The organism is Clostridium sp. (assembly GCF_051650885.1).
Lineage (GTDB): Bacteria > Bacillota > Clostridia > Clostridiales > Clostridiaceae > Clostridium.
The window spans coordinates 1-48,947 of record NZ_JBOFRG010000335.1 but is presented as its reverse complement, the minus strand read 5'-3'; the positions used below and the strand labels follow the sequence as shown (position 1 = coordinate 48,947).

Sequence of the window (48,947 nt, the reverse complement as noted above, 5' to 3'; positions counted from 1 at the left end):
CCCAAAACTTTTCTACATTTATTTCATCTGAATGAACATTTCCTTCAACAAATGCGAAATCAATTTCATTTCTTAAAATAAATCCTTCTATATTTTCTGTATTATCTATAATTAAAGAAATTTGTATATCTTTAAATTTATTATTAAACTTTTTAATTATAGTTGGAAGTACATATATTCCAATAGTTGTACTTGCTCCTATTTTAATGTCCCCACTACGACTTTCCTTTATACTTCTTATTTTATCTACCCCTTCTTCATAAAGGTTTAGAATCCTTCTTACATAATTTAAATAAACCTCACCTTCATTTGTAAGCTTTATTTTTTTCCCAATTCTATCAAACAACTTTACTTCAAGTTCTCCTTCTAGCTCTTGAATTGCTTGACTTACAGATGGTTGGCTTATATATAACTTTTTCCCTACTTTAGTCATATTTAATTCCATTGCTGTTTCATAAAATATCCTAAGTTTCCTAAAATTCATAACATACAACTCCTTAAAAAAGGTAAGTATTTTTACCTACTTACCTTAATTATAACCTATTTATTTATTTTCTACATCTTCAAAGTCAACATCAATTGCTTTTGATGTATCAAAATCATCATTTTCTTCATCTTCTTCATTAGATTTAGATTCATATGTTGAAGTATATATCTTTTCTTCAACATCTTCTTTTTTATGAGATGTTTTCTTTTTAATCTTAAATATTCCCCAAATAATAAGGATTGCCACTATTATATAAGGAAGTGCACCTAAAATAAATTTTGTTACTAAAAAAAGCACAAATAATGTTATCAATGTATATAATAAACCTTTAAAATTCACGTTCATACTCTCATTCCTTTATTATGTAATCTCTTTCTTCTATTATACAATAAAACATATTTTAATAGAAGATTTTTTCTTGTTACTCTTAACTATCTTTTAAGTTATTTTATACCTCTTTACTCTTTTTGTCAACTACATATATTTAAAAGTGCTTTCAGTAAATTTTTTACCAAAAGCACTTTATTAATTCAACTTTTATAACTCTATAATTCTATTACATTTTGAAGAAACTCTTTCATCATGAGTCACTATAATAATAGTCTTTCCATTTTTATTTAAATCTTCAAGAAGCTCCATTACTAATTCCTGATTTTTTCTATCTAAAGAACCAGTAGGCTCATCTGCTAAAATTATCTTACACTCCTTTAGCATAAGTCTAGCTAAAGCTACTCTTTGTTGCTCTCCACCGCTTAATTCAAATATTTTTTTATTTTCATAACCTCCTAGTCCAACTTTTTCTAAGGCTACTTTTATTTTTTCTTTTTTAGTATTTTTATTATTCCCTCTATAATTTAACACTAGCTCTAAATTCTTATATACATTCTCTGTTTCAACTAATGCAAAGTTTTGAAATAAATATCCTATGGTTTCTCTAAGCATTTTCTGTGCTGTTTTAGAATTTATCTTTATGTTTTTTACTCCATCTATATTCAATTCTCCGCTATCATATTCTTCTAATAGTCCTATTATATTTAAAATAGTAGACTTTCCGCTACCACTTCCACCTATAATCCCAACCATTTCTCCACTTTCAATTTTTGCTGAAAAATCTTTTAAAACTTCACGTTCCCCATATTTTTTAGAAATTTTATCTAGCTTAATTATCTCCATTTTAAAAACCACCTTTAATAAACTTCAATATCTTATCTTTTTCTCGTAATTTTATTACAACTAAATTTATAATTATATCTAATATTAATCCTATTACTCCTATTCCAACTACTAAATTAATATATCCCTTATTTATTATGCTTGCTATTAACATTACAATCAGCCATGTACCCAATATTTGGATTCCATATTCTTTATACCTCTGCATACAGGTATATCCATTCATTTTCTTTATTGCAATTTCTCTCTTAGATTGTTCTATATAATTTAAAGTGTTTTGGATTATGATAAATAACACAATAAGTATACTGCTAACTATTCCAAACGTTGCCCACTTTAAAGCCTCTTTATATCCTTCCACTTTCGATACAACTTGGTCATCTGCTTTATTTATCTTTAATCCATGTATATCTAATTTATATTTTTTAATTATATCCTCAATTTCCTTATCATCATTTGATTTAATTTTTATAGGATTTCCCACTGTATTAAAAAGATACGTGAAAAACATTTTAAATGGCCCTTCTTGTGTTGCAACCCATAAAACTGGATCTTTTACCATATTCCCATTTTTTGTTCCTACCGTAAAATCATATGAAAAGAACTCTTGTCCACTTTTCATCCAAATTAATTCTAGTTTTGTTTTTCCATTTCTAGCATGTTCCTCATAAATTTCTCTTATCTCTTTTTCATCATTCTTATATTTATCTGGTACTAATAGCACTAAATTTTTATTTTCATCCTCTACTACTATCTGATTACCTTGTATATCATATGCTATATTTTCTTTTAAATAATTAGGATTTATTTCTGCATATCTTGTATAAGCCTTCATATACTCATTCATCTTTATATTACTTTCACTATATCCATCAAATGCTGCTAATATCGCTCCCTTTTCATTAAAATCTTCATATGCTTCAATTTCTGATTTTACAAATTCTCTATTTTCAACTATTCCATCATGCAAATTATTAAGTGATAAAACCTTATACTCTCCAACCTTTTCCCATTTCTTATAATTATTATTAAAAACATCTTCTACAGTTTTATATTCCTTAAATTGGAATATAATCAATGTTATTATTCCTACGCTTAAACATACTTTAACTACATTATTTAATAAAATAACTTCTTTTATATTCTTTTGATTTTTTATTAATGATATTATTTTGATACTTTTGATATAAATAAAAGGTAACATTAAACCTACTAATATGATTCCTATTATCATCAGGTATTTTACTCCTAAAGTTTTAAAAAACTCTAAGTATAGTATGTTAACCCTTTTAAACATTATCATACTCATGAAAACACTTGTTAAAATTATAGCTATTACACACAAAATGAATAGTTTTACAATCCTATTTCTACATATTTCAACCTCTGAATATCCAAGCATTTTTTCAATAGCAATCTTTTTATATTCACAAATTAAATAATATAATATAACTATAAATAAAATTATAATTAAAGGAATTATCTGAAAGTCACTCTTTTTAATTATCTTTCTTTCAGTTTCTGCATCACTTACAATAATCTCTGCATCAACACTATCTATAAATAAGGCTGCAAAATATTCTAAGGATTCTTCTCCCTCTAACTGAACTACACACTCTCCATTTAAAATATAATCATCCTCTAGCATAGCTCTTAATGTTTTAATTTCCATCTCTAAATTATCTACACTTGCAATTACCCCTACTTGATTTGGGTCATCACTTTTTTCTGTTGAAACATATTTATAAGAATCCATGTCCTCTGCATTTAAATATCTACCCTCTAATAATTTAAATTTTTTCATATAGTCATCATTATTAATATGTATATATTTTATTATTTTTTCCTTTTCTCCAACTTCCTCTATTCTTGTGAAATACAATGATATTCCGCCCTTTGTTGACTCAAATAACGTTTTATACTGCACCCCTCTTGGTAAGCTAGTTAATTTACTCGGTACAATAACATTTTTTACATCTTCTAACTCATATTCACTATTTTTCAAGCTATAACTTTTATCTTGAATAAAATCTTCATACACCATATAAAAACTGCTAATAAAAATAGATACCACTATTAATGTAATTATTTTTTTCATAACCCCTCCTGCATTTAAATTATTCTCTCCACCTTTTATTTAAATAGATAATGAAATATATTATCTATTTACCATATTGTACCAAAAAAAAACAATATGTAAAATGTTTTTATTTAAAAAGTTTCTTCTAGCGATAAAATTTATCTCTGATAAATTTTGAGCCCACCCAAAGAATCGCTTGCGATTCCCTCACCAATTCTTCATTTTTAACTTTTAATTCTTAACTAAAAAGACCCATACATACGTATGAGCCTTTAATATTTCTATGCTATTTTCTTTTTTCTTCTTGCTATAACTGGTAAGATAAATCCAAGTCCTACTAGTATAAATGGTGTCACTACATTTAAAGTAAGTTGGAACCACCATCCTGTTGAGTATGTAGCTACTCCTTGTGGTACCATTCCAAATATACAAGCAAATGCTGTAAATACAAAACACCATGCTCCTATTATGAAACCTAATTTGTTGTTTTTAACAAATTTATATTTTGAATCGTATTTTCCAACTGCTTTTTTGATTGCCATGTATGCTAAGAATACCCAAAGATATCTAAGTGGCATTACTACTGCATTTAATCTTAATAACCAGTTAAATAATTCATTTACATTTCCAATTCCAAGTGCTGGTACTATTATTAATATCCCAACTAGAACTGCTGTCATCATATAACCTTTTATTGGTGCTCCATGCTTGTTCACTTTAGTTAATGAATGTGGTACAAAATCATCATCTGTATCTGCAAGTAAAACCTTAAGTGGTGCATCTATTGAGAATATAAGTGCTGATACTTGTGCTAAAACATTTGCTATAGCATAAATTATCATCAGTACATTTCCTAATCCATAGAATTCTCCAAGCTTTTGGAATGCTAAATATTGACCATTCATCATAAGGTCATTTGGAATATTGTTTGCATCAAACATCATTCCCATTGCAACTGATCCTAAAATTGCTGTAACCCCAACCATAATCGCAAGTACAATCATTCCAAGAGGGAATTCCCTACTAGGATTTTTAGTGTTATTTACATATGGGGATATTTTTTCAGCTCCACCAACTGCAAATACTAACATTGATATAGTTGTTAAATACATAAAGTTAAATTTAGGCATTACAGTATGTACAGTTACATCTGTTGTTGCTGGATGAATCCCTCTTATGAAAGGTGCTCCAATCATTAATAAAATATATAAAATACCCATTATGAATGTAGCTGTTCCTGCTATTGTTCCTATCTTCTTTAATGAATTCATTCCTTTTGATGCAATCCATAAGAAGAATAAGAATATTGCTAATGAAATCGCTTGTGCTACTAAAGGATTTAAACTACTATAAAAAGTACCATCTCCTTTAAACACCCATCCTAATGCTACTAAAACATATTGTGGCTTTTGTGCTAAGTATGGAATGTGTACAACCCAGTATGTCCACCCTGCAAAATATGCAAGTCTTTTATTCGTTGTATTTCCAATCCAACTACTAACTCCACCTTTACTATCTTTAAATACAGAACCTAACTCTCCAACCATTAATGCATATGGTATAAAGTAAAGCGCTATAATAAGAATCCATGATACTATAACCTCTAATCCTTGGTTTGCAAAGTTGTTAACAACATTTCCAAATCCAAAAACCATTACGAAGGCCATAAACGCAAGGTTATACCACCTAAGTTTCTTTTCTTCATTATCCATCATAATACTTCTCTCACTTTCTTTCGTTTTCAAATTTTTACAACATTATAATTGTATCAATTTTCACAAAAATCGACAATATTTTGTTAATTTAAATGAACATTTTTTTCAAATTTGAATTTTTTAACCCTTTTTTCTTTTTTTAATTAAAAAAAAGTACACTTTATTGTTATTATTATAATTTTTCAAAAAACTTTTTTAACATTCTTTGACTAATCTAAAAAAACTTAAAGCATTTTTATTCATGCTTTAAGCTTTTATTTTTTATTTTATAAAGAATTTCAATATAAATATTACACCTATTATGACTGTTGTCCATGTAACTTGCTTTATTTTACCTGTTCCAAGTTTTAATACTATATACGATATAATTCCAAATATAATTCCATCTGAAATACTGTATGAGAAAGGCATCATTATTATAGTTAAAAATGCTGGAATTGCTTCTGTAAAATCTTCTAAATCTATTTCTTTAATCGGCTCTATCATAAAAAGTCCAACTAAAATTAATGTTGATGCAGTAACTGCTGATGTTATAACTCCAAAAATAGGGAAGAAAAATAATGATACTATAAACATAACTGCTGTTGTTACAGCTGTTAGGCCAGTTCTTCCACCTTCTGCAACTCCTGATGCACTTTCTACAAATGTACTAACAGTACTTGTACCAACACATGCTCCAAAAGTAGTTCCAACTGCATCACATAAAAGTGCTTTTTTAATATTAGGAACATTTCCATTTTCATCAAGCATTTTTGCCTTTGTTGCAACTCCAACTAAAGTTCCTATTGTATCAAATAAATCCATAAATAATAATGTAAATAAAACTACTACCATATTCCACGAAAGTACATCATGCCATTGGAAATTAAATAGGCTATGTGCAATTGATGGTGGTGCACTTATTATATGAGTTGGAAGTTTTGTTATTCCAAAAGGTATACCAATTATTGCTGTTAAAACCATTCCAATAAATAAGGCTCCCTTTACTTTTCTTGCTAAAAGAATTCCTGTTATTAAAAGCCCAACTATAGCTAAAAGTGCTGGTCCTTTTACTATATTTCCTAATGATAATATAGTTCCTCCATCTTTAGGATGAACAACTATCCCTGCCCCTTCAAGACCTATTAACGCTATAAAAAGTCCAATACCAACTGAAATCCCCTTCTTTATACAATTAGGTATTGAATTTACTATAGCTTCTCTTACATTAAATAAAGTTAAAAGTATAAATATAATTCCTTCTAAGAAAACTGCTGTAAGGGCAAATTCATAAGAATATCCCATCTGCAATACTATAGTATATGCAAAAAATGCATTTAACCCCATTCCTGGTGCTTGTGCAAAAGGAAGCTTTGCATATATCCCCATTAGTAATGTTGCAACTATTGCTGATATTGCAGTTGATGTAAATACAGCTCCACTATTCATTCCTGCTGCTGAAAGTATTGCTGGGTTTACTACAAGTATGTAAGCCATTGTCATAAATGTCGTTATTCCTGCTAAAACTTCCGTTTTAGTATTAGAACCACTTTCACTTATTCCAAAGTAATTGTCTAAAAAATTTTTTCCCTTTAAAATCTTCTTCATTTAATCCCTCTTTCATTTTAAATTACTCAGTTAAACTTATACTTTACTATAAAATCAACTAAGGATTCAGTTAATACTATATCCCCACATAAATCAAGTCTCATTTATAATAAACTATTTTCAGACATTTTTCTACATCTTTACGAATGTTTTTTCATTTTTTATCTATAATTTTCACTTTAATTTAAAAATCCCGTATATTAAACACATCTTCTGCAATCTAATATACGGAATTTCCACTCTTTATTTTATTGTAAGCTTTACCTTTTCTACTCTTCTATCATTTATTTCTATGCCTTCTAATATGAAACTTTCCTTTTCTATTAAAATATCCATATGATCTTCTGGAATTTCTCCTATCTTTGTTATTAAATATCCATTTAAAGTATCATAATCTCCCTCCTCTAAATTAAATTTAAAGTTCTCATTAAAATCATTTATAGTTAAACGTCCACTTAAAATATAATGTTTTGAATCAATCTTTCTTATCATAGGCTCTTCTAAGTCATATTCATCTTCAATGTTTCCCATAATTTCTTCAATCAAATCCTCCATTGTTGCAATTCCTGATACCCCTCCATATTCATCTATAAGTATCGCCATATGATTCCTTGTTTTTTTAAGTTCTTTAAATAATTCATTTGTCTTTTTAGTTTCTGGAAAAAACTTAGGTTCATGTAATATTTTTTCTATATTTAAATTTTCAAATCCTTTCTTTCTTGCCTCTACTAACAAGTCCTTTAAATAAAGAATCCCTACAATATTATCTATTTCATCTTTATACACTGGTATTCTAGAATACTTCAGACTTAAAATCCCATCCATATAATTCCCAATATCTTCATCTAAATTTATCATACAAGTATCTTTTCTAGATGTCATAATTTCCTTAGCCATCTTATCATTAAATTCAAATACATTATCAATCATATCTCTTTCTTCTTCTTTAATAGTTCCATACTCTTCTCCCTCTGAAAGCATGGCTCTTATTTCTTCCTCAGAAACCTTTTCTTCAATTCCATTTTGATTATTTCCTGTTATCATTAAAACAAGAGTTGTGGAAAGAGATAAAATCTTTATAAAAGGTTTTGCTATTATAGACACAAAGTATATTACATTTACAGTTGCCATAGCTGTTTTTTCTGATTTTTTAAGTGCTATTCTTTTTGGTACAAGCTCTCCAAATACAAGAGTTATGTATGATAATACAACAGTTACCCCTATTAATGATATTTGATGTACATAAGGTATATTGTATCTCGACAAAGAGCTTCCTATAGCAGCTGAAACTCCTGTTGCAGCTGATGCACTTGAGAAAAAGCTTGCAAGAGTAATTCCAACTTGAATAGTTGCAAAGAAATTACTTGGCTCAAGCATTAGCTTTTCTAAAAGTTTTGCCTTTTTACTCCCATCTTCACTAAGCATTCTTATTTTAGTTTTATTTACTGATACAATAGCCATTTCAGCTGCTGAAAAAAATGCATTTACTCCAGTTAAAATTAAAATCAAAATCAAATCTGGCACTATATTAATAAAATTCATAGACTCTTCTCCTTAAAATATATTTAATATAAACTTAGTATGTACAACATCAATCTTATTTAAACTTCACAAAACCCTAATACATATAAATAACTATTAATGATATAATTATCTTAAAATTAAACTTTTAGGAGGTATTTCTATGACAAATGGAAATTGGAGTTTAAATGAGCTTTATACTGGATTTGATTCAAAAAAATTTAAAGCTGATTTAAGTTTATTTAATGAAAAAATTAATGGATATAAAGATTTAGTAGATTCTTTAATATCTAGTACTGATACAAAGGCTAGCCTTGAAAACTATATAGTTTTAACTAATGAATTTAAGGCTTTAGCTTATAAACTACTTATGTACTCTAACTTAGTTATAAGTGTTAATACTAAAGATACTGTAGGGCTTAAAACTATAGAAATTTTAGAACAAAAGCTAGCTTCAATTGCTGATTCAGAAGCTAAACTTCATAAATGGATTGGAAGTATAGAAGATTTAGACCAAATTATAGCTTCTTCTCCTTTATTAGAACAACATAAATTCCACTTAAATGAAATAAAAGAGCAAAGCACTCACCTTTTAAGTGATAAAGAAGAATTGTTAATTGCTCAAATGAAAGGTTCTGGTTCATCAGCTTGGACAAAGCTAAAGGATTTAGAAACTTCTTCTCTTCTTATAGATTATAATGGAGAAGCTTTACCTTTAAGCGTTATTAGAAATATGGCTTTTGACTCTTCTGAAGAAGTAAGAAAAAATGCTTACTTAGCTGAACTTGAAGGCTATAAAAAAATAGAAAACTCTGTTGCAGCTTGTTTAAATGGAGTTAAAGGTGAGGTTATAACAGTATCTAAATTAAGAGGATATAAAAGTCCATTAGAAGAAACTGTTATAAATTCAAGATTAGATATGGAGTCTTTAAATGCAATGCTTAAAGCTATGAAAGAAAGCTTCCCTATCTTTAGAAAATATTATAAAAGAAAAGCTGAAATTTTAGGAAATAAAAATGGATTACCTTTCTATAACCTTTTCTCTCCAATAGTAGATTCAGACCAAAAATTCACTTTTGAAGAAGCTAGAAGCTTTATTATAGAAAACTTCTCATCCTTCTCTGAAAAGCTTGGAAACTTTGCTAAAAATGCTATTGATAAAAACTGGGTAGATGTATATCCTAAAGAAGGAAAAGTTGGTGGAGCATTCTGTGAAAACCTTCATATGATCCGTGAAAGCCGTATCATGCTTAACTTTGGTGAAACTTTAAGTGATGTTATAACACTTGCTCACGAACTTGGTCATGGATATCATGGTGATTGTCTTTTAAATGAAACAATTATAAATGCTGAATACCCTATGCCTATAGCTGAAACTGCGTCAACTTTCTGTGAAACAATAGTAAAAAAAGCAGCAGTTAAAAATGCATCACCAAAAGATGCTTTAGCTATATTAGAAACTGAAATATCAGATTGTGGTCAAATTATAATAGATATAATGAGTAGATTCTTATTTGAAAAAGAAGTATTTGAAAAACGTGCTGAAGCTTCACTAAGTGCAGACGAATTAAAAGAAATAATGATAAAAGCACAAAAAGAAACTTATGGTGATGGATTAGATAATGAATATCTTCATCCATATATGTGGGCTTGTAAGCCACATTACTATTATGCAGAAGCAAACTTCTACAACTTCCCATATGCCTTTGGTCTTTTATTCTCGAAAGGTTTATATGCTGAATACTTAAAGCGTGGTGATGAGTTCGTAAAAGCTTATGACGAACTTCTAAGTGTAACAGGAAAAATGAAGCTTTCCGATGTAACTAAGCTTATGAATATCGATATAACATCTATTGATTTCTGGAGAAACTCTCTAAGAATCATTGAAGAAGATATTGAAAAGTTTATAGAGTTAAGCTATTCTTTATAATTTATATTTAAAAAAAGCCTCTATTTTTATTAGAGGCTTTTTTTAAATATAATTCTTTTTATACTCTTATATCCTTTTCAACTCTTTTTATAAGCAAAAAAATAGTACACGTTATAAGACTTCTCTTAAAATAACGTGTACCATCTCTTTATCATAAAATCAATTAATACTAATTAATTTTTATACTATTTGTTCATTGCCTCTTCGATAGCAACTGCAACTGCAACAGTCATACCAACCATTGGGTTGTTTCCTGCTCCAATTAATCCCATCATTTCAACGTGAGCTGGAACTGATGATGATCCTGCGAATTGTGCATCTGAGTGCATTCTTCCCATTGTGTCAGTCATACCATATGAAGCTGGTCCTGCTGCCATGTTATCTGGGTGAAGAGTTCTTCCTGTTCCACCACCTGATGCAACTGAGAAGTATTTCTTACCTTCGTTATAACATTCTTTTTTGTAAGTTCCAGCAACTGGGTGTTGGAATCTTGTTGGGTTTGTTGAGTTACCAGTGATTGATACGTCAACTCCTTCAGAGTGCATGATAGCAACCCCTTCTCTAACGTCATTAGCACCGTAACATCTAACTTTTGCTCTATCTCCATTTGAGTAAGCTTTTTCTTTAACTACTTTTAATTCTGAAGTGTAGAAATCAAAGTCAGTTTGAACATATGTGAATCCGTTGATTCTTGATATGATTTGAGCAGCATCTTTTCCTAATCCGTTTAAGATTACTCTTAATGGCTCTTTTCTTACTTTGTTTGCTTTTTCAGCTATTTTAATAGCTCCTTCAGCAGCAGCGAAACTTTCGTGTCCAGCTAAGAAAGCAAAACATTTAGTTTCTTCTCTTAAAAGCATTGCTCCTAAGTTTCCGTGTCCTAATCCAACTTTTCTGTCATCTGCAACAGATCCTGGAATACAAAATGCTTGTAATCCTTCTCCGATAGCTTCAGCAGCATCAGCAGCTTTAGTACATCCTTTTTTAATTGCTATAGCAGCACCTAAAGTATAAGCCCATCCAGCATTTTCAAATGCGATTGGTTGAGTTTCTTTAACTATTGTGTAAGCATCTATACCTGCTTCATCACATATTGCTTTAGCATCTTCTATTTTCTCCATCCCGTACTTATTAAGAACAGGAACGATTTGGTCTATTCTTCTTTCATAACTTTCAAATAATGCCATGATTAAATTCCTCCTTACAATCTCAATTTAAATTATTCGTGTCTTGGGTCTACTAATCTTGTAGCATCAGCAACTCTTCCGTATTGTCCTGCTGCTTTTTCCATAGCTTCGTTAGCGCTCATTCCTTTAGCAACAAACTCCATCATTTTTCCTAAGTGTACAAACTTATATCCAATGATTTCATTATCTTCGTCTAAAGCAATTTTAGTTACGTAACCTTCAGCCATTTCAAGGTATCTTGGACCTTTAGCAAGAGTTCCGTACATAGTACCAACTTGTGATCTTAATCCTTTTCCTAAATCTTCAAGACCAGCTCCGATTGGTAATCCTCCCTCAGAGAATGCAGTTTGAGATCTTCCGTATACGATTTGTAAGAATAATTCTCTCATTGCAGTGTTTATAGCATCACAAACTAAGTCTGTGTTTAATGCTTCTAATATAGTTTTTCCTGGTAATATTTCTGAAGCCATAGCTGCAGAGTGAGTCATACCTGAACATCCTATTGTTTCTACTAATGCCTCTTCTATTATACCATCTTTAACGTTTAAAGTAAGCTTACAAGCCCCTTGTTGAGGTGCACACCAGCCCACTCCGTGAGTTAATCCTGATATATCTTTTACTTCTTTTGCTAAAACCCACTTTCCTTCTACAGGAATTGGTGCTGGACCATGGTTAGGACCTTTAGCGATTACACACATTTCTTGAACTTCTGTTGAATACATCATATTCTTTTTCTCCTCCCTATTATTAGATTAATAGATTTATTTTTAAACCTATATTTCTATCTAGGTCAAAAATTGCCCCACCGGGTAATTTTATCCTACACTTATTTTAACAAATGAATAGAAATCAAACAACCTTATTTTTAAAATTTTCAGTATATTTTGTTTTTTATCCCTTTTTTTGTTTTATTGTTTGAATTTTTCATCTTTATCTGATATAATTATTTCATTGCTTTAAGTAAATTTTGCCACCATGGCGGAACTGGCAGACGCACATGACTCAAAATCATGCGGGAAACCATGTGGGTTCGATTCCCACTGGTGGCACCAAAAGCCTCGTATTTTTAATACGAGGCTTTTTATTTTGCTCAAAAAAATCCATCTATTAAAAATAAAATTTGATAGTAAATAAAAAATATAAATAAAATAACCGAAGTAGAATTTTTAAAAATTCTACTTCGGTTATTAATCTAAATGTTAAAAACTTATATAATTTTCTTAAAGTTCAAAAGTTTTCATCTTAATTCGCTTCTTCACTTTTTAATTCTCTATATTCCATTATTTCTTCCATATCTCTAATTTTAAATACTTCAAGTCCTGTTTTCATGTCAGTTGTCAAAGCTGTTAAACTCTCTGCTGCTGCTGCAACTTCTTGACTTGCTGAGTTAAGTTCTTGTGATGATGCTGTTACTTCTTGAGATGTTGCTGAAATTTCTTCTGATATAGCAGAAACATTATCTACTCTTTCTAATATTTCAGTTTTTTCTCTTGTTATTTTTCTGAAGGCTTCTGTCATTGCATCTATTTTAGGTACAACTTCCCCAAGTGCTATAGATATACCTTCAAATACTTCTATTGATTTTTCTATAGTTTTTGTTTGTTTCGTAAGCCCTTCATTCATAACATTTGTTTTTTCAACTACTGAGTCTGTATTTTTAAGTATTATTTTTACTGTATTACAAATATTCGTTGTTGAATCCTTACTCATTTCAGCAAGCTTTCTTATTTCTTCAGCAACTACCGCAAACCCTCTTCCTGCTTCTCCTGCTCTAGCTGCTTCAATTGCTGCATTTAATGCTAAAAGATTTGTTTGTTCTGAAATATTATTTATTAAATCTGTCATTTTATTTATACTTTTCATTTCATTTGATGTCGCTGTTATAGATTGATTAAACCCTTCAAAATCTGCTTTAAATGACTCTATATTCTTTGTTAATACTGCTAATTCTTTATTACTATTTTTAGATTTTTCATTTATGTTATCTGATAAAGTAGCTATTTCCGATATCTCGCTACTTACCTTTTCTATATTTTCTCCAAAGGATAACATAGACATAGATATTTCTGAAAGGTCTGTTGCTTGACTTGTTGTTCCTTCTGTTACATCTGCTATAGCTAGTACTATTCCTTCAGTCAACTTAGATAATTCATTTGCAATTTCTGAAAGTCCTACTGCATTCATGTCTATTGCTTCTGCATTAAATTTTACATTATTTAAATTTTCACCTACTGAGTACTGTGTTTCTTTTGCACTCTCGTATATTTCTGTTATTTCAAATATGTTATTTTCTTTATCTTCCTTTATTTCCGATGCAAAATCTCCCTCTGAGAACTTCTCCATTTCTTTCGTGAAAATTTCTATCGATCTTGCCATATTGTTAATTGTTCCTATCATCTTATATATTATTAAAATTAAGAGTACAATAAATACACCTAAAATATGTATAAGATTCTTGCCCTTTGGCTCAAGGGCTATATCTTTATCTAGATATAGCATACCAATTATGCCTACTATCCCTATGATAAGCATAGTTATAAAGGCTTTCATAGTATTATTCCTTACACTAACTTTACCACTTCCCATTTCATTCCCCTCCATACCATATATATATTAATTCCATATTAACATTATTAAAATTAGTATAACTCATTTTGTCATATCAAGCAATATTTTGAAAAAAATAAACATTCTTACTATTATTAATAAGAATGCTTATTTAAATCTATTACTTTGTATAGGCATTTATGAGAACTTTTAAAAATTTTACTGTTTGTACTGGTGCTTTTCCTATAGATGTTTCTCCTGAAAGCAAAAATCCAGTTACCTTTTTATGAATAAGATTATATATGGAATCTATCTCTGAAAATTCTGCTCTCTTTCCATTTCTCATACTATTTAATATATGTGTTCCTACTATAATTTCTTTCTTTCCGTCTAAATCTCTTAATAATTTATCTTGATAAACTGGTGCATTTACAACACCACTTTCTGGAACCAAGTCACCTCTTCCTATAACTATGCCATCTACTACCTCTGCTATTTCTTTTCCTTTTTCTATTCCAAACGGTGTTTCTATCTTACCCCATAAAATTGGTTTATACTCTTTATCCTTACTCTCTATATATTTTTTTATAATATTTATATCCTCTATATCTTCTACAAAAGACTGACATATTATATCAATCTTATTTTCTATACACCAATTTAAACATTCCTTGTCCTTACTTCTCAATATCCCCTTTTCTCTTTCTATCCCTAAAATATTACACCCTTTTCCACCTCTAATTATTCCACCTCTAGTAACGACAGCTTTTATACCTTCACCTTCATATTCAATAATTTTAAACTGCATTGTATTATCTTTCATTGAAATACTTTCTATATCTCTTTTTTCTATAGTTTCTGAATTTAAATTTAAAGGTATTATTTTTCCTTTTCCTTTATACACTGGCACCGTATATTTATCTTCTCCACAAATAAAAATTTCTTCTCCATTGTACACCTTATAAATATATGGTAATTTTTCAGAAATCCTTATCTTTCCCCCTGATAAATCTCCCATTATATGTACGTCTTCATCTACATCCTTTATTATTTTCTTTAATTCTTCAAATTCTTTAAAGCTTCCATGAGAAAAATTAAACCTAAAAGTATTTGCACCTTTTTCTATAAGCTCCTTTATAACACTTTTCTCCATACAGCTTGGTCCTATCGTCGCTATTATTCTCATACGCCCCTCCTATAAAATAAAACCTATTTCAGGCTGCCTTTTTTTCTCTTTAGACAGCCTCATTACACACATTCCATTTATCTAAACTTTTTCTCCACTTCGAAAATTTGTTTTATTATCTCTTTCATTGCAGCCTCTAGTTTTAACTCTTCGCCATTTTCCCCTCCAAGAATCAATATAGATGGCGCTTCTATCTCTTTTAAAATATAAAACTCATCTCCACCTCCTCTTAAATATAGATTTCTATCCTTATAAATTCCTCTAAGGTTATCATAAATATAGCTTGCAATAGATTTGCTAAAAAAAGTTTTATCATAGTATATTACAGTGTTATCCTCATCATTTTCTTCACTTAAATAAATACCTATAAATAAGTCTAATCTTGATGAATTTGCTTCAAGCACTCTCCTATGGACGTCATATCCTTCATTCTTTCTTTTTTCCATAAACATATCCACAATAAAAAAACTATCTTTCAAGAAATCTACAATGTTCTCTGAAAACCTTTTTATATTACAATCTAGTCCTATTTTCAAAGTAATCCCTCCAGGATTTTGCTTAATATACTATATTCTAGAATATAAAAAAATGTTCTACTTTATCCTTCATAAGAATATTAATTAATAGATACGGAGGTGTTTTATTTGAAAAAAATTTTTCTTTCTTTATTTTTCATAACTATTATTCTTCTAAGTGGTTGTAGTTCATCCTCCTCTAGATATTTGAATTTTACTGAAAATAAAGATAAAAACTATTATTTTGAAGAAATTAATAACAAACTTAAAAATAAAGAAGACTTTACTGTAGAAGTTTTTGATGCAAACTTCCATAAGACTTATGATACAAAGGGAGAATATAATGAAATTATCACTAATTTCTTTTCAGCCTTAACAACTGAATCATTTGTTGAACCAATTGATAAAAAAGCTAATAAAAAGATTTTTGAAGTTATTTTAACTTTTGAATCGAGTACTTATTACCTAACTATCATAAATGAAAATTATTTATATATTTCACCTTATGATGGTTATGTCTCTAGCGACTTTATAAACATGTCTTCTGTTCCACTAAAATATAATCTTTATGAATTTTGTAATTTTATCGCTGAAAAAAGAGAGCCTATGTAAAAGCTCTCTTTTTTCCTATTTATTTCTTATTTCATCTAATAATCTAAAAACTCTTTTATTTAACAATGGATGTACCTTGTTTCCACAAATCTCACTTAATGGCTCTAATACAAATTCCCTTTCCTCCATTCTTGGATGAGGTAATGTGCATAGTTCATCATCAGTTACTAAATCATCAAAGAATATAATATCTATATCAATGATTCTAGGTCCCCATTTTACTTCTCTTTTTCTTTTCATTTTAAGCTCTATATCTAAAAGATTTTTCATAAGCTCTTTATAGCTTAAAATAGTTTTCACTTCTAAAGCACCATTTAAGAATTCTTCTTGTTCTACTACACCCCAAGGTTCAGTCTTAAGAAATTTAGCTTTCTTACTTACTTCCACTCCTTCAAGCTTATCTATAAGTTCTATTGCCTTATTTAAATTTTCTTCTTTATCACCAATATTACTTCCTATAGATAGGTAAGCTGTACTCCATTTTCTATTCACTTCCACAGCTGCATAATTTAAATGTCTTCCTATAGGTGCCCAAGGCTTTTTCACCTTTACACGTACAGTTTCTACTATTCTATATTCATATAAAATATATTCTGCTACCGTTTGAGCTAAGGTTTCTATTAAATCAAAGCATTCATCTACACATATTTTTTCTATTCCATGGCATAACTCACCATAATGCACTGATGCTTCTAAATCATTCTCCTTTGCTGCTTTTGCCATATCTAATCCAAGTTCTATATCAAATATAAACTTTTGCCCTAGAACCTTTTCTTCTTTAAATACTCCATGATTACTAAAAATCTCTACATCTTTTAAATATACTTTGTCCATTTTTTCTCCTATTTTCTTAAAATTGTATCTGTCATAACACATACTCGCTTATTTTCTTTTATATCATGCACTCTAACAAACTCACAACCCTTTATTATTCCAAGTACAGTTGTTGCAAGAGTTCCTTCTAATCTTTCATCCTTTGGTAAATCAAGTGTTAACCCTATCATTGATTTTCTTGATGTACCAAGCAATACTGGGAACCCAAGTTCCTTTATTTTATCTACATTGTTCATTGTCTCTAAATTTTGGTCTAAAGTTTTAGCAAAACCAATACCTGGGTCTAGGATTATATTTTCTCTTTTCACCCCTGCATCTAATGCTAGATTTATGCTCTCTATTAAATCTTCTTTAATATCCCTCATTAAATCATTATAAGGTATGTCTTCTCTATTATGCATAAGAACACATACAACATTACTGTCTGCACATACCTTAGCCATATTCTTATCTTTTTTAAAGCCCCAAATATCATTGATTATACTAGCACCAGCTTTGATAGCTTCTATTGCAACTTCACTTTTATAAGTATCTATAGATACCTCTACATCAAAATTTTCTTTTATCATTTTAATTATAGGCACTACTCTATCAATTTCATCTTTTACTGATACCTCTGTATATCCAGGTCTTGTAGATTCTCCACCTACATCAATAATATCAGCACCTTCTTTTATCATTTCTTCTACTCTAGCTTTAGCTTTTTCTAAACTATTAAATTTACCACCATCTGAAAAAGAATCTGGGGTTACATTTAGTATTCCCATTATATATGTTCTCTCATTTAGACAAAACTCTTTATTTCCTATTTTCATCTTTAATTCTCCTTTAATTTAATATTTTAGTTTCATATTCTTTTTTTCCTTTTTCCAATAACATTCTTTCTCGGCTTTACATTTAAAGCACTCTCTTGAAATTTTATCACTTTCATATATTATTTTCAAAAGTAAGTCCTCATCATTCTCTTTTCTATGTGAGTCTATACATTTATATATTAGTCTCTTTTCTTCTTCTGTGTATGTAGTTTTTTCTAGAATTTCCTTGCTTAAAATTATACTTCCTATATGATGATCTATTCCCTCTTTATATTCTAAAACTCGTCCTATATCATGAAGTAAACCCACTCCATAAATAACTTCTTTTGAAATATCTAAATTATTTTCAAGAACTTTTATATATGCTATTCTTGAAAAGTTTAAAAAGTGCTCTAAATCATGCTTGCAAAAAATTCTATCTTTTTCTAGTATCTCTAGCTCATTTAAATATTTTTTATATCTCTCATTTTCAAATATTTCATTTACTTTTTTCATATATTACCTATTTAATAATCCTAACGTTTCGAATCTTAAATCTTTATCTTCCCTTAATATTCCTCTATATGTTGTTGTTATAGTTTTTGTTCCTGGTTTTTTAACTCCACGCATTGTCATACATGTGTGCTCTCCTTCAACCATAACTATAACTCCCTTTGCATCTAGATACTTCATTATGTCATCTGCAATCTCTGCCGTCATTTTTTCTTGTAATTGTGGTTTTTTCGCATGTATTTCTACACATCTAGCAAGCTTTGAAAGCCCTGCAACACGTCCATTTGGAATATATGCTATATGAGCCTTTCCAAAGAAAGGAACTATATGGTGCTCACACATTGAATAAAATGTTATATCTTTTTCTATTACTAAATCATCATTTTCAACTTCAAATGTCTTTTCAAAATATTCCTTTCCATCTTTGTTTATCCCAGCAAATATTTCTTCATACATTCTATATACTCTTTCAGGAGTTTCTATTAATCCCTCACGCTCTGGGTCTTCTCCAATTCCCTTTAATATAAGCTTTACGCCTTCAATTATTTGTTCTTTATTCATTTCCTTCCTCCATTCCCCTTACTTTATCTAGATATTTTTGTAAAGTTTCTAAAAAAATATCTTCTTTCTCAAATTTATAATCCCCTATTGATTTTATTTTCATTATCCCTATTATACTATTACTCATAAAAATTTCATCTATAAATTCTAAATCTTTTATCTTAAAATTTTTTAAGGTAACATTGCATTCCTTTATTAAAAACTCTCTTATAGTACCATTTAAAAGCCCTTCCTCTACTGATGGGGAATATATTTTTTTATCTTTCACAAAAAATATATTTCCTGTTGAGGTTTCACAAATATTCCCCTTTTCATTTATGAAAAGACAGTCATTATAGCCTTCTCTTAATGCCTCTTCTCTCTCTAAAATATTTTCTAAATAATTAAGAGATTTTATCTTATTTAAACTAGATGTTGAATTTCTAAGTACCTTACTTATACATAAATTAAAGCCTTTTTCATAATCTTCTTTTTTATATGGAATTTCTCTAGTTTTTAAAATTATATTTTTCTCAGTTACTATTATTTTTAAAACCCTATCTTCTATATTCATCTTTTTTATAATTTCTTTTATATTTTCTTTTACTTTTTTTAACCCAATAAGTTTTAATCCTTCATTTAATCTATTTATGTGAAAATCTAAAAACTCCGGCTTTTTTCTTACTAATATAGTTTCAAATAGGCCTTTTCCAAAAAATAATCCTGAATCTAAATTTATCTTTTCATTATCTATTATTATTTCCCTCAAAGCTTAACACCTCCATTAAAGCTTTTGCTTTTTGAAGAGTTTCCTCATATTCATCTTCTTCTAAAGATTCATAAGTTACTCCTCCTCCAACTCCAAAGTAAGCAGTATCCTCTTTCTTAAGTATTGTTCTGATTACAATATTAAAGTCACTATTCCCTCTTAAATCAAAATATCCTATACAGCCTGTATATAAATTTCTTTTTAATCCTTCAAGTTCTTCTATAACCTCCATAGCTCTTATCTTAGGTGCTCCTGTTATAGACCCTCCTGGGAAACATTCTTTAATTGCTTTAACACTACTTACCTCATCTTTTACCATTCCTTCAATAGTTGATACAAGATGAAATACAGTTTCATATTCTTCTATCTTAAAAAGTTCTGTTACATTTACAGTTCCCTTTTTACAAACCTTACTTAAATCATTTCTCTCTAAATCAACAATCATTAATAATTCACTTTTATCTTTTTCACTATTTATAAGTTCATTTTTATAAAACTCATCTTCTCTTTCATCTTTCCCTCTTGGTCTAGTTCCTTTTATAGGCCTTGTATGAATTCTTTTATCCTTTATTTGAATAAATCTTTCAGGTGATGAACTTATAATTTGAAAATCATCATAATTTGCAAATACAGAAAATGGTGCTCCATTTATCCTTCTTAATTTCTTATACATAGAAAAGCTATCTTTGTTTGTCCTGCATTTATACCTTTGAGTCATATTTGCTATATAAATATCCCCTTCTTCTATATAATCTCTCATCTTTTTCACTGCATCTATATAGCTTTTTCTATTAAAATTACTTTCAAATACTATATCTTCTTTTATGATTTTTTCTTTTTCTTTTTTAACTTGTTCTTCTAATTTTCTCTCTATCTTTTTTATACTTTCTATACACTTTTCTTCATTATCACATAAGGCCGTTATATATGTATTTTTATTTATCAAATCAAATATAACTATATTTTCATAAAGGTGAAATCTCATATCTGGAATCTCTATATCACTTGTACTTCTTTCTTCTATCTTTTCAAGCATTCTTCCTGTATCATATGAAATATACCCTATATATCCTCCTATTAAAGGAATTGATGATGGATAATTCACTTTAAAAGCCTCTATTCTTTTCTCTAATTCCTCAAAAGCTTCTCCCTCTATATACTCATCATTAATAAATACTTTTTTATCTCTACACTCAAAGCTATCAATTTTATTTAACCCAATAAATGAGTATTTTGATAACTTCTCATCTTCTTTTGAGCTATCTAAAAAAATTGAATCCTTTATTTTTAGTCTTTCAAATACTTCAACTGGAAGTAATTTTGTTTTTATTTCTACCATTTTTAACTTCATAATCTTACCCCTTGCAAATCCTTACAAACTCTTTTAAAACTGTATATCCCTCTTCTGTTAAAACTGCCTCAGGATGATATTGAACACCATATATTTTATAATCTCTATGCTCTATGCCCATAATAACTCCATCCTCTGAAACTGCTGTTACAACTATTTCACTTGGCAAGCTTTCTTTTTCTACAATTAAAGAATGATATCTAGTTACATTAAACTCTTTTTTCGCACTTTTAAATATCCCCTCTTTATTCGTAGTTATCTTGCTTATCTTTCCATGGATAGGTTTTTCACCCTTTACTATTTTTCCATTAAAGGCATATCCAATGCATTGATGACCTAAGCATACTCCTAGTATTGGAATTTCACCTTTAAAACTATGTATTATATCTATTATTTCCTTTGAATCCTTTGGAGCTTTTGGCCCTGGCGAAATAATTATTCCTTCTGGATTTAATTTACGTATATTTTCTACCTTTATCTCATCTCTTCTAAAGACTTCTACCTTTTCATCAAGTTCTTCAAAATATCTAACTAAGTTATATACAAATGAATCATAATTATCAATCATCACTAACATAATGCTTCCTCCTTCATTTCCCTTTTAACCATATCTAATTTGTAAATACTTTAAAACTCTTCTATTTTTAATTTAAATTAAAGAGTGTTTTATGATAAAATACTTTTAATACATTAAATTATAACACGCTATTATAAGAAAGGAGTTTTAAAAATGTTAAAATCAGAATTTCATGCTCATACTACTGCTTCTGATGGGATACTTTCTCCAAAAGAAGTTACTATGCGAGCTTTAAAAAACAAAGTCTCTTTTTTAGCTATTACTGACCATGATACTATTTCTGGTATAGACGAGGCAATTTTAACTGCTGAAGGAACTTCTTTAAAAATCATACCTGGAATAGAACTGTCTACAAACTTCAATGGTGAAAGTATTCACGTTCTAGGTTTTTTTAAAGATTCTTCATATAAAGATAAAGAATTTATCCAGATTCTTGATTCTATAAAAAATCGTCGTGTTTCTCGTGCAAAAGAAATTGTTCAAAAATTAGATGAACACTTCAATATAAAAATTTCCCTTGATAAAATTTTATCTAAAGATAGAGATGTTGTGGCTAGACCTCATATTGCACACGAAATTATAAATGCAGGATATGATTATTCTTTTGACCACATTTTTGATAATTTTATCGGAAAGGATAAGCCTGCTTATGTACCAACAAACAAGCTTTCTACTAAAGAAGGAATCGAAATTCTTCATAGGTTTAACGCTATTGCAATTTTAGCTCATCCTGTTTTAATAAAAAATTCAAACCTTAATGAATTTTTACCTTTTAACTTAGATGGAATTGAAGCTATTTATTATCAAAATACAAAAGAAGATGAAGAAAATTTAAAGAATTTTGCTAAAGAGCATAATCTTTTAATAACAGCTGGCTCTGATTGTCATGGAAATTTCGTTTGTGATACACGTCATGGTGATATCGGTGAAATGCTTATGCCATCTGAAGCTTTAAAAAACTTATTAACTTTATTAAATATTAGCTATTAACACACATGAAAAGGGATTGATATTGCTCAATCCCTTTTTTCTTATTCTATAGTTTTAGTTTCTTTATCGTCTAGGAATCCTTTATTAGAAGTAGTTGGATTACTTAATATTCCTGCCATTACTAAAATCCCTAGTACTGATGTAATTATTTCATTATAATTTTCAGGTAAAACATCTACCCCAAATCCTTTTAATACCATAGGTACTAAAGCTGCTACTGACACCCATAATCCGTAATTTTTAAATCTTGATAAGTCCATTTTTCATCCCTCCCTTTTTACTATTAATATATGATTCGACAAAAAGATGTGTGAATTCTTTTAAATAAAACAAAAAAAGAATTCATCTAACATTAACTGTTAAATGAATTCTCTGTATGTTTCTATGCTTCTTTTAAGAAAGCTACATATCCTTTTTTAGTTTCATATATATCAACTTTAGATGCTATTTCCCATGGTGCATGCATATTTTGAAGTGCTACACCACAATCTATAACTTCCATTCCATATTGTGCTAAGATGTAAGCGATAGTTCCACCGCCTCCTTGGTCAACCTTACCAAGCTCTGCAGTTTGATATGATACATCATGTTTTTCCATCATAGCTCTAAGAGCTGCCATGTATTCAGCATTTGCATCATTACATCCACCTTTTCCTCTTGAACCAGTATATTTATTAAATACTATACCTTTTCCAAAGAATGCACTATTTTTCTTTTCCATAACTGAAGGATAGTTTGGATCAAATGCTGCACTTACATCTGATGAAAGCATTCTTGAATTTGAAAGACATCTTCTCATTTTAAGTTCTGAGAATCCTTCTTTTCTATCCATAACTTCAGCAACCATGTTTTCAAAGAATTTTGAATGCATTCCTGTTGCTCCAATACTTCCAACCTCTTCTTTATCAACTAATAAACATACTGCTGTTCTGTCTATTTTTTCAACTTCTAAAAGTGCTAATAATGAAGCATATGAACAAACTCTATCATCATGTCCATAAGCCATAACCATACTTCTATCTAATCCATAATCTCTTGAAGGTCCTGCAGGTACTATTTCAAGTTCTGCTGATAAAAAGTCTTCTTCTTCAAAATCATATTTTTCTTTTAATAATTTTAAGATGTTTGCTTTAACAGCATTTTTTTCTTCACCTTTAAGTGGCATACTTCCAACTAAAACATTTAAATCTTCCCCTTCAATAACAGTTGCAGCTTTTTTACCTAATTGATCAGCTGATAAATGTATTAAAAGATCTGAAATTCCAACAACAGGATCAGTTGCCTCTTCTCCTATTACAACATCTATTTTAGAACCATCTTTTTTAGCTACTACACCATGAATTGCAAGTGGCAGAGTAACCCATTGATATTTCTTAACTCCACCATAATAGTGAGTTTCTAAAAGTGCTAATTCTGAATCTTCGTATAAAGGATTTTGTTTTAAGTCAAGTCTTGGAGAATCAACGTGGGCTCCTAAGATTTTTAACCCTTTTTCTAATTCCTCTTCACCTATTACAAAAAGAGCTAAAGCTTTGTCCATATTGTTAGCATATACTTTATCTCCAGCTTTTAAGCTTTTACCTTCTTTTATTACACTTTCTAAATCTACAAAACCAGCTTTTTCTGCTATTTCAATAGACTCTTTTACACACTCTCTTTCAGTTTTGCATTTTGACATAAAGTCTTTATATCCATCACAAAAAGAAAATATTTCTTTTATTCCTTTTTCATCATACTTTTCCCAAGCATTTTTCATTTCCATATTCAATTCCTCCTTAAATATATCTATATATTATAGGCAGTCTTATTCTTAATTATCACTAATTTGATTCATCCTGCTTTCTATTATATCTACTGGTGTTTCTTTAGACATTAAGGCATATCTATAATTAACTGCGGCTGCTTCTACAATTACTGCTATGTTTCTACCTGGTCTTATAGGAACTGTTAGCTTTCTAACTGGAACTCCTAATATATCCATATATTCAAAGTTTGTTCCAAGTCTGTCATAGTCTCCGTCATTTTTCCAATGTTCAAAATGCATTACAAGTCTAATATCTTTTTCTTGTAATATTGAACTTAGTCCATAAAGAGAAGATACATCTATTATTCCAATTCCTCTTACTTCAAGCATTCCTATAGTTATTTGTGGTGAAAAACCAATAAGGTCTCCATCAATTTCTTTTATATCAACAGCATCATCTGTAACTAATCTATGTCCTCTTTTTATAAGTTCTAAAGCAACTTCACTTTTACCTATTCCACTCTCTCCAGTTATTAATATTCCAATTCCATATACATCTACAAGAACCCCATGTAATCTTGTTTCAGGTGCAAGTTTATCAGCCATGTACACTGTTAACTTACTAATAAATTTAGTTGTAACAAGGTTACTTCTTAATACCCATACCTTTTTCTCTCTTGCATATTTCAAAAATTCATCATGTGGTACTAAATCTCTTGTTATTATTATACATTTTACTGGAAAACTAAAATATTTTTTTAAACGTTTATTTCTTAGTTCTACTTGCATATCATCTAAGAAACTCCATTCTGCTTTTCCTATAACTTGTATTCTTTCTGGAGTAAAATAGTTGTAGAAACCTGAAAGTTGAAGCCCTGGTCTATTTATATCACTTACAGTTATAACCTCGTCTTTCTCACCTTCTACTATAATTTCTAAATCAACATCTTTTATTAATTTTTTAACAGTTACTGCCATATTCATCCCCTCTATTTCTTTTTATATTCTATTCCTTTTAACTGTGATCTTAGATTTCCTTTTACAGCATCAACATATCTTTTTCTTAATGCTTGTTGAACTTCCTTTTCACTATCACTTAAGCCTTCATCTTTTGACTTTTTATATAATTCATTTATTTTAGCTGTTACTTCATCTATTGATAATTTTTCTACGTCTTCAATTTTAATGTTTTCCATAAAATTCATCCTCACTTTCATTTGTATATAATATTATTCTACCTATATTTAATTATATAAGCAAATTATTGTACTTTCTATAAATTTTATATTTTTTAATTTATATTTTTTTCGACACTTCTTTTCAAAAAACCTCTAATAAATTTCTTTATCTTTCCTTTTTCAACATATATCCATTTATTTTTTGGCATTTTATGTAAAATAATAAAGAACGATTTTACTCCCTTTTATTCCATTTCTTGTTATAATATGACTACAAACTTTATTATTCATCAAGAAAGGAGATGTTTATATGACATTTAGACAATTAAAAAGAAAAATCAACTTTAAAAAATTACTTTTAAATAAGCTAATTATTTTTATAAATCCTACAAACAAATTTATGGTTAATTTATCCGTGAGTTTAGATAAAGACGTTTCTTTGTACCAACGTTGCCTTTATAAACGTTATAAAAGTCGTATTCTTTCTCATTCTACAGCTACTAGAAAAAGACTTATTGCTTAACTTAATAATCTTAAAGAAAACAAGCTCTACTACAAGGACTAATTCTAAAGAAAGCTTGTTTAAATCTTTTTTCTTTCACCAATTCCATCTAATATATTTTTAGACTCTGGTAACCTACTTTAGAAGTTATTAGAGTCTTTTAATTTATTCTTCTCTCTTATTTTTCTCTTATATACAAAAAAAATACCTCACTACGAGGTATTATCTTCAAAAAATAAATTCCCAAACATGCCGTTTGCCCATATATTCAAGACCTGCCTCTCGCAGGTGGGTTTCACTCAATTTAACTTTTGCCTTCTTCTGCATAAAATGAAGCTTTCGCTTTGAAGCCCGACATATTTAAATCTATTGCAAATCCCGAATATATAATGTAGGTTGAATATTAAAGGCTTGGCGAACATCTCAGGAATGTTATGTCTTTATTATAGCATATTTTATTTTTATTTCAACTTTTAATTTTTGTAAAATCTTAGGCTATTAGTTTAAGTAATCGTTTAAAAAACCTTCTAAATCTCCTTCAAATTCATCTATGCAAAAAGCAATTCTAAATTTTATATAGTCTAATGTATTTGCATCAATGTTTAACTCTTGTGATTTCCCTGTAATTTCTAACTCATCTCCAATGTCATCCACTATACTTTCTACATTATCTTTAGCAATATCTAACAAATATGGAATATAATAATCTGTTCTCCATTCATCACTATCTTGTTCTAAATCACTTTCTTCATTTGCATATGCCTTAGCACCTTCAATTTCTTCTCTATCAAAGTCATAAAAGCATTCAACGATACATTTTTCATCATCTGCTTTTATTTCTTCTATTTCAGTTAATCCATTTTCTTGTAGTAATTCTATTATATTTGCTAAATCCATTTTTTCTCCTCCTAATATAAAAGCTTCTTATACTCTTTTTTTACAGCTTGGAATTCATTGTCATCTTCAACTATATTAAGCTCTTCTTTTTCATCAACTACGTCTATTCTAAACATATGAATTTCTCCATCTGCATTATCTTCTACTGATGTTAATAATAAATAGTCTTTATTGTTTTCTTCTAAGAATACTTTTGCAACTACTTCAAAATCTACTTTGTTTCCCTCTTCATCTCTAAATGACATTATATCTTTAATTTCCATCATTTCACTCTCCTTTGTTTTCTATAACATATTATAATTTCTCTTTTCTATAAATTCAATTTAAATTTTAAAATTCTTTTGTACAATTATAATTTATGCACTTTATTATAAATTATTATAGCTAAGAAAACATATTTAAGACCTCTTCTTAAATTTCTCTTAGCTATAATTATTTTTTCTATTTTTTGATAAGTTCTGTTAACTTATCTCTTTTTATTACATATTCACTATGAAGTGCTCTCGTTAATGAAACGTATAAAAGTCTTTGATCTAATATATTATTTCCATACTTTTCTTCACTTGGATTATAAATAACACTACAATCAAACTCCAACCCTTTTGTTAAATATGATGGTATTATTATTAAATCTTCATTAGATTCCTTTTCTTTTCCCTTTATTCTCTTAAATTTATTTTTACTATTTTTCTTTATTATTTTTTCTATAGCTTCTGCTTCATTAGAATCTTTTGTTATAATTGCAATCATATTTTTGCCTTGAAGTCTTACTGTTTCTATAATTTTATCTATTTCACTTCCAACTTCTTTATCAGTATCACATTCTAATATTTTAGGTTTTTCCCCATGTCTTAAAACTGGCTTTGCATCCTTAAGTCCTAGATTTTGTGCCTCTAATGCCCCCTTTGCAAAATCTATTATTTCAACTGTTGAACGGTAACTTTGACTTAAGCTTATATAGGTTGCATTTCCTTTAAACAACCCCTTAGTTATAACTTCCCAGTCCTTAAGACCTTTATAATAATAAATTCCTTGTGCTATATCTCCAACTAAAGTCAATGAATTCCCTTTAGCAAGTTCATTAACAAGATATACTTGGAATGGACTATAATCCTGTGCTTCATCCACAACTATATGCTTAAACTTTTCTTCTTCATCAATTCCTTCAAGTAAGACTCTTATATAAAGAAGTGCTGCTAAATCATCTTCATCTACCATTCCTTCTTCTTTTCTTTTTATGAATTCCTCTCTCATAAAATTTTCTAATACTTCAGGAATTTTATAATCAGTTGCTATTTTAAACATTTCCTCATCAAGCATAAAGTTTTCATACACTTGACTTGAATCAATCCCTCTCCATTTTTTAAAATATTCACTTACAGTAGATTTTGAATTTTTTCTTATACTTTCTTTAACTTTATCTCTTTCATCATAGCTTTCTACTAAAGCTTTTCTTCTCTCATCTTTATCTTCAATTGTATTTTTTATCTCTTTTATCTTAGGTTCCCATCTATTATCAAAGCTTAAAATTAAACTTTCTGTTTTTTCCTTTATTTTAAGACTTAAATATCTTTTTATTTCATCTTTTCTTTTATTTATAGGATATGATTTTAAATCCTTTAAATAAAGTCTCATTATCTCTTTCTTAGAAAATAGCACTTCACCCTCAACAATTATGTCTTCAATCTCTAAAGCTCTTCCTTCAACTAAAGTTATATATCTATCAATCATTGTTTTAAAGGTTAATGAACCTCTTATCTTTGCTGAATTTACAATAAGTTTTTTTTCCTCATCTGTACTTTCTAAAAGACTTTTTAACTTTTCATCTTTATTATAAATTTTCCCTTTAAGTTTAGCCTTCTTCTTTACTAACTCCTCAAAAGTACTTTGTGTAACTTCATGTGCTCCTAAATTTGGAAGTATGTCTGATATATAATCTAAAAACAATTTATTAGGTGCAAGAACTAAAATGTCTTCACCACTCATAGTTTCTTTATATCTATAAATAAGATATGCAAGTCTATGAAGTGCTATTGTTGTTTTTCCTGAACCTGCTGAACCTTGAACTATTATAGGTAAGTTTCTTGGCCATCTTATGATATCATTTTGTTCCTTTTGGATAGTTGCTACAACCTCTTTTAACTTCTTTCCTCTACTCTCTTCAAGGTTTATTTTAAGAAATTCATCTACAAGCCCCTGACCTTCTTCACCATTTATCATAAGTTCATTTAAGCCTTCATCAAAAACTCTTTCAAGTTCAAACTCCTCATCAAATAAAAACTTTCTCTTTAAAGATAATTCACCATCAATAATCCCTGCTGGTGCTTTATAACTAGCTTCTCCACCTGTTCCACTATAATAAAGGTCTGCAACTGGTGCTCTCCAGTCTACAACAATCTCATCCCCACTTTCGCTATCACTTATCCCACTTTTACCAATATATATTTCTTCAACCTTTATAGTCTTATGCTCTCTAAAATCGACTCTCCCAAAGTAAGGAATATTAAACGCCTCTTCATACTTTGCAATGTCCTTCTTAGCTAAATTTAAAGCCTTTAAAGTTGCATCCTTCTCCATATTGTACTTCCCCTTAGTTTCCTTACTAAGAGTTATATATTTATCTGAAACACCATCTACATAGCTTTCTTTTCTTTTAAGTTCATCATTTATAAGCTTTCTCTTCTTCTCTAAAATCTCTTTTTCTTCCACTAAAGCCTTAGCCTTCATAATTTCCACCTCTTTTTCTCTTTATTAAAGCGCTACCTTTAATAATATCTTTTTTCATTGAACTTTTCAATTGAATAAATCAAAAAGCTAAAGATACTTAACACTTAAATATCCTTAGCTTCTATTTTAAAGTAGTGGTGATAATAATCTGCTTATTGATTCTAGTATTTTTTGACCTTTTCCTCTTTTTCTAAACTCTTCTTTTATAAGTTCTGTTGAGTCTTTTAAGTCATTTGAAAAGTCTTTTTCTGATTTTATTGCTATGTCCTTGTTGTACATAATTGATACTATTTCAAAATCTAGTCTAAAGCTTCTTATGTCCATATTTGCACTTCCTATGCTTACTACTTCTGAATCTATTGCTAAAACTTTTGCATGTACGAAGCCTTTATTATAGTAGTATATTTTTGCTCCTGCTTCTACTAATGGCTCTACATATGAATTGGCTACCCATTTTAAGAATTTTCTATCTGGATTTCCTGGTATTATGATTCTAACATCTATTCCTGATAATGCAGCAAGTCTTAAGCTTTCAAGCATTACATCATCTGGAATAAAGTATGGCGTTGTCATTCTAATAGACTTTTTGGCTGCCATTATCATTTTTACATAAGCATTTTTTATATACTCATCCTTATGGTCTGGTCCACTTGTAACAATTTGCATTGCTACATCTCCCCTATTTAAATCACCTTTATAAATAAATTCATCTAACTCTTCTACTTCTTTTTTAGCAGCATAACACCAGTCTAAGACAAACCTCTCATTAATATCATTTACTGCATTTCCACTTATCCTTATATGAGTATCTCTCCAGTTTCCTATCTTTTCATCTCTTCCTAAATACTCATCTCCAACATTGTATCCACCTATATATGCAAATTCTCCATCTATAACAACTATCTTTCTATGATTTCTATAATTTGCTCTTGGATTTATATATGAAAGAATTCTTGGAAAAAATGATGCAAATTCTCCACCTAATTTTAGATACTCATTAAGCTTTCCACCTCTAGTTAATGCTGTTGAACCAAAGTCATCAACTAAAAGTCTTACCTTAACACCCTCTTTTAATTTTTTTTCTAATATATTTATAATTTCTGTTCCTATATTATCTTTTCTAAAAATATAATAATCAATATTTATATACTTTTTAGCATTTCTTAAATCCTCTAATAATGAATGAAATTTTTCTTTTCCCGTAACAAATACCTTTACATCATTATTTAAGATATATCTTGATGAACAGTTATTATAATTCATTTGAATAAGATCTAAATATTTTTCATTTACATCCTCATTTTTCAGATTCTTTTTATCCACCTTTTCAAAATCTTTAGCTTTATATTCATCTATCTTAGCTTTCTCTTTAAATAGTTTTCTACCACTAAAGTTTTGCCCTACTAATAAATAAATTATAAATCCAATGTATGGCAGTATAAAAAATACTAAAATCCACGCTAATGTTGTTGTTGGATTTTTTCTATCTACAAAAATAACTATTCCTGCAAATATAAGATTTAGTATAAATAGTATAATCTGTAATGCTACTACTATTTCAGACCAATGCATAAATTTATTCACTCCTCATTTGTTTAATTTTAGATAATACATATAACTATACTATACCTTTTATCACTAGTTTTAATTCTTCCATAAATTTAAAAGTTTTTTAATCTTTTAATACTAAATTTTCATTGTCAGAAACTATTTCTACTTCATTTACTTCTTTTTTAGCTTTTAGTTTACCTCCATTTATATTTGTTGCCTTTAATATTCCATAAGAAAGTCCACCATCAACTAAATGATGAATAAGTCCTCCAACTCCTGTAACTATTAATAGATTAAATAAATCAAAACCTACAAATGGTATTACTACTAATGCTTCTAATCCCCCATGTAAAACTGATGTATAAATTGTAGTTTTTAAATATCCTTTGTTTTTGTCTATCATTTTTGCACCTATATACCCAACTATTATATGAGTACTTGCTCTAAACACAACTGGCATAGGCATTCCTGCAAGTAAAAATCCAATTGTTGAACCTATTCCAACCACAACTGCAACCATTGGTGAAATTAACATACTTATAAACATTGGTACATGGGCTGCAAGTGTAGCTGAAAATGGTGGGATGTATATTTTCAAAAATCCAAACTGAATTGGAATGATAATAGCTAATGCTATTAAAAGTGCTGCATAAGTTAATAATTTTGTTTTTTCTCTCATAATTTGTATAAAGACCTTTCTGGTCTTACCCCCCTTTTTATTAAGTGTATATACACCAGTATACACCATTTTTGCAAAATGTAAATATAGAACTTTTATTCTTGATTTTACCAATTTTTAACTTTATAATTTAACTAACTAAAGTATTAACGTTTTAAAAAGGAGATGTGTAAATGAATGAACAAATTATTATTACTATAACCTTTTCCCTGTATCTTTTACTTATGCTTGGAATTGGTTTGTACTTTTACAAAAAAACTAAAAATCTTTCTGATTATGTTTTAGGTGGCAGAAGCCTTGGCCCTTGGGGGACTTCAATAAGTGCTCAAGCTTCAGATATGAGTGGTTGGCTGCTCTTAGGTTTACCAGGTGCAGCATACCTTACTGGTCTCTCTGGTTCTTTTTGGATGGCTACTGGACTTGCTATTGGAACTTATCTTAATTGGAAGATAATCGCTAAACGTCTTAGATTAGAAACTGAAAAATACAATGATTCTTTAACTATTTCTTCTTATCTTCAAAATAAATTTGAAGATAAAAATAATCTTCTTAGAATTTTTTCTGCAAGCTTTATATTAATATTCTTTTTAATATATACAGCTTCTGGATTTGTAGCTGGTGGAAAGCTTTTTCAAACTGTCTTTAATATTCCTTATACTTATGCAGTATTACTTTCGGCAGTTGTAGTTATTTTATACACCTTTCTTGGTGGGTTTATGGCTGTTTGTTATACAGATATTATTCAAGGATTACTTATGTTTTTCACATTATTAATTCTTCCTATCATAGTTTTATTTTCTGTTGATAGTAGTGCTTTAAGCAGTCTTAATATGGAGCTTTTAAATCCTTTTAATGTGGAAATGCTAACTGGAAGTTCTAGTTCTTCATTTTTAATTTGTGCAATTAGTATTATTTCATCTTTAGCTTGGGGTTTAGGATATTTTGGACAACCTCATATTCTTTCTAGATTTATGGCTATAAAAGATGCTAGCCTTATGAAAAAATCAAGAATTATTGCTATGGCTTGGGTTATCCTATCTTTAATTGGTGCTACCTTAGTTGGGCTTATAGGAAGTGTTGTAATTCCTAGTGTTCCTGCTGGAGATTCTGAAAGAATTTTTATGATTCTTGTACAAAAATACGTTCCTGTACTTTTATCAGGAGTTTTACTTTCTGCAATTTTAGCAGCTGTTATGAGTACTGCTGATTCACAGCTTTTAGTAACTGCCTCTACCTTCTCAGAAGACTTTTATAAAACATTAATTAATCCTAAAGCTTCTGATAAAACTTTAGTTTTAGTAAGTAGATTAACAGTAATTTCTGTTGCAATTTTAGCTTTTATTATTGCCTTAAATCCAAATAGCTCAGTTCTTTCTTTAGTATCCTATGCTTGGGCTGGCTTTGGTTCTGTATTTGGACCTGTTATACTTTGCTCTTTATTTTATAAAAAAATGACTAGAAACAGTGCACTTTTTGGAATGATTACAGGGGGAGTTGTCTCTGCTTTATGGCCTTTACTAAAAGACTTCTTCCCAAACATTACATTCTTTTCTTTATATGAAATTATTCCAGGATTTTTAGCATCACTTCTTGTAATTTATTTATTTAGAAAAAAAGAAGTTAAGTCTTAAAAAATAAGCACAATAGAGGGCTTCTATTGTGCTTATTTTTAATCTTCAATCATATATTTTTGCTCTTTTAATGCCTTTATTAATCTTTCATTTTCTTCTGTTCTAAGTATACATACTCTAAAGAAATTTTTGTCTAAACCTTCAAAAGAAGTACAATCTCTTATTATCATTCCTTTTTTAGCTAGATTTTCGTACAATAGGCTAGATTCTTTTCCATTCTTTATTTCACAAAGAACAAAATTTCCCTTTGTTTCATAAACCCTTATATAATCCACAGTTTTTAATCTTTCCTGTAAATTTTTTATTTCTCTTTTCACATGAATTAATGTTTTTTCTATAAATTCTGTATCTCTAAACATCTCTTCACCCATTATTGTAGCTAAAATATTTATATTCCATAAAGGTAAAGCTTTCTTTATCTTTTCTTTTATCTCTTCATTTCCTATAAGTCCATAACCAAGCCTTATTCCTGGTGTACTGAAGAACTTTGATGTTCCTCTTATAACATATAAATTTTTATACTTATCTACAAGACTTGCAGAACTATAAATTTCTTTATGGGTAAATTCAATATATGTTTCATCCACCATAAAGAAAGTATTTTCATTACTTTTTATTATTTCCTCTATTTCACTTCTTTTAAAGCAAAAACCTGTTGGATTATTTGGGTTACATATTATTACTAAATCATAATTTTTTTCTTTTATCTCTTTTTTAAAATCTTCTAAGTCAACCTTAAAATCATCCTCTTTCTTCGTAAAATATTTTTCTATTCTACATCCTATCTTCTTTAAATCTTTTTCATATTCTGAATATGAAGGATATAATATTAATGCCTTCTTTGGGTTTATGCAATCTACAAAAGAAACTATAAGCTCCGTAGCTCCCCCTCCAAGTAATATATTATCTTTATTACAATCTGCATATTCAGAAATGGCTTTTCTTAATCCTATGTACTCTGGGTCTGGATATATTGAAACTTTATCAATATTCTCTATAACCTTATTCTTCCCTTTTTCTGATGCTCCAAAAGGATTTATATTTGAACTAAAATCAGATAAATCTTCCTTTTTTATTCCTAAAGTCTCCTCTAAATCAAAAAGATTAGCTCCATGTTTTTCACTCATATCATTCACTCCTAACTTTCCCTTTCTATAATAACATATCATTTATATTTTAGTCATATATTACTCCTCTTCCTAATATAATATTGTAAAGTAAAAAGTTAAACATTTACTTAAATAAATTTTGAGGTGAGAGATATGTCAATAGAACAACAAAAATTACAACTAGAAGCTAGACTACACTTATTAAGCAACAAAGGAACAAGCCCTAAAATAGTTGCTAAATTAAAAAGAAAACTTAGAAATTTACAAGAAAATAATTAGTAAATTTAAAATGGCTATCATTAACAAAAATAATGATAGCCATTTTCTTTATTCTAGACTAGTTTTTTCAATTTTTTATTATGTGATACAAAGCCTCTTATATCTTCAATATCCCACTCTGACAATTCACTACCACGAGCTTCTTTTAATAACAAAGTACATTGTTCAATATCAGTTGAGTTTCCTACAATATCACCTATTTCTTTTATATGTTTAGTGAATTTTATAAAGTCTTCTTTATTATATAAAGGATGATGTGCTGGTATATAAAAGTTTGAATTAATTTTAAAAAGCTTTTCTAAATAAGGATATAGCTTTTCTCTTGAATAGCTCCATTCTCCATGATACATATCAAGGTACATTGAATCACCCATAAATGTAACCTTTTCTTCAACTGCTGTAACCAAACAGGAATCTGAAGCATGGTCCACATTCACCCTTTCCACTTTAACCTTTACTCCACCTAAATCAATTAATATTTCATCATCAAATATTATATCTGCAGATGGAATTTCAAAATTTCTATCATTGTTTGGATGCTCTATTTTTATATGTTCCTCACAAAACTCTATCTCTTCCCCTGTTAAAACTCTTTCCCTAATAGCTTTATCACTCCAACTCAATTCCTTCATCCATTTTAACTTTTCATTAGACCTTTTATTTACTATGTTAATTGCATCAATGGTAGTAATTCCAAATACATGGTCCCAATGCCAATGAGTTAAAACAAGATACTTTATCTTAGGAATATTAAGCTTTTCCACATAACTTAAAAACTCTTCAGCATGTGCCTTTCCATTCCCTCCATCAACAACAAGTGAACACTTATCACCAACAATCAATCCAAGTACTGGTCTATCACCTTGCTGAACAAAATCCATATAATACACTCTATCAGTTAATTTATTTAACATAATACTCTCCTTAAATACACTTCTTTTCAAATTCATCTTATTGTAACATATTTTTAAATCTAACTACCTATGATACGCTTCACCGTAACTACGCTCAACCAAAAGTGGTGATAATTTAAAGACTACATCTACGTAGTCCTCAAACACCATAACTTTCTCTACATATAACGCAATAAACTTCTTTATAAGTTGCTTCTCCCTTTGTTCTAATATATCTTTATGTTGCTTAAATATCTTCTTTAAATAAGAAGCTGTAATTGGTTCTGTATCTGGATAACTTAATTTAGTCTCTTCCAATTGAATAACTAAACCTTCTTTCTCTTCTTCTAATTTAGATAGCCTGTCCATTAAACTAGCATGTCTATTCCCTTCTGCAACTGCTAATAAAATGTTTTCTATATCCTTTTCTATTTTAGATAACTTATTTTTAGTAAATTTTAATTCATCTTGCAATTGTTTTCCTTTAGTATTTGAAAACTTACTTAACTCTTTCACTAAATAATTTATGGCTTGATCTGAAAAAATAACTTTCTCCATCTCTGTTAAAATATATTCTTCTATTATATCTCTTTTTATACTTTTAGTATGATCCTTGCTATCCCCTGATTTTGAAGTACAACGATACATTATATACCTTAACTTTTCTCCATTATTTTTATAATAAGATATATTGCCATTCATTTTAGCACCACACTCACCACATTCAATCAACCCAGAAAGCAAATAAACTTCTTTTGCATTGTAGGTATTATGGATTTTTTTATTTCTTTCCATAATTCTCTTAACTTCTTCAAAGTCCTTTTTATCAATAATAGCTGACATTCCACCCTCTATTTTAATTATTTGGTCTTCATCCTTTGATTTGTGAGAATTCCTCTTTCCATCTACATTCTTTGCTTCTGCTTTATTGTAAGTATAAGTTCCAATGTATTTTTCATTCTTCAAGATATCTTTTATTGTAGATACTGTAAACTTATTTCCCTTTGCTGTCTTTAATCCTTTTTTATTTAACTCACTTACTATATCATTATATCCACTCCCGTTAATATAACCCTCAAATATAAATCTTATAATTGGAGCAGTTTCCTCATTTATTAAATATAATTGTGTTTTAGGATCTACTGAATATCCTTAAATATACTTTTTCCATTTTGAACAAACGACTCTACACTCACTTCATAACCATCTATATATTCTTCTGCAATAAATTCCTCTTTAAAATTTCTTTTTATTACTTGCTTTTTAGATTCTTCTGCTTTTGTTGTATACTTCCACGCTTCACCTATCTCATCTTCTGAAGATATCTTACTTATCCCCAAACTAGCTTGTCTATTTGTTGGCTTAAAAATAATATCACTACCTTTATAGAAATATTTTAGTTCTTCCAAAGAGTCAATTTTTTCAAATCTAGGGTGAGGAATGTTACACTTTTTACAAAAATCTCTTAGTAAAATTTTATTTGTTAATATTTTTTATGCCTCTATTCCTATTCCTCGTAATTCGAATTTAGAAATAATTTCAGCAGCAGCTCTTACAGCATAATCTCGTATAGCGTATACTCCATCTATCTTGTTAGACTCATTTATATACTCTACAGCTTCCATAAACTCTAAATCATTCATATACTTGCTAAAAATCAAGTCTCCAACAATTGGTGATTTAATTATTTCCTTTTTTTTAAAATTATTTGCTATAAATAATTCTTCTTCTTCAACAATAAATATTTTTATATCATTTCTATACTCTAAATTTTTTATAATCAAAGGTGAATACCCAATTAACAATAAATTTTTCATACTTTTCTCCTTCAATAATATCTAAAATATTTAAATTTCAGATATTAACTTTGCAATAGCTTCTATATGAGTATTGTTAGTACCACAACACCCACCAATTACTTTTATATTTTTTCCAAGCAAAGGCACTAAACTTTTAATATATTTAATTGCATTACTTGTTTCTAAGACTCCAGAGTCATTTAATTTATCGTATTCTTTATCTGAAGCATTACATTGAATTCCTCTGAATCTTTCTCTAACTATTTCATTATTATTAACCTCATTTTCTAATGCCCGAAACACTACAGTGGGATATACACAATTAGACATATAAAATAATGGTTTATTCTCAGTTCTACAATCTATTTCTTTAATAGCATCTGAAATAAATGTTCCATCTAATAAAGTCCCTTCTTTATTTATCATAAAACTTATAATATATGGAATATTTGTGTCACTCATCGCTTTAGCTATACCTAATGATTCTATTAATGTAGGCATTATACCTGCATATAAAAAATCTATTTTTGTTTCACTGAATAACTTTGCTTGCCATGAATGGAACTTATATGCACTTTCAACAGTGTGTTCTGTTGTATTGCTATAGGCATCTCCACTACATCCCATTAGTCCCCCTATAAATATTTTATCAGTATTAAATTCTTTTCTAATATCTTCGATCATATTTACATTATCTTTTATAATGTTCTTATCATAAATTGAATTATTAATTCTTTCAAAATTCGCTCTTCTAGTTGGCGTAGTAATCATAATAGGAATATTATATTTAATTGAAGTTTCAATATATTCTTTATAAATAAATTTTATTTTTTCCTTATTCACATCATCATAAACTATATTAGCTAACGCAACATTATTATCAATATTAATATGAAACTCATGCTTTAATCTTTCTAAAATTGCACCTTCCATAAGTATATATTTTGAACTTTTTATATATTGCATTAATTTATTTCTCACAATTCATACCTCCACTTTTATATTTAATATTCCATAAAATATTTCCCCAACAGTGATAATGCCGAAATTCATATAAGTTATTCACAGATTCCGATAAAATTATTTTTTCATATTGCTTTATAAATTGGTCTATTTCGATGTGCTTATCTTGTAAATTTAATATATCTATTATATTTCTCTTATCTCTTATAACATGAGTTCCCCAACCATAATTTAATGTATTTAGTAAATATTCCTTTAACTTTTTTTCTTCTTGATTATCATCATCTAATACTTCTATAAATATCTTCTGATATACTGGATAATATGCAACTTGATGTAATCCACCATTCAATCTAAAATTCGATAAAAATGATATCATAACTATAATTATAAAAATATTAGGAACAATTTTTTTCTCCATTAATAAATTAGTTATATTTTGAATATTATTTTCTATTTCTATTTCATCATCAATAATAATCTTGTTTTTAAGAAACTTAACAGGTTTTATTTTATTATTTGATATATACCAAAAGAAATCTGTTTGATTTGGTATCATTTCTAAACAAATATTTTCTTTTTCTTTCTGAAATAACTCTAAGATTTTATTTTGAATATTAATGTTATTAAAAATCTTATATACAAAAGATTTTTTACTCCTTAAATGTTCTAATAACAACTCTGAATAAAAATTTTCATCTATAAACACTGGAGTATATTTTTTTTTACTATCTATTCTATTCCATATTTTTATATTTGCATTATTAAATGCATTAATTGCACACTTATATGTTTCATTCCCTATTATAGTTTTACATTCTACTATGAAATTTTCTACCTTTTCCACACACTCTTTACCAAATGATGTTTTCTTATCCATATAATCCTCCTTAAGAAATTTTATTTATAGATTAACTATATACCAAATTTAAAAATAATAAACCTATGCTCTACCTTAAACCCTACTTCTTATTTAATACAATCTGACTTTTTACTTCTTCTTTATATTCTTCTGTTATTTCTTTTAATGAAAAGATTGTTGGTAGCATTAACATTATAATTGCTACTCCTATTATCCCTCTTATATCTATTTCTATTTCTCGCTCCATTAAAACTTCTATTTTTCTTTTTAGGCTTTTTTCTTCTATTTTTTCTTTTTCTAATCTTTCTTCTAATTTATTATAAAAATCTTTTCCAAGCTTTTGCTCGCTAAAAGTCTTTTTGAAGCTATTTTTAAGTTCTTTTTCTAATCTATCATTTTTCATATTTTAAAAGCTCCTTTTCTAAAGCATCTTTTCCTCTTTTAAGCCAAGTTTTTATTGTTCCTTCTCTTTTTTCTAAAACTTCACTTATTTCTTTTATTTTTAAATCTTCATAGTAATAAAGATATAAAACTGTCTTGTATTCTTTTTTCAATCTTTCTAGTGCTTCTAATAAATACCCTTTTTCTAAATTTTCAATGACTTTTTCTTCATAGCCTTCTTCTTTTATAAATGTTATATCTTCAATATTATTGTATTTTTTTTCTCTTATACACATTGTTTTGCAAGTATTTATTGTAATCTTATATATCCATGTATATATTGCACTATCGCCTTTAAAATTATCTAAATATCTATATATTTTTATTAAGGCTTCTTGGGTTATATCTTTACTCAATTCTTCATTTCTTGTATAAAGCTTTGCTAGATTATATATTCTATCACTAAATTCTAGTACAATATCCTCAAAAGCTTTTTCCCTGTCGCTTTTTATAACCCTTAAAACCTCAGTCCCTCTCATTATTTCCATAAAATTTACTCCTCGCTTTCATACATCTGATAAAAGCTTTCATATTCCCCTTTTAAATAACTAATCTCATCTTTATTTTCGTTTATTTTATAAAGCTCCTTTAGTAAAACTTCCTCTGATTTTTTTGCTTTATCTAATCTTTCCTTTGTATAAAACTCCTTCAAATTCATACTGTAATCAAATGTATAGTGATTAGTATTTAATCGAATTAAAGGATATATATATTCTGGTCTGTATCCCTCTTCTTTTATTTTATTTAAAAGGAACTCTTCCCCTTCTTCAATTTTACCTTCATTTAAAAGTTTTATTCCTTCATTTTCTTTTACTTCTTTTCCTTCTATATTTGTTTTTATTCTATTAGAATTTATTATTATTTCTTTTCCATTTACTATTTTTATTGCCTTTACTTCTACATAGTCAATCTCATCCTTTTTGTACCTTCCCCCATAAGAAGTCTCATCAATTTGCCCCATTTCCATAACAGGTTCCCCACCTCCTATTATGTCAGCTTCATCTCTTGTATCCATAAGATATTCTCTTCTTATATAAGTTTTAAAGGTACCAAAGCTTCCATTAATCAATGGAACTGAAACTTTATTTTCCTTTGTTTTTATCCCTTCATGCATTCCACTTATCCCATCTATAAACATAAGTGATGTATAGTAATAATCGGCTCCCTCTACTTTTTCAAAGTTTATATCAAATTTATTTCCTTCAAGTTTTAAATTCTCATCTACATCTATTTTCATTCTTTCTTTATAATCTAAATTTACTTCATATATCTTATTATTTTTTGTATTTTCTAAATATTTTTCTTCAGTAAAATATTTTTCTCCAATATCTACAGATAAAATAGGAGATACATTTGTAATTTCCATCTCTGGCATTTTTTTTATTTCATAATTACCATTTTCATCTGTATAAATAATATTTCCATTTACCTGCCCATAACTTAAACTACTTGTATATTCACTAAATCCAACTTGTCCAACTATAATTGGCACATATTTTAAAGGCTTTCCTTCTAAAGTAATCTTTCCTTTTATAGTTACATCTCCTACTATTTTTTCACCTTTTCCCTCATTGTCATATTTCACTAATTCATATACTCTTGGAACATTTATAGTGTCACCAAGTTCTTGTAAAAAGCTTTTTTCATTATAAAATTTCATTTTATCACCAAGGTTTCTTTTATCAACATTATAATAATCCATATCTATGGAAAGCATTTTTTCTACAATACCATTTCTACTTTCTTTGTAATATTCTTTATAAAGCTTCTTAGCCTCATCTATATTTCCTTCCATTATCTTTAATTGAATATCTAAAACCTTTCCTGCTGAATTTTCCTTATAACTCTCTTTCTTTAAGCTATCTTCAATTATTCCTTTAGCCTTTTCTACTTCACCTTTTTCCATATATAAATTAAATAAGGCTACTGAATTTAAAGAATAATCTAATCCCTCACTATTCTTTAATCCTTTCTCATGAAGCTTTAAAGCATCTTCATAACTTCCAAATGGAATCTGTCCCCCTATTACCTGTTCAAAGCCATTACTTACATATTGTATATTATAATCATATTTTGTCCTCCCCATATAAAAGTAAGCCTCTCCCTCAAATGGGCTTAAAACCTTTGGCCACTTTGTATAAAGATTTAAAACTCCATAAGAATATTCCCTCGTAGTTATTCCACTATCAAACTGCCATCCTATTGAAAACATAGTTCTTCCAACAAAGTAAAGTAAGTTTGGAATTATTATAAATAATATTATTGGAATTATAATTAAATGTTTTACCTTTAATTTTATTTTCATCTCTCAATCTCCCCTTTTTTTCTTCTTTAACCTTTAGACTAAGAAAATTTTAAAAAAGTTTCATTTGTAAAATATTTTTTTATCCTTCATAATAGATTTTGCAAATGGAAGGCAGGTGCAACTAATGAAAAAAACTTATAGAGGAGCTTTTCCGCTTCTTTTATCATCATTCTTTTTAATCCTTTGGGACATTTGGAGAATAAGAATTCTTCTTACAATTAAGCCAAGTATGTTAAATATTATAAGTAGTGCAATTGCTATAATAATTTTCTTTATACTAGCTTATAGATCATTCCATTTATATATGGATTTTCTTTCTATAAAGGAAGATAGATTAACTTTAGCTGGAATTATTCGTAATAAAGATATTTTATTTAAAGATATTTCTACTATAAAGAAAGTTGATTACTCAATTGTTTTAACTTTAAAATCAAAGGAAACTCTTTATATAAAACTAAAAGATTTTAATAAAAAATATCGAAATGAATTAGAAACCACAATTTTAAATCTAAAAAAGAGGAAATAATATAGAAAGGAATGTATTTTTGTTTAAATATGTTCCTTTTTGTTTGAATTTTTACCATTTTTAGTATAAAATTGTAAGTGTATTATTGTAAAAAAAAAGGGTGTGAATTTATGAGTGTCAATTTTGATTTTGACAGAAAAAAAAGTGTAAAAACTAAAATTTCCAGTAGGGTAGGAATTATATTTTTTATAACGTTTCTTGTAGCTATTACTTTATATACCTTCATAATAAAAGGTATTATTTCTAAAGAATTGTCCTCTTTAAATATTAGTAGCGAATCTATTTTTGGTAGTATAGATTCTAAGCTATTTCTATTAGGTGCAGTTTTAATCACTATAAGCGTTTGTATAGTTACTTATTTAACTTACAAAACATTAGAGCCTCTTGCAAGGCTTCTTAACAACTTTAGAATTCACTTTGAATTCTTAGCACAAGGAGACTATTTCTATAGAATAAAGGAAAAGCACTTCCATAGAGAAGATGAACTTGGGCCTATTTCTAAGGCTGTTGATGAACTGCAAGTTTCTACAATGGATTTAATTAAAGAAATAACTGATAACTCTTCTTGTATGACAAGACAGTCTGAACAGCTTACTGGTTTATCAAATGATCTTAAAAACTTTACTACAGATATTTCTAAATCAATTTCTGACATTTCTACTAATTTAAATGCAGAAACCTTTGATATTAATTCTGTTGCAAGTGAGCTTGATAAATTTAGAGAGCATATTGAGCACAACATGCATGATATTAATGAAATTTCTTCAATAACATCAAATATGGATGAAAAGGCTTTAGCAAGTTCTAAAGAAATGGCTTCTTTAAACCACTCTTTTGTTGAATTTAATTCAATATTTGCTGACTTCCTAACTGTTATAAAAGAAATGAAAAATAAGATTGAGCAGGTTGATGAAATTACAGGAATTATAAATCAAATAGCAGAACAAACTAACTTACTTGCTTTAAACGCTGCAATTGAAGCTGCTAGAGCTGGTGAAGCTGGAAAAGGTTTTTCTGTTGTATCTAATGAAATAAGAAATTTATCTATCCAAACTAAGGAATCTTCAATAAACATAAATAATCTTATTTCAACTGTTCTTCAAAGCTCAAATGAATTATTCAATAAAACTTCTGTTTTATCTGAAAACTTAGAAAATCAGAAAAGTATAATAAAACAATCTTTAGGTGCTTTTGAAGAAATATCTGATTCAGTAAAAAATGTTACACCTAAAGTGGACATGCTAAAAACCTCTTCTAATTTAGTAGTAGAAAATAACACTAAAATTCTAGATAAAATAAATAGCATTTCTAAATCAGCTAGTCAAATTTCACTTTTTGCTGATGATATAAGTTCTTCTACTGATAAATTAATAGACTCTAGTGATATAGTTCATAAGTCTGCTATTTCTTTAAATACTATGGCAGATGTTTCACTTCAAACTATCAGTAAGTTTAAATTACAAGATGAGAATGGTGTTTCTAATAGAAATGAAGGAAAATAAAAAAGAGGCTTTTGCCTCTTTTTTATTTAAAGATATCTTTAGCTATATTCACAGACTCCTTAGCATCTTTTGCGTAAAAGTCAGCTCCTATTTTTTCTGCATAATCTGGAGTAAGCACAGCTCCTCCTACCATTATATGTCCTTTATAGCCTTGTTCTCTTAGTCTTATTATAGTATTTTCCATAGATTTTACTGTTGTTGTCATAAGTGCACTTAATCCAACTAATTTTACTTTTTCTTTTAAAACGACATCTACAACCTTTTGAACCTTAACGTCTTTTCCTAAATCTATTATTTTATAACCATAGTTTTCTAAAATTACTTTAACTATATTCTTACCAATATCATGGATATCTCCTTCTACTGTTGCAAGAACTATAGTTCCTTTTTCAACTTTTTCATTTCCTTTTTCGATTATTCTTTCTTTAATAATATCGAAGGCTATTTTCACAGTTTCTGCTGCTTGTATAAGTTGTGGTAAAAATATTATTCCTTTTTCATATTTTTCACCAACTTTATCTAAGGCTGGTATTAAGTGTTCATTTACTAATTGAAGCTCAGTTTTTTCTTTTAAAAGCTCTAATGTTATTTCTTTTGTTCTTCCTTTAAATCCTTTTAAAATAGCTTCTTCTAATGTTCCACTCTCTTTATCTTTTTCTATACTTTTACTTCCACTTATATTTTTTTCAATCTTTATATTCCCATACTTTTCTATATACTTTTCTGAGTTTACATCATTATTATTTAGAACTCTAAATGAATCTACAACGCCCATCATTCCACTTGTATTAGGATTCATTATAGGTAAATCTAAACCTGCTCCTAATGCAACTGCTAGAAAGGTTTCATTTATTATACTTCTATTTGGAAGCCCAAAGGAAATATTAGATACTCCAAGAACAGTTTTTACTCCAAGCTTTTCTTTAACCATTTTTATAGCTTTTACTGTTTCCATTACTTCTTTTTGCTGTGCAGATACAGTTAATGCTAAACAGTCTATATATACATCTTCTCTTTTTATTCCATACTCTAAAGCTTTATCTACTATCCTTTTAGCTATATTAAATCTTTCTTCAGCTTTTTCTGGAATGCCTCTACTATCTAAAGTTAATCCAACTACAGCTGCTCCATATTTTTTTACTATTGGAAGTATATTTTCTAAAACTTCTTCTTCTCCATTTACAGAATTAACTATTGGCTTTCCATTATATATCCTTAACCCTTTTTCTATTACATTCTTTTTATTAGAGTCTATTTGAAGAGGCAAATCTATAATAGCTTGTAATTCTACAATAGCCTCTTCCATCATAACTTCTTCATCAATTTCTGGAAGTCCTACATTAACATCTAATATCTCAGCTCCACCCTCAACTTGCTCAAGACCTTGCCCTAAAATATAATCCAAATCTTTATTTATTAAAGCTTCTTTAAATTTCTTTTTCCCTGTTGGATTTATTCTCTCTCCAATAACCCTAGGTCCATTATCTATAAAGACTGCTTTTGAGGGAGAACATGTACCATATAGTGAAATATATTCTCTCTTTACTCTCTTATTATTTTCTCTTATTAATGAAAGTTCTTTTATAAACTCTGGCTTTGTTCCACAACATCCACCAATTATAGATACTCCCTTTTTAACATACTCTAAAACACTATCTCTAAAATCTTCCTTAGTTATTTCAAAAATAGTTTCACCATTTACAACTTTAGGAAGTCCTGCATTTGGTTGAATCATAATTGGCACATTTGTAACCTTTATTATTCTCTCTATAATATTTTTAAGCTCTTTTGGTCCTAAAGAACAATTAATCCCTAATGCATCTACACCTAATCCTTCTAAAGTCAATGCCATACTCTCAGGTGTACATCCTGTAAAAGTTCTTTCATCTTCTTCAAAAGTCATTGTACAAAAGATTGGGAGATTACAAGTTTCTTTTGCAGCAATTATTGCGGCTTTTGCTTCATAAAGGTCTGTCATAGTTTCTATTAATATTATATCTACACCTTCTGCATATCCTACCTTTATTTGTCTTTTAAAAATTTCTATAGCATCCTCAAAGCTTAATGTTCCCATAGGCTTTAAAAGCTCACCTATTGGTCCTATATCTAAAGCAATTTTTGTGTCAGTTCCTTCTACTGCTTTTTTCCCATTTTCTATTCCACTTTTTATTATTTCTTCAACAGAATACTCACACTCTTTTAATTTTAATTCATTTGCTCCAAAGGTATTTGTTGTTATTACATTTGCTCCACTTTCAATATACTTTTTATGTATATCTATAATAACCTCTCTCTTTTCTATATTATACTTCTCTGGTATTTCACCTAGCTTCAATCCTGCACTCTGTAACATTGTGCCCATCGCACCGTCAAAAACAAGTATCTCTTCTTCTAAATATTTACGAACATCCACATACATCACCTTCTTTTCTAAACATACAAGTCTTATAATTCTTACAGTTTGCACAAGACTTCTTCTTTTTCTCACCTTTAATAACACCTAAAATAGCAGTTACTGATTTCCTAGGAAATAATATCTTATTTTCTGAAGCTGTAAGTCCTATTCTTCTTTGGCAATTCAATACATTTATAATTTCTTTTTGAACATCTAAAGAAAGGTCTCCATAGCCTGGGCTATATCTAAAAGTAAAGTTCTCCTCTTCTTTTAGTTCCCTAAGCTTTATATCCGCCTCTAAATTATCTATATATTCTTCTATTGCAGTTGTTGCACAAGCATCTAATATTAAAGCATCAGTCATACTTATTCTTTCATATCTTCTTATTAATTTTTCTATATCATTTCCAAGAGTTACTGCCATTAAGTACATCTTTTCTGAATCTTTTAAAAGATTATTTATATCATCACTTTTTAATTTAAGGGTTGTACCCTCTATTAGTATTTCACCATTAATTTTCTTTATTCCATAAGACTCATAGACAAATTTAGGTCTAAAGAAAGCTTTAGACTTTTCTCTTATTTCTTTTACCTTTTCAAGAAAATCTTCTTCTAAAGCCTGACCTTTATATCCTAAATACCTTAAAACTTCTTCTAATGGTATATTTAAATTATCCATAAATGTTTAAAGAAAACTCTTTTTCTAAAGCGATTTTTGCATATTCTTTAGCTCCAAAAAGAGATAAATCTTTATAATTTCCGCATTGAATTGGATTATTTGCTGGAATTTCTGTTGCTTCTAAAACTTTTTTTAGTCCATCTTCTACTGCATCTTTTATCTCTTTAGCTTCTCTGTCTCCCCAAATACTTAAATAAAATCCTGTTCTACATCCCATTGGTGAAAAATCTATTATTCCCTCTACTGAATCTCTTAAAAAGTGTGCTAATAAATGCTCAAGTCCGTGCATAGCTGCTGTTCCAAAGCTATCTTCATTTGGTTGAAGAAATCTTATATCAAACTTAGTTACTATATCCCCTTTTTCTCCATTAAGTGTACAACACTTTCTTATATATGGTGCCTTTACTAATCTGTGGTCTAATTCAAAACTTTCTACTTTTTTCATACTATAATCTCCTTCTCATTTACAGCTTCTAATACTGTTTTTATATTTTCTTTTATTCTTCTTGCTACATATGGATTATTCATTGTATATAAGTGAATTCCATCTACAGAGCTTGAAGAAAGATCTACTATTTGCTCAACTGCATAAGCTATTCCAGCTTCTCTTAAAGCTTCTTTATTATGCTCATACTTCTCCATTATCTTTTTAAACTTTAATGGTATTTCTGCGCCACAAAGGCTTCCTATTCTTTCTATTTGCTTTTTATTTATAACTGGCATAATTCCAGCTTGAATAGGCGCCTTAACTCCTGCAGCTCTAGCTTTTTCTAAAAAGTCATAATACATATCATTTGAAAAGAATAATTGACTTATAAAGCTTGTGCATCCTGCCTCTTCTTTTCTTTTCATGTTTTCAATTTCAAGTTTAATATCCTTATTTTCTATATGTCCTTCTGGATAACATGCTCCTATTATATTAAACTCATCCTTTAAATAATCCATAAGGTTATTTGCATATTTGAAATCCCCAAGCCCTAGACTTCCATTATCATCTCCTCTTAGTGCCAATATATTTTCAACACCTTCAAGCTTTAATCTTTCTTTTATAAAGTCAATATTTTCTTTGTTTTGCCCTATACAAGTAAGATGTGCTATCCCCTCTATTCCATATACATTCTTAATAAGAGATGATATCTCTGATGTTTTATTGTCTACATTACTGCCTCCAGCTCCATAAGTTACACTTATAAAATCTGGATTTAATTCTTTTAATTCATTCAATGCAGTATATATAGTTTTTACTGGTGATGTACTTTTTGGTGGAAACACCTCAAATGAAAAAACTAATTTTTTCCTCTCAAACAATTCTCGTATATTCATTTTTACCCCCTTTTTTTCATAAAAAAATACCCTAAGGATGTTTTCCCTAAGATA

Annotated in this window: 50 protein-coding genes, 1 tRNA gene and 1 other RNA gene; 9 read left to right on the top strand and 43 right to left on the bottom strand. The window is 28.6% G+C overall.

The genetic code is table 11. From position 1 onward, the window contains the following. The 7 genes from ACRC28_RS16810 to ACRC28_RS16780 form a co-directional block, all read right to left on the bottom strand. Positions 1-484: LysR family transcriptional regulator (locus ACRC28_RS16810; protein WP_438544595.1), on the bottom strand; the 484-nt coding region annotated here is incomplete at its 3' end. Positions 485-544: 60 nt separating this feature from the next. Further along, on the bottom strand, positions 545-832 hold the full coding sequence (locus ACRC28_RS16805) for a hypothetical protein (RefSeq protein ID WP_438544594.1): 288 nt from the start codon (positions 830-832) through the stop codon (positions 545-547). Between the two features lie 192 nt (positions 833-1,024). Continuing rightward, a complete protein-coding gene (locus ACRC28_RS16800; protein ID WP_438544593.1) occupies positions 1,025-1,660 on the bottom strand; it encodes a putative bacteriocin export ABC transporter in 636 nt (211 codons plus the stop codon). Position 1,661: 1 nt separating this feature from the next. Next, positions 1,662-3,758, bottom strand: a complete 2,097-nt coding sequence (locus tag ACRC28_RS16795) for a DUF1430 domain-containing protein (RefSeq protein WP_438544592.1) — start codon at positions 3,756-3,758, stop codon at positions 1,662-1,664. A gap of 263 nt (positions 3,759-4,021) precedes the next feature. Next, on the bottom strand, positions 4,022-5,452 hold the full coding sequence (locus tag ACRC28_RS16790) for an amino acid permease (protein WP_438544600.1): 1,431 nt from the start codon (positions 5,450-5,452) through the stop codon (positions 4,022-4,024). A gap of 264 nt (positions 5,453-5,716) precedes the next feature. Beyond that, positions 5,717-7,042 (bottom strand): NCS2 family permease, encoded by a 1,326-nt coding sequence (locus ACRC28_RS16785; RefSeq protein ID WP_438544591.1) that lies wholly within the window; start codon positions 7,040-7,042, stop codon positions 5,717-5,719. Positions 7,043-7,285: 243 nt separating this feature from the next. Next, on the bottom strand, positions 7,286-8,584 hold the full coding sequence (locus tag ACRC28_RS16780) for a hemolysin family protein (RefSeq protein ID WP_438544590.1): 1,299 nt from the start codon (positions 8,582-8,584) through the stop codon (positions 7,286-7,288). Between the two features lie 142 nt (positions 8,585-8,726). On the opposite strand from ACRC28_RS16780, the gene ACRC28_RS16775 reads away from it, so the two are divergent. Then, positions 8,727-10,493, top strand: coding sequence for a M3 family oligoendopeptidase (locus tag ACRC28_RS16775; protein WP_438544589.1), 1,767 nt, complete (start codon positions 8,727-8,729; stop codon positions 10,491-10,493). Between the two features lie 185 nt (positions 10,494-10,678). On the opposite strand, the gene ACRC28_RS16770 is transcribed toward ACRC28_RS16775, so the two are convergent. After that, a complete protein-coding gene (locus ACRC28_RS16770) occupies positions 10,679-11,680 on the bottom strand; it encodes a GGGtGRT protein (protein WP_438544588.1) in 1,002 nt (333 codons plus the stop codon). Between the two features lie 32 nt (positions 11,681-11,712). Beyond that, complete coding sequence (locus tag ACRC28_RS16765) at positions 11,713-12,405, bottom strand: iron-sulfur cluster assembly scaffold protein (protein WP_438544587.1); 693 nt, start codon at positions 12,403-12,405, stop codon at positions 11,713-11,715. 244 nt (positions 12,406-12,649) lie between these two features. On the opposite strand from ACRC28_RS16765, the gene ACRC28_RS16760 reads away from it, so the two are divergent. Further along, positions 12,650-12,732, top strand: a tRNA-Leu gene (locus ACRC28_RS16760). Between the two features lie 190 nt (positions 12,733-12,922). On the opposite strand, the gene ACRC28_RS16755 is transcribed toward ACRC28_RS16760, so the two are convergent. From ACRC28_RS16755 to ACRC28_RS16745, 3 genes are all read right to left on the bottom strand, one after another. Further along, complete coding sequence (locus ACRC28_RS16755; RefSeq protein ID WP_438544586.1) at positions 12,923-14,266, bottom strand: methyl-accepting chemotaxis protein; 1,344 nt, start codon at positions 14,264-14,266, stop codon at positions 12,923-12,925. Between the two features lie 142 nt (positions 14,267-14,408). Next, on the bottom strand, positions 14,409-15,413 hold the full coding sequence (locus ACRC28_RS16750) for a pyruvate kinase (RefSeq protein ID WP_438544585.1): 1,005 nt from the start codon (positions 15,411-15,413) through the stop codon (positions 14,409-14,411). A gap of 77 nt (positions 15,414-15,490) precedes the next feature. Next, positions 15,491-15,949, bottom strand: coding sequence for a hypothetical protein (locus tag ACRC28_RS16745; RefSeq protein WP_438544584.1), 459 nt, complete (start codon positions 15,947-15,949; stop codon positions 15,491-15,493). 108 nt (positions 15,950-16,057) lie between these two features. Here ACRC28_RS16745 and ACRC28_RS16740 point away from each other — a divergent pair, with 108 nt between their 5' ends. Continuing rightward, entirely contained in the window at positions 16,058-16,540 is a 483-nt protein-coding gene (locus tag ACRC28_RS16740) for a DUF4883 family protein (RefSeq protein ID WP_438544583.1), read from the top strand. Between the two features lie 15 nt (positions 16,541-16,555). Here ACRC28_RS16740 and folK read toward each other — a convergent pair whose 3' ends face one another. The 7 genes from folK to ACRC28_RS16705 are packed head-to-tail and all read right to left on the bottom strand — an operon-like array spanning position 16,556 to position 21,918. After that, positions 16,556-17,374 carry a 2-amino-4-hydroxy-6-hydroxymethyldihydropteridine diphosphokinase gene (gene folK / locus ACRC28_RS16735; protein ID WP_438544582.1) on the bottom strand — a complete coding sequence of 273 codons (819 nt, stop codon included), beginning with the start codon at positions 17,372-17,374 and terminating at the stop codon, positions 16,556-16,558. An 8-nt stretch (positions 17,375-17,382) separates the two neighbouring features. Then, positions 17,383-18,189, bottom strand: a complete 807-nt coding sequence (folP, locus tag ACRC28_RS16730; RefSeq protein ID WP_438544581.1) for a dihydropteroate synthase — start codon at positions 18,187-18,189, stop codon at positions 17,383-17,385. An 18-nt stretch (positions 18,190-18,207) separates the two neighbouring features. Further along, positions 18,208-18,684, bottom strand: coding sequence for an HD domain-containing protein (locus tag ACRC28_RS16725; protein WP_438544580.1), 477 nt, complete (start codon positions 18,682-18,684; stop codon positions 18,208-18,210). A 3-nt stretch (positions 18,685-18,687) separates the two neighbouring features. Next, on the bottom strand, positions 18,688-19,242 hold the full coding sequence (gene folE / locus ACRC28_RS16720) for a GTP cyclohydrolase I FolE (protein ID WP_438544579.1): 555 nt from the start codon (positions 19,240-19,242) through the stop codon (positions 18,688-18,690). Then, complete coding sequence (locus ACRC28_RS16715; RefSeq protein WP_438544578.1) at positions 19,235-19,990, bottom strand: aminotransferase class IV; 756 nt, start codon at positions 19,988-19,990, stop codon at positions 19,235-19,237. Before ACRC28_RS16715 ends, folE begins: the two co-directional genes overlap by 8 nt. After that, positions 19,968-21,341, bottom strand: a complete 1,374-nt coding sequence (gene pabB, locus ACRC28_RS16710) for an aminodeoxychorismate synthase component I (protein ID WP_438544577.1) — start codon at positions 21,339-21,341, stop codon at positions 19,968-19,970. The genes ACRC28_RS16715 and pabB overlap by 23 nt, the downstream gene beginning before the upstream one ends. Positions 21,342-21,345: 4 nt before the next feature. Next, a complete protein-coding gene (locus ACRC28_RS16705) occupies positions 21,346-21,918 on the bottom strand; it encodes an anthranilate synthase component II (protein ID WP_438544576.1) in 573 nt (190 codons plus the stop codon). Between the two features lie 153 nt (positions 21,919-22,071). Here ACRC28_RS16705 and ACRC28_RS16700 point away from each other — a divergent pair, with 153 nt between their 5' ends. Next, positions 22,072-22,908, top strand: a complete 837-nt coding sequence (locus ACRC28_RS16700; protein ID WP_438544575.1) for a PHP domain-containing protein — start codon at positions 22,072-22,074, stop codon at positions 22,906-22,908. A 41-nt stretch (positions 22,909-22,949) separates the two neighbouring features. Here ACRC28_RS16700 and ACRC28_RS16695 read toward each other — a convergent pair whose 3' ends face one another. The 4 genes from ACRC28_RS16695 to ACRC28_RS16680 form a co-directional block, all read right to left on the bottom strand. Continuing rightward, positions 22,950-23,168 carry a holin gene (locus tag ACRC28_RS16695; RefSeq protein ID WP_438544574.1) on the bottom strand — a complete coding sequence of 73 codons (219 nt, stop codon included), beginning with the start codon at positions 23,166-23,168 and terminating at the stop codon, positions 22,950-22,952. Positions 23,169-23,290: 122 nt separating this feature from the next. Further along, complete coding sequence (locus ACRC28_RS16690) at positions 23,291-24,670, bottom strand: aminopeptidase (protein ID WP_438544573.1); 1,380 nt, start codon at positions 24,668-24,670, stop codon at positions 23,291-23,293. Positions 24,671-24,718: 48 nt separating this feature from the next. Next, complete coding sequence (hprK, locus tag ACRC28_RS16685) at positions 24,719-25,630, bottom strand: HPr(Ser) kinase/phosphatase (RefSeq protein WP_438544572.1); 912 nt, start codon at positions 25,628-25,630, stop codon at positions 24,719-24,721. Positions 25,631-25,641: 11 nt separating this feature from the next. Continuing rightward, positions 25,642-25,848, bottom strand: a complete 207-nt coding sequence (locus tag ACRC28_RS16680) for a DUF896 domain-containing protein (RefSeq protein ID WP_438544571.1) — start codon at positions 25,846-25,848, stop codon at positions 25,642-25,644. A gap of 292 nt (positions 25,849-26,140) precedes the next feature. Between ACRC28_RS16680 and ACRC28_RS16675 the strand changes: the two genes are divergently transcribed. Continuing rightward, complete coding sequence (locus tag ACRC28_RS16675; RefSeq protein ID WP_438544570.1) at positions 26,141-26,353, top strand: hypothetical protein; 213 nt, start codon at positions 26,141-26,143, stop codon at positions 26,351-26,353. A gap of 215 nt (positions 26,354-26,568) precedes the next feature. On the opposite strand, the gene ssrS is transcribed toward ACRC28_RS16675, so the two are convergent. From ssrS to ACRC28_RS16645, 6 genes are all read right to left on the bottom strand, one after another. Further along, positions 26,569-26,765: non-coding RNA, 6S RNA (gene ssrS / locus ACRC28_RS16670), on the bottom strand. Positions 26,766-26,830: 65 nt separating this feature from the next. Continuing rightward, entirely contained in the window at positions 26,831-27,229 is a 399-nt protein-coding gene (locus tag ACRC28_RS16665) for a hypothetical protein (protein WP_438544569.1), read from the bottom strand. Positions 27,230-27,240: 11 nt separating this feature from the next. After that, entirely contained in the window at positions 27,241-27,492 is a 252-nt protein-coding gene (locus ACRC28_RS16660; RefSeq protein ID WP_438544599.1) for a DUF1292 domain-containing protein, read from the bottom strand. A 178-nt stretch (positions 27,493-27,670) separates the two neighbouring features. Next, entirely contained in the window at positions 27,671-29,956 is a 2,286-nt protein-coding gene (gene helD / locus ACRC28_RS16655) for an RNA polymerase recycling motor HelD (protein WP_438544568.1), read from the bottom strand. Between the two features lie 126 nt (positions 29,957-30,082). Continuing rightward, the gene (gene cls, locus ACRC28_RS16650) at positions 30,083-31,528 is read right to left on the bottom strand and encodes a cardiolipin synthase (RefSeq protein WP_438544567.1); all 1,446 of its coding nucleotides are present in this window, start codon (positions 31,526-31,528) and stop codon (positions 30,083-30,085) included. Between the two features lie 100 nt (positions 31,529-31,628). Next, the gene (locus tag ACRC28_RS16645; protein WP_438544566.1) at positions 31,629-32,186 is read right to left on the bottom strand and encodes an ECF transporter S component; all 558 of its coding nucleotides are present in this window, start codon (positions 32,184-32,186) and stop codon (positions 31,629-31,631) included. Positions 32,187-32,359: 173 nt separating this feature from the next. Between ACRC28_RS16645 and putP the strand changes: the two genes are divergently transcribed. Continuing rightward, the gene (gene putP / locus ACRC28_RS16640; RefSeq protein WP_438544565.1) at positions 32,360-33,817 is read left to right on the top strand and encodes a sodium/proline symporter PutP; all 1,458 of its coding nucleotides are present in this window, start codon (positions 32,360-32,362) and stop codon (positions 33,815-33,817) included. Positions 33,818-33,855: 38 nt separating this feature from the next. On the opposite strand, the gene ACRC28_RS16635 is transcribed toward putP, so the two are convergent. Next, the gene (locus ACRC28_RS16635) at positions 33,856-34,944 is read right to left on the bottom strand and encodes a pyridoxal phosphate-dependent aminotransferase (protein ID WP_438544564.1); all 1,089 of its coding nucleotides are present in this window, start codon (positions 34,942-34,944) and stop codon (positions 33,856-33,858) included. 135 nt (positions 34,945-35,079) lie between these two features. Here ACRC28_RS16635 and ACRC28_RS16630 point away from each other — a divergent pair, with 135 nt between their 5' ends. Continuing rightward, a complete protein-coding gene (locus ACRC28_RS16630) occupies positions 35,080-35,205 on the top strand; it encodes a hypothetical protein (protein ID WP_438544563.1) in 126 nt (41 codons plus the stop codon). Between the two features lie 53 nt (positions 35,206-35,258). Here the strand turns inward: ACRC28_RS16630 and ACRC28_RS16625 are convergent, their stop codons facing one another. The 9 genes from ACRC28_RS16625 to ACRC28_RS16585 all read right to left on the bottom strand — a co-directional run bounded on the left by ACRC28_RS16625 (position 35,259) and on the right by ACRC28_RS16585 (position 42,468). Next, the gene (locus tag ACRC28_RS16625; protein ID WP_438544562.1) at positions 35,259-36,119 is read right to left on the bottom strand and encodes an MBL fold metallo-hydrolase; all 861 of its coding nucleotides are present in this window, start codon (positions 36,117-36,119) and stop codon (positions 35,259-35,261) included. Between the two features lie 63 nt (positions 36,120-36,182). Next, a complete protein-coding gene (locus tag ACRC28_RS16620) occupies positions 36,183-37,214 on the bottom strand; it encodes a recombinase family protein (protein ID WP_438544598.1) in 1,032 nt (343 codons plus the stop codon). A 23-nt stretch (positions 37,215-37,237) separates the two neighbouring features. Beyond that, positions 37,238-37,573, bottom strand: a complete 336-nt coding sequence (locus ACRC28_RS16615; RefSeq protein ID WP_438544597.1) for an ATP-grasp domain-containing protein — start codon at positions 37,571-37,573, stop codon at positions 37,238-37,240. Positions 37,574-37,591: 18 nt separating this feature from the next. After that, complete coding sequence (locus ACRC28_RS16610) at positions 37,592-37,915, bottom strand: hypothetical protein (RefSeq protein ID WP_438544561.1); 324 nt, start codon at positions 37,913-37,915, stop codon at positions 37,592-37,594. Positions 37,916-37,945: 30 nt separating this feature from the next. Beyond that, the gene (locus ACRC28_RS16605; RefSeq protein ID WP_438544560.1) at positions 37,946-38,878 is read right to left on the bottom strand and encodes a homocysteine S-methyltransferase family protein; all 933 of its coding nucleotides are present in this window, start codon (positions 38,876-38,878) and stop codon (positions 37,946-37,948) included. Then, complete coding sequence (locus tag ACRC28_RS16600) at positions 38,868-39,740, bottom strand: hypothetical protein (protein WP_438544559.1); 873 nt, start codon at positions 39,738-39,740, stop codon at positions 38,868-38,870. The genes ACRC28_RS16605 and ACRC28_RS16600 overlap by 11 nt, the downstream gene beginning before the upstream one ends. 82 nt (positions 39,741-39,822) lie before the next feature. After that, a complete protein-coding gene (locus ACRC28_RS16595; RefSeq protein ID WP_438544558.1) occupies positions 39,823-40,125 on the bottom strand; it encodes a hypothetical protein in 303 nt (100 codons plus the stop codon). Further along, positions 40,115-40,651: an RNA polymerase sigma factor gene (locus tag ACRC28_RS16590; protein WP_438544557.1), complete on the bottom strand. Its 537-nt coding sequence runs from the start codon at positions 40,649-40,651 to the stop codon at positions 40,115-40,117. The genes ACRC28_RS16595 and ACRC28_RS16590 overlap by 11 nt, the downstream gene beginning before the upstream one ends. Positions 40,652-40,656: 5 nt before the next feature. Next, positions 40,657-42,468, bottom strand: coding sequence for a tetratricopeptide repeat protein (locus tag ACRC28_RS16585; RefSeq protein ID WP_438544556.1), 1,812 nt, complete (start codon positions 42,466-42,468; stop codon positions 40,657-40,659). A gap of 124 nt (positions 42,469-42,592) precedes the next feature. Here ACRC28_RS16585 and ACRC28_RS16580 point away from each other — a divergent pair, with 124 nt between their 5' ends. Further along, positions 42,593-42,994, top strand: a complete 402-nt coding sequence (locus ACRC28_RS16580; RefSeq protein ID WP_438544555.1) for a hypothetical protein — start codon at positions 42,593-42,595, stop codon at positions 42,992-42,994. A 110-nt stretch (positions 42,995-43,104) separates the two neighbouring features. After that, positions 43,105-44,496: a methyl-accepting chemotaxis protein gene (locus ACRC28_RS16575; RefSeq protein ID WP_438544554.1), complete on the top strand. Its 1,392-nt coding sequence runs from the start codon at positions 43,105-43,107 to the stop codon at positions 44,494-44,496. A gap of 22 nt (positions 44,497-44,518) precedes the next feature. On the opposite strand, the gene ACRC28_RS16570 is transcribed toward ACRC28_RS16575, so the two are convergent. Genes ACRC28_RS16570 through metF form a run of 4 tightly spaced genes read right to left on the bottom strand, consistent with a single transcriptional unit; the run spans position 44,519 to position 48,893 of the window. Then, the gene (locus ACRC28_RS16570; protein WP_438544596.1) at positions 44,519-46,909 is read right to left on the bottom strand and encodes a homocysteine S-methyltransferase family protein; all 2,391 of its coding nucleotides are present in this window, start codon (positions 46,907-46,909) and stop codon (positions 44,519-44,521) included. Then, a complete protein-coding gene (locus ACRC28_RS16565) occupies positions 46,896-47,570 on the bottom strand; it encodes a methionine synthase (protein ID WP_438544553.1) in 675 nt (224 codons plus the stop codon). Before ACRC28_RS16565 ends, ACRC28_RS16570 begins: the two co-directional genes overlap by 14 nt. Further along, positions 47,563-48,015, bottom strand: a complete 453-nt coding sequence (locus ACRC28_RS16560) for an S-ribosylhomocysteine lyase (RefSeq protein ID WP_438544552.1) — start codon at positions 48,013-48,015, stop codon at positions 47,563-47,565. The genes ACRC28_RS16565 and ACRC28_RS16560 overlap by 8 nt, the downstream gene beginning before the upstream one ends. Beyond that, positions 48,012-48,893: a methylenetetrahydrofolate reductase [NAD(P)H] gene (gene metF / locus ACRC28_RS16555; RefSeq protein ID WP_438544551.1), complete on the bottom strand. Its 882-nt coding sequence runs from the start codon at positions 48,891-48,893 to the stop codon at positions 48,012-48,014. Before metF ends, ACRC28_RS16560 begins: the two co-directional genes overlap by 4 nt. Between the last annotated feature and the right edge of the window lie 54 nt (positions 48,894-48,947).

Coding starts and splice junctions, on each gene's coding strand:
- ACRC28_RS16690 (WP_438544573.1), bottom strand. CDS start 24,670: ATGGAAATGAAAAATGCTTGGGAAAAGTATGATGAAAAAGGAATAAAA.
- ACRC28_RS16725 (WP_438544580.1), bottom strand. CDS start 18,684: ATGAAAAAAGTAAATGAAATATTTGAAAATGAGAGATATAAAAAATAT.
- ACRC28_RS16705 (WP_438544576.1), bottom strand. CDS start 21,918: ATGTTAGTGATGATTGATAATTATGATTCATTTGTATATAACTTAGTT.
- ACRC28_RS16610 (WP_438544561.1), bottom strand. CDS start 37,915: ATGAAAAATTTATTGTTAATTGGGTATTCACCTTTGATTATAAAAAAT.
- putP (WP_438544565.1), top strand. CDS start 32,360: ATGAATGAACAAATTATTATTACTATAACCTTTTCCCTGTATCTTTTA.
- ACRC28_RS16700 (WP_438544575.1), top strand. CDS start 22,072: ATGTTAAAATCAGAATTTCATGCTCATACTACTGCTTCTGATGGGATA.
- ACRC28_RS16775 (WP_438544589.1), top strand. CDS start 8,727: ATGACAAATGGAAATTGGAGTTTAAATGAGCTTTATACTGGATTTGAT.
- ACRC28_RS16790 (WP_438544600.1), bottom strand. CDS start 5,452: ATGGATAATGAAGAAAAGAAACTTAGGTGGTATAACCTTGCGTTTATG.
- helD (WP_438544568.1), bottom strand. CDS start 29,956: ATGAAGGCTAAGGCTTTAGTGGAAGAAAAAGAGATTTTAGAGAAGAAG.
- ACRC28_RS16665 (WP_438544569.1), bottom strand. CDS start 27,229: ATGGATTTAGCAAATATAATAGAATTACTACAAGAAAATGGATTAACT.
- ACRC28_RS16595 (WP_438544558.1), bottom strand. CDS start 40,125: ATGAAAAATGATAGATTAGAAAAAGAACTTAAAAATAGCTTCAAAAAG.
- ACRC28_RS16695 (WP_438544574.1), bottom strand. CDS start 23,168: ATGGACTTATCAAGATTTAAAAATTACGGATTATGGGTGTCAGTAGCA.
- ACRC28_RS16600 (WP_438544559.1), bottom strand. CDS start 39,740: ATGGATAAGAAAACATCATTTGGTAAAGAGTGTGTGGAAAAGGTAGAA.
- pabB (WP_438544577.1), bottom strand. CDS start 21,341: ATGAAGTTAAAAATGGTAGAAATAAAAACAAAATTACTTCCAGTTGAA.
- ACRC28_RS16755 (WP_438544586.1), bottom strand. CDS start 14,266: ATGGGAAGTGGTAAAGTTAGTGTAAGGAATAATACTATGAAAGCCTTT.
- ACRC28_RS16660 (WP_438544599.1), bottom strand. CDS start 27,492: ATGGAAATTAAAGATATAATGTCATTTAGAGATGAAGAGGGAAACAAA.
- ACRC28_RS16645 (WP_438544566.1), bottom strand. CDS start 32,186: ATGAGAGAAAAAACAAAATTATTAACTTATGCAGCACTTTTAATAGCA.
- folE (WP_438544579.1), bottom strand. CDS start 19,242: ATGAATAAAGAACAAATAATTGAAGGCGTAAAGCTTATATTAAAGGGA.
- ACRC28_RS16560 (WP_438544552.1), bottom strand. CDS start 48,015: ATGAAAAAAGTAGAAAGTTTTGAATTAGACCACAGATTAGTAAAGGCA.
- ACRC28_RS16590 (WP_438544557.1), bottom strand. CDS start 40,651: ATGGAAATAATGAGAGGGACTGAGGTTTTAAGGGTTATAAAAAGCGAC.
- ACRC28_RS16765 (WP_438544587.1), bottom strand. CDS start 12,405: ATGATGTATTCAACAGAAGTTCAAGAAATGTGTGTAATCGCTAAAGGT.
- ACRC28_RS16675 (WP_438544570.1), top strand. CDS start 26,141: ATGACATTTAGACAATTAAAAAGAAAAATCAACTTTAAAAAATTACTT.
- ACRC28_RS16750 (WP_438544585.1), bottom strand. CDS start 15,413: ATGAGAATAATAGCGACGATAGGACCAAGCTGTATGGAGAAAAGTGTT.
- folP (WP_438544581.1), bottom strand. CDS start 18,189: ATGAAAATAGGAAATAAAGAGTTTTGTCTAAATGAGAGAACATATATA.
- ACRC28_RS16680 (WP_438544571.1), bottom strand. CDS start 25,848: ATGGAAAACATTAAAATTGAAGACGTAGAAAAATTATCAATAGATGAA.
- ACRC28_RS16635 (WP_438544564.1), bottom strand. CDS start 34,944: ATGAGTGAAAAACATGGAGCTAATCTTTTTGATTTAGAGGAGACTTTA.
- ACRC28_RS16780 (WP_438544590.1), bottom strand. CDS start 8,584: ATGAATTTTATTAATATAGTGCCAGATTTGATTTTGATTTTAATTTTA.
- metF (WP_438544551.1), bottom strand. CDS start 48,893: ATGAATATACGAGAATTGTTTGAGAGGAAAAAATTAGTTTTTTCATTT.
- ACRC28_RS16575 (WP_438544554.1), top strand. CDS start 43,105: ATGAGTGTCAATTTTGATTTTGACAGAAAAAAAAGTGTAAAAACTAAA.
- ACRC28_RS16580 (WP_438544555.1), top strand. CDS start 42,593: ATGAAAAAAACTTATAGAGGAGCTTTTCCGCTTCTTTTATCATCATTC.
- ACRC28_RS16770 (WP_438544588.1), bottom strand. CDS start 11,680: ATGGCATTATTTGAAAGTTATGAAAGAAGAATAGACCAAATCGTTCCT.
- folK (WP_438544582.1), bottom strand. CDS start 17,374: ATGGACAAAGTATATTTAAAAGATGTAGAGATTTTTAGTAATCATGGA.
- ACRC28_RS16565 (WP_438544553.1), bottom strand. CDS start 47,570: ATGGATAATTTAAATATACCATTAGAAGAAGTTTTAAGGTATTTAGGA.
- ACRC28_RS16630 (WP_438544563.1), top strand. CDS start 35,080: ATGTCAATAGAACAACAAAAATTACAACTAGAAGCTAGACTACACTTA.
- hprK (WP_438544572.1), bottom strand. CDS start 25,630: ATGGCAGTAACTGTTAAAAAATTAATAAAAGATGTTGATTTAGAAATT.
- ACRC28_RS16800 (WP_438544593.1), bottom strand. CDS start 1,660: ATGGAGATAATTAAGCTAGATAAAATTTCTAAAAAATATGGGGAACGT.
- ACRC28_RS16805 (WP_438544594.1), bottom strand. CDS start 832: ATGAACGTGAATTTTAAAGGTTTATTATATACATTGATAACATTATTT.
- ACRC28_RS16625 (WP_438544562.1), bottom strand. CDS start 36,119: ATGTTAAATAAATTAACTGATAGAGTGTATTATATGGATTTTGTTCAG.
- ACRC28_RS16585 (WP_438544556.1), bottom strand. CDS start 42,468: ATGAAAATAAAATTAAAGGTAAAACATTTAATTATAATTCCAATAATA.
- ACRC28_RS16785 (WP_438544591.1), bottom strand. CDS start 7,042: ATGAAGAAGATTTTAAAGGGAAAAAATTTTTTAGACAATTACTTTGGA.
- ACRC28_RS16795 (WP_438544592.1), bottom strand. CDS start 3,758: ATGAAAAAAATAATTACATTAATAGTGGTATCTATTTTTATTAGCAGT.
- cls (WP_438544567.1), bottom strand. CDS start 31,528: ATGCATTGGTCTGAAATAGTAGTAGCATTACAGATTATACTATTTATA.